Raw genomic sequence first — 57,671 nt, 5'->3', positions numbered from 1 at the left:
GCTGCTGGCAGCCTGGCAGGCGGCATAACCGGCGGCAGCATCGGGGCGGATGCGCATGTCGCCCACGGTCAGGTCGAACAGCACGGCGGCGGGCACCAGGGGAATGCGGCCCACGCCGATGTCCAGCCCCGCGCCGCGTTCCTCCAGCCAGCGGACGCAGCCGCTGGCCGCGTCCAGCCCCCAGGCGCTGCCCCCGGCCAGGGTGATGCCATGCACCTGCTGCACGAGGTGGCTGGGGTCGAGCAAATCCGTCTCGCGCGTGCCGGGCGCTGCGCCGCGCACGTCCACCCCGGCAGTGGCCCCTTGCGGGCACAGCACCACGCTGCAGCCGGTGGGCCGCTCAGGGTGGGTGAAGTGCCCCACCTGTAGCCCCCGCACCAGGGCGATATGGCCGCTGTGGGCCAGCAGGTCTTCAACCACGGTAGCTGGTAAAGACGCTGGTATTGACACCGCTGCCGAGCAGCTTTTTCGTCACCAGCAGCACGTCGTAGAGGTCTTTGCGGCCGTTGTACGCCGGGGTGTCCATGCCGGGGCTGCCCACCACCATGCCCGGCACGGTCAGGCCGATGGCCTTGGGTTTTTGCGCCAGCAGCTTGCGCACGTCGCTGGCCGGGACGTGGCCTTCGACGACATAGCCGCCGATCAGCGCCGTATGGCAGGAACCCAGCTCCTGCGGCAAGCCCAGCCTGGCCCGCACGGCAGTGTTGCCGCTGTCGTGGGCCGTCACGTCGAAGCCGTTGTCCTGCATATGCGCAATCCAGTCGTGGCAGCAGCCGCAGGTGGGGTCTTTCCACACTTCCACCTGGGGCCGTGCCGGCGTGGCGGCCCAGCCGGTGCTGGCAGCAGCGGCGGCACCGGCCAGGGCGCTCAGTTGCAAAAGGGCCTGACGGCGGGACGTGGAGTGCTGGGACATAACAACAACCTTTCAGAACGAAGTAGCCGGGGATAGGGTGCCAGGCGGTAGATTAGTTCCTAAACCACCACGTAGCGGCCAGGGCGGTGGTTCATCGACAGTACCTGATTGAGTACCAGCGCCGCTGCGACCGACCACAGCGCCCGTTCCGGCTCCAGCAGGACGAAGGCGCTGACCAGAATCACGCAGTCCACGGCCATCTGCACCCGTCCGGCCCGCCAGCCGTAGCGCTCCTGCAGGTACAGCGCGGCAATGCCGATGCCGCCCAGGCTGCAACGGTGGCGGAACATGATGAGCATCCCCACGCCCACCAGCACGCCCCCGGCCATGGCGCCGTAGGCCGGGTGGATGTCGTTCAGGGTGAACCAGTGCGGCTGCAACTCGGTGGCCAGCGACAGCAGGCCCACGGCGCAAAAGGTTTTCACGGTAAAGGCCCAGCCCAGCTTGCGCACGGCCAGCCAGTAGAACGGAAGGTTCAGCAGAAACAGCCACAGCCCCAGGCTGGTGCCGGTGCTGTAGTGCAGTACGAAGGCCAGGCCGGTAATGCCCCCGGTCAGCAGCCCGGTCTGCTGGAAAAAAGCCACGCCCAGGGCCACCAGCAGCACCCCCGTGGCAATGGCCGCGCTGTCCTCGGGCAGGGTGTGGGGCGGCGCTTCGGGGGCAGAGGTAATGATGGGGGGAACGGTATCGGCTGGGGGTGGGGTGGTCATGGTGGCTTGGGCAAAAACGGCGGAATTGTAAATTTCCGCCGATATCCTGCATACGAAAGTCCTTTGCGCAACACGTTCAGGAGCCGCGCCAACGGCGCAGGCGCAGGCCGTTGGCCACGACCAGCAGGCTGACGCCCATGTCGGCCAGCACGGCCAGCCACATGCTGGCGTGGCCGGTGACGGCCAGGGCGAAGAACACCAGCTTGATGCCCAGGGCCAGGGCGATGTTTTGCCACAGCACGTTGCGGGTGGTACGCGACAGGCGCACGGTATCGGCCACGCGGCGCAGGTCGTCGTGCATCAGGACGACGTCGGCTGTCTCCATCGCCATTGCCGTGCTGTGGGCGCCGCCCATGGCAAAGCCGACATCCGCCTGGGCCAGCGCAGGGGCATCGTTCATGCCGTCGCCCACCATGGCGGTGGGGCCGGTGGTTTGCAGTTGGGCCAGCCGGGCCAGCTTGTCTTCGGGCAGCAGGCCACCCTGGGCGTGGTCGATACCGGCCTGGGCAGCGATGGCCTGGGCCGTGCCGGGGTGGTCGCCGCTGAGCAGATGCACTTGCAGCCCCAGGGCGTGTAGTTGCGCCACCGCTGCCGGAGCATGGGGGCGCAGGGTATCGGCCACGGCAAACCAGGCCAGCACCCGGGTGGCGGTGGCCAGCAGGCTGACGCTGCGGCCCTGGGCTGCCTGGGCGCTGACAAGTACGGCGATGGCCGGGGTGGCCAGGCCCTGCTCTTCCACCCAGCGCAGATTGACCAGGAAGAGGGCTACGCCATCGGCCAGTTGCGCCTGCACGCCGCGCCCGGGCAGGGCGGTCAGGGTGCCGATGGTTGGTTCCGGTGCGGCAGCCAGACCCTGGGCAATGGCCTGGGAGACGGGATGCTCCGAATGGCGGGCAATGGCCCAGGCCATGCCGGCGTAACGGGGGGCAGCATCGGCATCCGTATTGTCGAAAACCTGCCAATCCTGCAGGCTGGGGCGGCCCGTGGTCAGGGTGCCGGTTTTGTCCAGGGCGATGTGGCGCAGGCGGTGCGCTGCTTCCAGCACGCTGCCGCCCTTGAGCAGCAGGCCGTGGCGGGCCGCTGCCGTCAGGCTGCTGACGATGGTGATCGGCGTGGACAGCACCAGGGCGCAGGGGCAGGCGATGACCAGCAGCGCCAGTGCCTGGTACAGGGCATCGGGCACGCTCCAGCCCAGCAGCCAGGGGGCCAGCACGGCCAGCGCAATCGCCAGCAGCAGGACGATGGGGGTGTAGACGCGGGCAAACTGATCGACGAAGCGCTGCGTGGGCGCCTTGCGGGCCTGGGCCTGTTCCACGGCCCGCACGATGCGGGTGAGCAGGCTGTCGCCGCTGGCTTGGTTCACCTGGATGAACAGCAGCCCCTGCTGGTTGATGCTGCCCGCCCAGACGGTATCGCCCGGGCCTTTGTCCGCCGGGGTGCTTTCGCCGGTGATGGGTGCCTGGTCGATGCTGCTGAAGCCTTCGGCGACGGTGCCGTCCAGGGGAATCTGCTCGCCCGGCATGACCCGCACCAGGGCATTGACGGGCACGGCCTCGATGGCGGTGCTGGCATAGCTGCCGTCGTCCTGGCGCACCTGGGCTGTGGCGGGGGCCGAGGCCAGCAGTTGCCCGACGGCATCGCGGGCGCGGTCCATGGCCTGGTCTTCCAGGCGTTCGGCGGCGACGTACAGGGCCATCACCATAGCGGCCTCGGGCCACTGGCCGATCAAAAAGGCGCCGGTGACGGCCACGGCCATCAGCGCATGGATGCCCAGGCGCAGGCGCCTGAGGTCTTGCAGGCCCTGGCGGTAGATGCCCACCCCGGCCAGCGCAATGGCGACGATGGCCAGAACCATGCCCAGGTAGTGCAGGGCAGGGCTGCCGGCTTGCCCCCAGTGGGCGGCTTCTGCCCCCAGGGCCAGCACCAGGGCTGCACCGATGCGCGGCCAGGAGGGCAGATTGCCGTGGTCATGTCCATGATCGTGTCCATGGTGGTCGTCATGGCCGTGCTGGTGATCGTGCCCATGCTTGCCATGCGGGGCGGGGGCGCTGCATGTGCCGCAGCAGCTGGTGGTGGGGGGCGTGTGTTCCATGCCATGATTGGAAACCTGCAAGTAACTTCAAGGTCAAGCCCCATGGCAGAGAATGTGTTTTTACGCATCGGCGAGGCTGCCCGGCACAGCGGCGTCAGCGCGGCCAACATCCGGTTTTATGAAAAGCAGGGGCTATTGCCCGCCGCCCAGCGCCAGGACAACGCCTACCGCAGCTACAGCAGCGCCGACGTCCACCGGCTGCGCTTCATCCGCATGTGCCGGGCGATGGACATGTCGCTGCACGAGGTGCGTACCCTGCTCGATTTGAACTGGGACAGCCCGCAGGACTGCCGCGCCGCCACCGCCACCGTGGCCGACCACCTGGGCCACGTGCGCCAGCGCCTGGCCGAGCTGCAATTGCTGGAGCAGGAGCTATCTGCCCTGCATCAGCGCTGCAACGGCGACGGCAGCGCCCGCTGCGCCTTGATCAGCGCGTTGCACCGCCATGCCGAGGAAGACAGCTGGCAGCAGCTGGAGAAGGATGCGGCTGCCAAGCGGCATGTGTAAGAACGTGTTTACGATCTCCGCGCGGGTGTGCAGTCGCGGCCTCGGGCGCTCTGCGTCGTTGCAAATCCTCGCCATAGCACCGCTATGGCTGCGGTTTGCGCCTGGCAGCCCATCCCGATCCGCATCCCGCACCCCTTCGCGCCGAGATCGTAAACACGCTCTTAGCCCGATCCCGCCAGGAAGCGCCGGTTGCCGAGGCGATGCGCAGATTTTCTGGCGATCAGCGCTGAAACCGCAGCAAGGTGCGCGTCCGTGCCTGGGCGTGATCGACGATGGGCTGCGGGTAGTCCACCCCCAGGCGCAGTCCGCAGGCGGCCAGTTCGGCGGGCTTCATGGCCGCAGGAAAATGCAGGTGCTTGTCCGGTACGTGGGCCAGTTCGGGCAGGTAGCGGCGGATGAAACGTCCCTCGGGGTCGAATTTTTGCGACTGGGTGACGGGGTTGAAGATGCGGAAGTACGGTTGTGCGTCGCAGCCCGTCGAGGCGGCCCACTGCCAGCCCCCGTTGTTGGCGGCCAGATCGTAGTCGTTGAGATGCCGGGCAAAAAAGCGCTCGCCCCGGCGCCAGTCGATGCCCAGGTCCTTGGTCAGAAAACTCGCCACCACCATGCGCAGGCGGTTGTGCATATAGCCGGTTTGCAGCAACTGGCGCATGGCGGCATCGACCAGCGGATAGCCCGTGCGGGCCTCGCACCAGGCTTGCCACAGTGCTGGCGCTTCGTCCCATTGCACATGCCCGTATTCGGGCCTGAAGGCTTGTGTGATCACCTGCGGGTGGTGCCACAGAATCATGAAATAAAAGTCACGCCAGGCCAGTTCAGACAGCCAGGTCTGCGCCCCCTGGCAGCCGGTAGCCGCCTGCCGTGCGGCCAGCGCGGCCAGTTGGCGGATGGAAACGGTGCCAAAGCGCAGATGCACCGATAAATACGAAACCCCTTTGCGCCCGGGGAAATCGCGTGCCTCGTGGTAAGCCGGCAGGCGCGGCAGAAAGTCTTGCAGCAGCTGCCGGGCGCCGCTCATCCCGGTGGGCAGGGCCAGCGTGCGCAGGTTGGTTGGCATAAAGCCCAGCGCCTGCAGCGTGGGCAAGGGGGCTTCGTCCGGCAGCGCAGCCAAGTGCCGGGCATAACGCTGCACCGGGTAAGGCGTGCGTTGAAACGCATCGAGCTTTTCCAGCCAGGCCCGCTTGTAGGGTGTAAACACGCTGAAAGGCTGGCCTTGCCGGGTCAGCACCTCGTTTTTTTCCAGCAGCACCTGGTCCTTGTAGTCGCTGAAGGCGATGCCTGCCGCGTGCAATGCCTGGGCCGCTTGGCAGTCGCGGGCCATGGCGGCCGGCTCGTAGTCGCGGTTGGCCAGCACTTCCTGCACCCCCAGCTCACGCGCCAACTGCACGATGCACGGCACGGCCGGGCCGTGGCGCACGATCAGTCCGCCCCCGGGCGAGCCGCTTTCCCGGGCCAGTTGTTGCAGATGCTGGTGCAGTTCAACTACGCTGGCGTGGATGAACTCGACCCGCCGGTCGCAGCGCGTGGGCAGGGCATCGAGAATGTCGGTATCGAACACAAACGCGCAATAGACCCGCGGAAAGCGGCGCAGCGCGTGGTACAGGGCGCTATGGTCATCGCAACGCAGATCACGGCGCAGCCAGACGAGGGCAGCGGGAGTGGCGGTGGGCATAGGAGAGCGTGGCGGTATGGCTGGATAAAAAATATAGCTTCTTCCGCTTTGTATATAAGGTTTTTATAGATAAAACATCGTGAAAACCTTATATACAAATCGGATACAGCTATTTTTTATTTCTCCAAGTGCAATACGACCGGCGTATGGTCGCTGGGCTGCTTGTTCTTGCGTGGCGTGCGGTCGATGTGGCAGGCGCGGGCCTGGGGCTTGAGCGCATCGCCGATCAGGATGTGGTCGATGCGCATCCCCCGGTTTTTCTGGAAGCCCAACATGCGGTAGTCCCACCAGGAAAAGCTTTTTTCCGGCTGCTCGAACAGGCGGAAGCTGTCGTGCAGCCCCAGGCCGAGCAGCTCCTGGAAGTGGGCGCGTTCCTCGGGGGTGTGGTGAATCGTCCCGGCCAGACCGACGGGGTCGAAGGTGTCGCGGTCGTCGGGGGTGACGTTGAAATCCCCCATCAGTACCAGGCGCGGGTGGGCGGCCAATTGGCTGCGCACCCACGCGGTCAGCGCGGCCAGCCAGCGCAGTTTGTAGGCGAACTTGTCCGTGCCCGGTGCCTGCCCATTGACGAAATAGGCGTTGATCAGCCGCAGCGGCCCCAGTGGCGTCTCCAGCGTGGCGGTGATGACGCGGGCCTGCTCGTCCGGGAAATCGGGCAGGTTGCGCACCACGTCGCCGATCGGGTGGCGCGAGAGGATGGCCACGCCGTTGTAGGTTTTCTGGCCGTGGCTCACGCACTGGTAGCCTGCCGCCTCCAGCTCCAGATGGGGGAATTTGTCGTCGGTGAGTTTCAGCTCCTGCAAGCCCAGGGCATCGACGGGGTTGGCTGCCAGCCAGTCCAGCACCTGGGGCAGGCGCACGGTCAGAGAATTTACATTCCAGGTCGCAAGTTTCATTTCAAAAAAAGTCATTGGTCAGTGCGTGCCATCGTATCAGTCGCATCGGTTGGCGCATGGTGGGTATGGCCGGATCATTCCAGCTACTGGGCAGGCGGTTGAACCTCGGTTCCGCTTTCCAGAATCTTCAGAAACTCCGTATAGGCATAGACACGACCGCGCTGTTTGCCGGTAATTTCGCCCACGATTTGAAGCTTCTCCAACGCTTCGAATGCCTTGTTGACGGTCGGCGCACTGAGGCCGGTTCTCTGCTGGGCTTGTGCGGCATTGAGAAACGGATGTGTTTGCAGCAGCTCATGCACACGCAGCATGGAGTTGGTCTGCTCGCCACCACTTGCGATACGCTCTCTGTCGGTCTGGAACAGGGCTACGATGCGCATCGCGCTCTCATAGGCGTTGTTGGCGGTCTCTGCCACGCCGGTCAGAAAAAATTCCGTCCAGGTTTCCCAGTCCCCCCGCAGCCGGACGTCCTGCAGCAAGCGGTAATACTGTTCCCGATGGGTTTTGAGGTACAGGCTCAGGTACAGCAGTGGCTCGTGAAGGATTTTCTTCTCGACCAGGAAGAGGGCGATCATCAGGCGGCCCAGACGTCCATTGCCATCCAGGAACGGGTGGATGGATTCGAACTGCACATGCAGCAAGCCTGCCTTGATGAGCGGCGGGATGAGTGCGGCATCGTCGTGGAGGAAGCGTTCAAGCTCTCCCAGGCACTTCTCCATTTCATTGACTGGCGGCGGCACATAGTGGGCGTTGCCCGGCCGGGTACCCCCAAGCCAGTTCTGGGAGCGGCGGAATTCGCCCGGGCTCTTGTTTTGCCCGCGCCCCTTCTGGAGGAGGCGGGCGTGCATGTCCCGCAGCAGGCGCAGGCACAGCGGTAATCCTTTCGGGGCACGCAGGACACTCAGCCCATACATCATCGCGTCCACGTAGTTGGACACCTCGGTGATGTCGTCGAGAGGCTTTCCGGCCAGCGCCGCGTTCTCGAACTGGAGCAGATCGTCCAGGGTGGACTGGGTGCCTTCGATCTGCGAGGACAGAACCGCTTCCTTGCGCACGTACATGTAGAGGAACAGGGCCTTGTCGGGGAGTAGCATGGCTACGCCATCCAGTCGGCCAATCGCCCGGTCAGCCTCGCTCAGTCGCTGTAGTAGCTGTGCCGAAAGCGCCAGCGGTGGTTCGGGCGGCAGGGCGGGCGGAACGTAGGCGTTGACGGTCTCGTCAAAGGCTACGGTCGACACGTAGCGCCCGATTCTGGGATTCGTCGGCTGTGTGTCTTGTGAGGTGTCGCGGGTGGGCATGGCGCGTAAGTTAAGGCGGCTTAAATAGCGGTCGTCACTAATAAAAAATCACGCTTGAAATTTTACTAATTTTATCCATGAAAAAGCCCCTGGGCCGAGGCGCCAGGGGCCGGGTTCTTGCAGAGGGGTGGATCGGCGGTTTAGTCCGCCGGGGCTTCCAGCGCGTCCTGCATGGACTTGAGCGGGTCGTCTGCTTCGGGGGCGGCGGCGCCTTCATCCATGAACGGGTTGTCGAAGTCGATCGCCTCCGGCATGTTCGCTTCCATTTGTTCGCGGATGGCGTCCAGGTCGTAATCGATCTTTTCATCCAGGCCGCTGGAGACGATGCCAGGGAAGGCGATAACCAGGCCCACCATGATCAGTTGCAGGCACAGGAAGGGGATGGAACCCATGTAGATCTGCGTGGTGGTCACGGGGGCAATGCGCTTGCGGGTGACCTTGTCGGTGTATTCCTTGTCCGGCGCAACGGAGCGCAGGTAGAACAGGGCGAAACCGAAGGGCGGGTGCATGAAGGAAGTCTGCATGTTGATCGCCAGCAGCACGCCGAACCACACCAGATCGATGCCCAGTTTTTCGGCCACCGGGGCCAGCAGCGGCACCACGATGAAGGACAGCTCGAAGAAGTCCAGGAAGAACGCCAGGAAGAAGACCATCACGTTCACCAGGATCAGGAAGCCCAGCTGGCCGCCCGGCAGGTCGGACAGCAGGTGTTCCACCCACATCGGGCCGTCCACGCCCTGGAAGGTCAGGCCGAAGATGGTTGCGCCCAGCAGGATGAAGACCACGAAGCACGACAGCTTGGTGGTGCCCACCAGCGCCTGGTTGAGCAGCTTGTAGTTCAGGCGGCGGCGGCTGACGGCCAGGATGATCGCGCCCAGGGCGCCCATGGCGCCGCCTTCGGTGGGGGTGGCGATGCCCAGGAAGATGGTGCCCAGCACCAGGAAGATCAGCAGCAGCGGCGGAATCAGCACGAAGGTGACTTTTTCTGCCACGGTCGAGAGCAGACCCATGCCGGTGATGCGGTTGATCGACGCGGCCACGAAGGCCAGGGCAACGCCGAAGCACATGGCAAAGACGATGGTTTCATCCTTGGCGACGTGTTCCACCACTTCGCCGGTGAACCAGGTGTGGATGGTTTCCATGTTCTGCGCGGCGAAGATGGACAGGCCCACGCAAATCCCCGTCAGCACCAGCAGCGAAGGCAGGCCGGAGTTGCCGTTCTTGTCTTTCAGGTCACGCGCTTCGGGCGGCAGGGCGGGCACCATGTTGGGGCGGAAGAAGGCGATGACGAAGATCATCAGCATGTACAGGCCCACCAGCATGAAGCCGGGGATGAAGGCGCCCTTGTACAGGTCGCCCACGCTGCGGCCCAGCTGGTCGGCCAGAATGATCAGCACCAGCGAGGGCGGAATGATCTGCGCCAGCGTGCCCGAGGCGGCAATCACCCCGGAGGCAATGCGTCGGTCATAGCCGTAGCGCATCATGATGGGCAGCGAGATCAGGCCCATCGAGATCACCGAGGCCGCCACCACGCCGGTCGTGGCCGCCAGCATGGCGCCCACCACGATCACGGCAATGGCCACGCCGCCACGGATGGGACCGAAGAGCTGGCCCACGGTGTCCAGCAAGTCCTCGGCCATGCCGCTGCGTTCCAATATCAGCCCCATCAGGGTGAAGAAGGGGATGGCCAGCAGGGTTTCGTTCTGCATCACGCCGTAAATGCGCAATGGCAGTGCTTGCATCAGCGCTTCGGGCAGCACGCCCAGCTCGATGCCGATAAAGGCAAAAAACAGGCCGCAGGCGCCCAGGCTGAACGCCACGGGAAAGCCGATCAATAGAAAGCAGATCAGGCCCGCGAACATGATCGGGGCTAGGTTGTTGGCAATGAATTCCACGTAAGTTCTCCTGCGCGATTAAGCGTTTTGGGCTTTTTGGGCGGCAGCTTTCTCTTCCGCCAGGCGAATGGCTTCGGCCAGTTCTTCTTCGGCGGATTGCGCCAGAACCTTGACCATCGGGTCAGGAATCAGGCCGCGCAGGAAGGCAATGCGTTTGATGAGTTCGGAGAAGCCTTGCAGCATCAGCAGGCCAAAGCCCAGGGGCATCATCAGGTATACCGGCCAGCGGATCAGGCCACCGGCGTTGCTGGAGACTTCGCCGGACTGGTAGGCCTGGATGAAGAAGGGAATGCTGTATTTCAGTACGACGATGCAAACAGGCGTGAGGAAGAAGATGAAGCCGAAGATGTCGATCCACACGCGGGTGCGCTGCGACAGCTTGGCGTTGATCACGTCCACCTTGACGTGTTCCTTTTCCAGCAGCGCGTAGCCTGCGGCCAGCAGGAACGAAGCCGCAAAGAAGTACCACTGCACTTCCAGAAAGGCGTTGGAACTGGTGTGGAAAACCTTCCGCACGACGGCGTTGATGCCGCTGACCAGGGTCGCAGCCAGGATGAGCCAGATGACGTAACGCCCGACAAAGGTGTTCAGGCGGTCAATGGCCTTGGATAGTTTTAGCAGTGCCTGCATGGTGTCTCCAGAATGGGCGAAGAACGGGGACAAGTAAGGCCAGAGGGGTAAATGGCCGGTTACTTTGGGTGACGACCCCGAAACAGCGCGGAATTTTAAGGAGCTGCGACATGCGTACAGGAATGGAAACCCTCGGTTTCGCCGCTTTTTACGGCAAACCAAGGGTTTTCACTGGGTTGATTTTTTTATTCGGATTTGGGTTTTTGTTTAATTTTCAATGGCCAAATTAAAAAATTTTGTTGCAGGATTCTGGCATTCTTCAATCCGTATGCCAGCATTGCCCGAACGCGTGGGCAAACGCGCCTGCGCCGCTGATGGTCAGGCTTAAACAGCGCCGTCCGGTATCCGGCAATGCCGTGGAGCAGTGCCAGCCAGCCGGTGTCCATGCCAGCGCGATCGGGGTGGTGGATTGCGCTTCTTCGAGCATGGCCTGAAGGTCGAAGTCCCAGCAGAACCCGGCATCCAGATCGCCCGGTTCGCCCTGTGCTGCACACCATGCCAGTACGCTGTGCGCTTCGGCCAGCAAGGCGTCCCAGTGCAGGGGGGCGACGCTGGCCAGGGCATCCCAGCAGGCATTGCCGGCTTCGTCTTCGCTGAAGTCAAATTCCAGGTAATACAGGGGCATGGTGCCGAAGGATATAGCGCAGCGGACGGGGCAATGGCGTCCAAAAAGTCAAAAGACCTATGCCGTGGCGATGCTGGCCAGGTTCAGCCAGCTGGCTTCGATGGCGGCCGCCGTGACCAGCGGGCGTTCCATGGGAAACAGGTGCGTGCCGTCGAGCAGCATGATGCGCCCGCGCGTGACGCGCTCGGTCATTTCCATGCCGACCTGGCGCATTTCGTGCGATTGGCGCCCGCCGATGAAGGCCACCGGGCAGCGCAGCGGGTGGCGGCGCAGCCAGGCCCCCAGGTTGTGCGGCAGGCTGTTGTAGATGGCGGTTTCTTCTTCGCGCGTGAACCACAGCGTGTATTGGCCCTGCTCGTCCTGCTGCAGACCGTGGCGGATGTAGTCCTGCAGCATCTGCGGGTGCCAGCGGGCAAAGCTTTGCTTGCGCTGGAAGTGTTCCAGCGCCTCCTGGGCGCTGCCCCAGCGGATGCGGCGCTTGCGGCTGATCTTGCCCGGCGAGAAGGTGTCCACCAGCCGGGAGCGCTTGGCCGCTAGCACCGAGGTGGCCCGCCAGCCGCCCAGCAGGGGCGAATCGAGCAGCAGCACGCCACGCGCCAACTCGGGGGTCTGCGCGGCGGCCATCAGGCTGACGAAGCCGCCCAGCGAGTGCCCGACGAGAAGCGCCGGCTGGCCCCACTGCGCCACCAGCGGCTGGGCAAAGTCCCGCAGCTGCTGCACCAGATAGGGCCAGTTGTCCGTGACCGGGTAGGCCGGGTCGTGCCCGAAGCGCGGCAGGGCGTGAACGTCAAAGCCGCGCTGGCGCAGTTGCGCGAACAGGTATTCGTAGGTGCCCGCCGGAAAGCTGTTGGCGTGGGCAAAGATCAAGGGTTGCATGGCGGAAGCGGCAGGAGAAATTTACAGGGCACACAACTGGCTCAGGTCGCGCTCCAGCAGGGCCGGGTCGCCCAGTTGCAGCTCCAGCAGGCGGCGCAGGTGGGTGATGCTGTCCAGGTCGATGTTGCGGCAGCGCAGGCCGATCTGTCCCCCCTGCACATGGGCCACCTCGGCGGCCATGGCGATATGGCAGTCCTGGCCCAGGGTAATGATGAGCTGGCAGGGCGCTTCCCTGGGCCAGGTGATTGCGCCGGGCGCCTCTATGAGTGCGCCGCGCAGCGAAATGTCCAGCAACTGCACGGAGTGGGCCTGTCCTGCACAGACGAACTGGGCGTGCGTATCGAAGTGCAGGCGTTGAAATTGGCGGCGTTCCTGGGGCATGGCAGCACCTGTGGCAAGGGAAGAGATGGGGCAAATCTTAGCCGTAGTGCCCACGCCGTGGCAGTAAATGCGGGGACAGGGCCTGCAATGTCCGGCCAGGACCTTCATGTTATCCAGCGTCCCAGACCCAGTTCGACCCAGGCGTTGCCTCGGCGCAGTAGCCACAAGGCCTCCAGCCCCAGGCGTTGGGCCAGGGCCAGGCCTGCGTTGCTGCCCAACACCAGCAGGGCAGTAGCCCAGGCATCGGCCCACATGCAGCTGCAGGCCAGTACGGTGACGCTGGCGACATCGTTACGCACCGGGGCTCGGCGCTGGCGGTCCATGCTGTGGGCGATGCGGGTATTGCCCAGTGTGAAGTAATGGCGGTAGTCGCCCGAGGTGGCAACCGCCGTATCTTGCAGTTCCACCACGCCATGCAGTGCGCGGCGTCCTGGTTCCGGGCTTTCTATGGCCACGGGCCAGGCATGGCCTGAGGCCTGACTGCCCAGGGCGTACAGTTCTCCGTCCAGGGCCACCAGGGCATGCTGGATGCCGTGCTGGCGCAGCTTTGCGGTCATCAGGTCGACCGCAAAGCCTTTGGCAATGCCGCATAAATCCAGCGCAATAGGGGCCTGCTTGCGCAGTCGCGATCCTTGGCGCTCCAGGATTTCCCAAGTGACCGGGCGTGGCTGCTGCTGGGCATGGCCAATGGCCGCTGGATCGGGCGCAGATGCAGAACCAAAGCCCCAGGCCTGCACCAGGTCGCCCACGCCGGGATCAAATGCGCCTTCGCTGAGGCGACAGACTTCCAAAGCGCAATCGAGTACCTGCAAAAATTCTGGCGGCAGTTCCAGCCACTGTCCTGGAGGGGTGCAGTTGCAGCGCAGCAAATCGCTGTCCGCCCGAAAAGGGGACATCTGTCGATCCACCCGTTCCAGCACGGCAGCCAGATCCTGGTGCAGGGCAGTCTGCTGCTGGGAGGACAATGCCGCATCCAGGGTGACCGACCAGCGCGTGCCCATCGTCGGACCGTGCAGATGCAGGCGCTGAAAGTTAGAACACGTCTTCGACATAGCGCTGAGCCTCCTTCAAATCCTGTAGCGATTGGCCCTGGCGAATCAGGATGCCCTGTAGCACCTGTTCCACGGCATGGGCCATGGCCAGGCTGCCGCATACGCGCACCTGTGCGCCCTGGGCCAGCAAGGCGGCGATGCTGGTGCTTTCTTCATGCAGCAGGTCTTGCACATAGCGGCCAGGGGCAACCCGCGAAAACGCCGTGTGCAGACGGGTCAGTTGCCCGCCGGCCAGCCAGGCTTGCAGCTCCTCGCCAAAAAACAAGTCATGCGCCGGGTGGCGTGCGCCGACGAACAAGTGCATGGGCCGTTGGTGCCGGGCACGAATCAGGCCCACCAGGGGGGCGATGCCGGTGCCTGCGCCAATGAGCAGCACCGGGCTGCGTCCATGGGGCAAGGCAAAGCGAGGGTTGGGGCGGACAAAGGCCTGCAGCGTTTCCCCGACCTGGAGGCGGTGCAGGAAAGAGGAGCACTCCCCGCCGGGTACCAGGCGTACGCAAATTTGTGCAGCGCCATCGGCCTGCCTGCTGGCCAGGGAGTAATAGCGCGGCACATGCTGACCGGGGGGCAGGACGCCCAGCAAATCCCCGCCATCAAATGCAGGCAAAGCGGTGTCCGGGGGGCTGGCCTGCAAGTGCAATACCACCGTGGGCTCCGCGCCCGGGCAGGTGTAATCGTCGCGCTGCACCAGGGTGAACCGGTGCATGGCGGGCAGCGGCGGACAGTAGTCCAAAGCCAGTGTCTGCCCCAGTGCCTGACCCAGGTTGCGTCCCCAGCGGGCAAATTCTTGCGGAGATTGCTGGTGAATACCTTCCCAGGGCAGGAGCCGGGGCCAGCCCCGGGCAGCAAGGCACTGCGCCAGCTTGTCGGCAAAGCCGCAAAACCGGGGGTATTGCCGATCTCCAAAACCCAGCACCGCCACAGGAACGGAGGCTGCCGGGCGCTGCGCCAGCAAGTTCAGTACATGGCGGGCGTGGTACGGGGCTTGGCCATCGCCATAGGTGGCAGCCAGGATCAGGATGCGCCGGGTGGCGGCATAGTCATTGAAATGTTCCAGCGCAGCGCTGTGCACGCGCTGGCCTTGGGACACCAGGGCCAGGTGCAGGGCCCGGGCAAAGCCCCAGGTGCTGCCGCCTTCGCTGGCCACGAAAATCAATGTTTCGGCCTGTGCTGCAGGGCTGTTGTGTGCGATGGTCGAGGGGGCTGTGGCGAGTTTCGAGGCATCTCGCCACAGGCGCAGGCCGCTATAGCCCAGCACCAAAGTGGCAGCGCTGGACAGGGCCAAGACTATCGTCCAGAGCAGGGAGGACTCTCCCGTATGCAGCCACCGTGCCCAGCGGTAGAGCTGCTGGCTGGGGCTGGCAGCTTTCCAAGCCAGCAGGGTGCCGCTGTAGCGGTCGACCCACCCCTGGCCTTGGCGGGTGCGGATTTGCCAGTTTTGCATGGGGTCGGTGGCACTGGGAAAGCGCAGGGCCTCCAGGTCTTGCATGCGGTAGGCATGCAATGCGGTCAGGGCTTGCGGGGGGCGGGCCGGGCCTTGCACTTGGCTGACAGGCGCTGCCCCGTCCAAGGCGGATTCGGTATCGAGCCAGCCCTGGGTGGCTGCAGCCATGATCAAAGCGGCGCTGCTGGAGAGCAACAGTACCGGCAATGCCCAACGGCCCCATTGCACATGCAGACGCTGCGTGGCGCTGCCTTGCACGCGGCCGTACAGGTGCCGCCAGCCTCCCATGCGCCGCCGCAGCAGCACCCAGCCGCTGACACTGAGCAGCCACATGGCCGCAGCCGCAGTGGCCGCCAGCCAGCGCCCGGTATCGCCCAGCAGCAATTGACGGTGCAGGTTCTTGACCCAGCGCGGCAGCAGGCCGGGTTGGTAGGGGCCGAGCACCTGGGCGCTGGCCGGATCGATGCGCCAGGCCTGGGCCTGCTCGCCATTGAAGGCGTACACCACCAGAGTGCCAGCAGGCTGGCGGCGGATTTCCTCTACTCCGGTGATTTCCTCCTGCACCCGCTGGGCCAGCGTCGGCAGATCAAGGGCCGGCGAGGCGTTGCCACCGGCTGCGGCATGGCTGCGCACCGGTTCCAGCGCCAAAGCCAGGCCCGTCAGTGCCAGCAGCAAGACCAGCAGCCCCAGGCCCAGGCCTACATGGCGGTGCAGTTGTTTCCATGGCATGGTCGCACTCCTTCTGTCCGTCTAGGGCAAGTCAAAACGCATGGATTGGATGTATTGCTTGCCGGCCAGGGGCTGGCCGGCCTGGGCCTGCGAGAGCGGCAGGCGCACCTCGGCAGGGCTGTCGCGCATGTCTTCCGCAGCTGCGTCGATACGGATTTCGTACCCCGCATCGAGCAGGGTATCGGCCAGATCGGCGGTCACTTTCAGGGTGCGGCCAGCGCCTACGCTGGCACCGGTTATGCCCAGCAGGCGCTGGTTGTCGGCGGCAGACAGGCGGCTCCAGGCGCTCAGATGCTTGTAGTACTTGGCCTTGCCGCCGGCGACCCACAGCGTGCCGGCGTAGGCGCCTTGGGCATTGGTGAGATAAATGGCCAGGTAAGCGCCATCGCCACCGTAGTTTTTCAATTGCGTGGTGATGGTGACAGGGCGGCTTTGCGCCATGCCGGGGAGAAGCAGGGCGCAGGCGGCGGCAATCGCGCCCAGGCGGGGAAGAGTGAAGGAGATCATGGTGGCTGCCTGTTCGGTGCGGGTTATTCAATGCGGGCGCTGCTGCGAATGGCAGGGCGGACGGCGGAGGCTGCGGGTGCTCCGGCGGGGGGTGCCAGGACCGGGAGGCCTGGCGAGGTTTCATGGCCTTTGGTGCGCTTTTCGTGTTTGAGTTTGAATTTGATCGGCTCTAGGGTCTTGGGATCGACCTTGGCCTTGAAGTGCCGGCCCTGGGCATCCGTGCCGCGCACTTCGTAGCAGCCGTCGTCGATGTGGATGCGCTCGACCTGCCAGCCGCGCTGCTGGGCCATTGCCTGCACGGCAGAGCGTGGCTGCCATTGGTCGATGGGGACTTGGCAATCGTCGTCGGCCCAGGCCGAGGCGCTGGTCGCCAGCAGGCAGGCGGCAACCAGACTGGGCCACCAGGAGCGGCGGTGCAGTGCGGCAGATGTGCTGGCGGAAGAGCGGGGGTGTGAGTTGGACATGGTTGGCTCCTAAAGGTCAAGGCAGCAAACGGTGCTGCTGGGAGCCATTGTGGAAATTCGTCCGTGAATGCAGGCTGAAGGTGCGGTTCAGCTTCTGTTCATTCCATGCCCGGGGGGCTGGAGGGCCTGCTTATGGGCGCGGCGGCTATACGCTGCGTCCCTGGCCGGCTTCTTCGTGGGTGCATCCATCGCGGATGTGGTAGATGCGCTTGAACGTAGGGATGATTTTCTCGTCGTGCGTCACCACGATGATGGCTGTTTGGTACTGCCGGGCCATGGTGTTCAGGATGCGTGCCACGGCCAGGGCGCGTTCGCTGTCCAGGGGCGCGGTCGGTTCGTCGGCCAGGATGACCGGCGGGCGGTTGACCAGGCCCCGGGCAATGGCCACGCGCTGCTGTTCGCCGCCGGAGAGCTGCACGGGCATGGCCCGGGCGCGGTGCTGCACGTCCAGCGCCGTCAGCAGTTCCAGCGCCTTGGCGCGGGCCTGCGTATCGGGTGCGCCGGCGAGCATGGGCAACAGGGCCACGTTGTCGATGACGTTCAGAAAGGGGATGAGGTACGGTGCCTGAAAGACAAAGCCGATCTTGTCGCGGCGCAGCGCCCGCAGGTCGCCGACCTGCCAGCGCCCGTTGTCAAAAATCGTCTCGCGGCCCAGCGTCATGCGTCCGCTGGTCGGATCGATCACCGCGCCCAGGCATTTGAGCAAGGTGCTCTTGCCCGAGCCGGAAGGGCCGATCAGCCCCACCACCTCGCCAGGGGCGACGTGCATATTCACGTCCTTGAGCGCCAGCACCGCGGTATCGCCTTGGCCGTAGCGCTTGCTCAGGTGTTCGATATGAATGCCGTCGTGCATGGTGTTTTTGAAAGAAATTGGCCAGTAACGCTTATCCGGAAAGCGTCAGCAGCTATGAATATGTTTAACCGATGGCCTGTGCCGGATCAATGCGCAGGGCAATGCGGATCGCCACCACACTGGCCAGGGCGCAAATGAGCAGCACTGCTGCCAGCGCAGCCAGGCTGTCCTGCGGCAGCAGCAGTACGTATTTGGGAAAAATGGGTGCGGAGAAGGTGGCGCTGACCTTGCCCACGGCAAAGCCGATCAGCCCCAGGGCCAGGGACTGTTGCAGGATCATCCCGGCGATGGTGCGGTTGCGTGTGCCAATGAGCTTGAGCACGGCAATCTCGCGGATTTTGTCCATGGTCAGCGTATAGATGATGAAGGCCACGATGGCTGCGCTCACTGTTGCCAGAATGGCCAGAAACATGCCGATTTGCTTGGCCGAGGTGGCAATCAGCTTGCTCACCAGCACCTCTTGCATCTGGACGCGGGTAAAAACCGTGAAGCGCTTGGCGCGGGCAATCGTCTGGGCCACGGCGTCGGCATCCGCGCCGGGGGCCAGGCGCAGCAGCACGGCATTGACCGATGTGCTGCCGGCCTGGCTGGCCTGGACGGCGTCGAGCACCTGCTGCTGCCCGGGGCGGTTGAACACCGGATTGGCCGCCGTGCGGGCGCGTTGGCGCCAAATGGCATCGTTGTCCTTTAAAAACTGCGCCTCTTGCGCATCCTTGAGCGGGATGAACACCATGGGGTCGCCGCTGGAGGAGACCATGCGCTGCGTCAGGCCCACGACCCGGTAGCGGTGGCGGCGGATGGTGATCTCCTCGCCCAGGGCAAAGCCTGCGGCCACATCGGCCACGGCCTCGTAATGGCTGCGCATCACTTGCCGTCCGGCGACCAGATGCGGCGGCCAGCCTGGGGCGGCAGCCTGCCCTGTCGGCGCCATTCCCACCACCATGGCGCGGATTTCCTGGCCAGTATCGGCCCGGCGCACCTGCATGGTGAAGTAAGTGACGTTGGCCGCTTCGGCCACGCCGGGCACGGTCCGCAGCATGTGCCAGGCATCGTCGGCCAGGCTGGACGATTCGGCATAGGGCCCCTGGGTGTCTTGCTGCACTACCCACAGATCGGCGCCGCTGTTGTGCAGCAGTGCCTGCCCGTCATCGACCATGCCGCGGTACACCCCGGCCATCACCAGGGTCACGCCAATCAGCAGGCCCAGACCGATGCCGGTAAAAACAAACTTGCCCCAACTGTGCAGAATGTCGCGCCCGGCCAGGGAAATCATGGCGCAGCCCCTGCCGTGGTGCCGGCCGCCAGACGGTCGACGACCTGTACGCGGGCCCCGCTGCGTAGAGCCTTGGCGCTGTGCACGACCACCGTGTCACCGACCTGCAGACCGGCCAGCACCTGTACGTTGCCAGCCAAATCGCTGCGGCCCAAGACTACGGGGGTAAAGCGCAGCCCATCGGGCGAGCGCTGCCACACGCCGCGCTCCGTGCCCTGGCGCTGCACGGCTGCCACGGGGATGACCGGGGCCGGGGGCAGGGCGGGCAGGTTCAGCGTGACCTCGGCCAATTCGCCCAAGGGCGGCAGGGGTGCGGGCACTTCGGTGAAGGCCACTTTGGCCAGCAGCTCTTCGGTCACGCTGTCGGCGTGCGGCTCGACACGCAGCACGTGGCCCTGCAGCACCGCATCGCCGCGCGAGCGCAAACGGATATGCGCGGGCAGGCCCGCAGCCAGCCCCAGTGCTGCGCTTTGGTCCAGACGCAGGTGGATCCACACGCTGCCGGGCGCAACCAGCTCCAGCACGGCTTGTCCGGCCACCACGGTGCTGCCCGGCTCGGCCTCGCGGGCGGTGACGATGGCATCTTCTGGTGCGACCAGTTGCAAATGCCGGCGCTGCGAACGCAGCGCGGCGGCATCGGCGCGGCTGCGCTGCAACTCATGGCGGGCGGCGGTCAGGGCCGCCTGGGCCACGTCCAGCTCCTGGCGCTTGAGGTGCAGGCTCTCGGCGCTGCTGGCCTGGGCTCGGGCCAGTGCGGCATAGCGCCCTACCTGGGCGGCGGCAAAGGTCTGCCGCGCCTGCGCTTCCTGCACGCTGGCCTGGGCGCGGGCTTGGGCTGCATCCAGGGCACGGATGCGCTCATCCAGATCCACCGGATCCATCGTGCCCAACACCTGCCCGGCCTGGACGGCATCGCCCACGTCCACGGCCAGGGTCAGTACCCGTCCGGCCACGGTCGGCCCCAGCTTGTGCAATTGCCGTGCCTGTACCGTGCCCAGGCCAAACAGCTGGGGGGCGAGCGGCCGGTTTTGTACCTGCACGGCGGTCACGGGGGTGGGTGCCATCGGTCCGGTGCGCAGCGCCACCCACAGCAGCGAAGCGCCCAGGGGCAGCAGCACGGCCAGCACCTTCAGGTGGGGGAGCTTGGGCCACCTCATACCGCTGCGGCTTTCGGGGGCTGGGAGGCGTTGGCCGCCAAGGCACGGGCAAACAGGGCATAGACGGCGGGAGCCTGTTCCTTCATTTGGCGCACATTCCCCCCCAGCAGGGCCTGCATCACCAGGCCCTGCACGCTGCCGATGAACAGCAGCGCGGTGGCCTGCACATCGATATCGGCGGCCACGCTGCCCTGGGCCTGGGCCTGTTGCACCAGGGCGTGCAGGCGCTCCCCGTACTGGCGCATCAGTGTTTGCGCCAAGCGCTTGGGAGCGGAGTTTTCGGCACGCTGCAGCTCGCCGAACAACATGCGCGGCACGCCCGGGTGCTGCACGGCAAATTGCACATGGGTCATGAAGACGGCTTCCAGCGCCGCCCAGGGCGTGGGCGCCGCCGCGATGGCGTGGTCGATGCGGGCGAGCAGCTTGCCCGCGACCCATTCCATCACCGCTTCCAGAATCGCTTCTTTATTGGGGAAGTGTTTGAACAGCGCCCCTTGCGTGACCCCCATGTGGCGGGCAATGGCCGTGGTGGTGATATCGCTGGGGTTGCCGCTGGCAGCCAGTTCCACCACCGCTTCCACGGTGACGGCGCGGCGCTCGTCGGCGCTTAAGTATTTGGCAGGTGCGTCCATGAGAAAGATAGTAACTTATTACTATCTTTCCCTATGAATTGAATGGGTGTTTTCTATTGAATAAGGAGCTGTTTTCGATGATTGATAAAGGGTTTCAGAGTATTTGAATCCTGAAATTCTTGATAAATAAGCGCTTGCAGCTCTCTTTTATTGCTTTTGCAACGTGGCCTTGAGCTGGTACAGCGCCTCCAGCGCCTCGCGCGGGGTGAGGGCGTCGGGGTTGATCTGGGCCAGCAGCGCCTCGGTGGCGCTGGGCGCGGGGATGTCGGCGGCGGGCGGCGGGGCGAACAAGTCCACCTGTGCATCGCCTGCGCTGGCGCGTTCTTCCAGCGCGGCCAGGGTGTGGCGGGCGTGGTGCAGCACGCTGGCCGGGATACCGGCCAGCTTGGCTACCTGCACGCCGTAGCTGCGGCTGGCCGGGCCGGGCTGGATTTCGTGCAGGAAGACGATGTCGTGCCCGTTCTCGGCGGCGGTCACGTGCATGTTGATGGCGGCGCGGGCCTGGGCGGGCAGCTCGGTCAGTTCGAAGTAGTGCGTGGCAAACAGGGTGAAGGCCTGTACCTTGTCGTGCAGGTGGCGGGCAATGCCGCTGGCCAGGGCCAGCCCGTCGAAGGTGGAGGTGCCCCGGCCGATCTCGTCCATCAGCACCAGGCTGTGCGCGGTGGCGCTGTGCAGGATGTGCGCGGCCTCGGTCATCTCCAGCATGAAGGTCGATTGCGCGTTGGCCAGGTCGTCCGCCGCGCCGATGCGGGTGTGGATGGCGTCGATCGGCCCCAGGCGGCAGGCGCGGGCGGGTACGTAGCTGCCCATGCTGGCCAGCAGCACGATGAGGGCCACCTGGCGCATGTAGGTCGATTTACCGCCCATGTTCGGCCCGGTGACGATGTGCAGGCGCTGGCGCGGGTTCAGGTCGGTGCTGTTGGGGATGAAGGTGGCGTTGGCCGTCTGCGCCAGGCGCTCTTCCACCACCGGGTGGCGGCCCTGGTCGATCTCGATGCACGGCTGGCTGGTGAAGCTGGGCGGGCACCAGTTCAAGGTGAGTGACCGCTCTGCCAGGCAGCACAGCACGTCCAGCGCGGCAATGGCCTGGGCCACGCGGGTGAGTTGCGGGATGAAGGCTTGCAGCTGGTCGAGCAACTGGTCGTACAGCCACTTCTCGCGCTGCAAGGCGCGTTCCTGGGCAGACAGGGCCTTGTCCTCGAAGGCCTTCAGCTCGGGGGTGATGAAGCGCTCGGCATTCTTCAGCGTCTGGCGGCGCTGGTAGCGGGCGGGCACGGCATCCTTGTAGCTGTTGGTGACTTCTATATAGAAGCCATGCACGCGGTTGAACTGCACGCGCAGGTTGGGGATGTCGGTCAGCAGCTTTTCCCGGGCTTCCAGCTCCAGCAGGAAATCGTCGCAGTTGGTCTGGATGGCCCGCAGCTCGTCCAGCTCGGTGTCGAAGCCGCTGGCAATCACCCCGCCGTCGCGCACCAGGGCCGCCGGTTCGGGCAGCAGGGCGCGTTGCAGCAGTTCGGCGCAGCCGGGCGGCGGCTGGATGTCGCTGAAAATCTCGGTCAGGTAGGCCGCCGGGGCAGGCGGTGTCTGTGCCAGAAGCTGCGCTTTTTGTAGCGTTTGCGCCAGTGCCACCAGTTCACGCGGGCGCACCTGGCGCAAGGCGGTGCGGGCGGTGATGCGCTCCACGTCGCTGACGCCCTTCAAATGCTGCTGCAAGGCCTGCCAGGGGGCGCTGCTGGCCGCTGCCGGGTCGCCGCGCAGCACGCCGATGGCCTCCAGCCGCGCCTGCGCCGGGGCGCGGTGGCGCGGCGGCTCCAGCAGCCAGGTTTTCAAAAGGCGGCTGCCCATGCCGCTTTGGCAGGTGTCCAGCAGGGAGAACAGCGTCGGGCTGTCTTCCCCGCGCAGGGTTTGCACCAGTTCCAGATTGCGCCGGGTGCTGCTGGGCAGGCGGATCAGCGCATCGCCTTGCTGCACCTGGATGCTGTGGATGTGCGGCAACTGGCTGCCCTGGGTGTGTTCGGCGTAACCGAGCAGGGCGGCGCTGGCGGCGTGGGCCAGGGGCAGGTCTTCGGCCTCCCAGGCGTTGAGGCTGCTGCTGCCCAGCAGGGCCAGGAGCTTGCTGCGGCCCAGCCCCGCGTCGAACTGCCAGTCCGGACGCGGGGCAATGGGGCAGCCGATCTGCCCGTTGTGGCGCAGGTCCAGCAAAGCTTGCTCGAAGCGCTGCGTCACGCCCGCACTGTACAGCACCTCGCTGGGCGCGATGTGGGCCAGGGTTTCGGCCAGCGCCTCCTGCGTGCATTCGGCCAGGTGGATGCGTCCCTGCGTCACGCTCATCCAGGCCAGCCCCACGCGCTGGCGGCCGCCGCTGTGCAGGGCCAGCAGCATCGCCTCGCTCTTGTCGGACAGCAGCGCCGTATCGGTCAGCGTGCCGGGCGTGACCACGCGCACCACCTTGCGCTCCACCGGCCCCTTGCCCACGCCGATTTCGCCCACCTGCTCGCAGATCGCCACCGATTCGCCCAGCTTGATGAGCCGGGCCAGATAGTTCTCCAGCGCATGAAACGGCACCCCCGCCATGCTGACCGGAAACCCTGCCGACTGCCCGCGCGTGGTCAGCGTGATGTCCAGCAGGCGCACGGCCTTTTCCGCATCGTCCCAGAACAGCTCGTAAAAATCGCCCATGCGGTACAGCACCAGGGTGTCCGGGTACTGGCTTTTTATCGAAATGTATTGCGCCATCATGGGCGTGTGCTGTTCCAGCGGCGTGGTGTACGGGGTCGGGGCGGCGTTCTCTGGCATGAAGGGTTCGATGTCTGGTTGGCGTGGGCAGCGCAATGGGCGGCCCGAAGCGGCCTATTTTCACCCGTGATCGGCCCCTGTTCTGCGTCCGGCCTGCTGGCGGCGCACCAATGAAAAAAGCCTGATTTCTCAGGCTTTGTTTTCAATGATTGACTGGCGGAAGCGGTGAGATTCGAACTCACGAACGGTTTCCCGTTGCCGGTTTTCAAGACCGGTGCAATCGACCACTCTGCCACGCTTCCAAGAGGCGGGATTCTACACAAGCGGCCAGTGACAAAAGCGCTGGCCGCCTGTGTTTAGCCGTTCTGCTGGGCCTTGGCGGCGGCCAGGGCCGTCATGTTCACGATGCGGCGCACGGTGGACGACGGGGTGATGACGTGGGCCGAGGCGGCAACGCCCATCAGGATGGGGCCGATGGTGGTGCCGTGCGATACCGTGGTCTTGAGCACGTTGAACAGGATGTTGGCCGCATCCAGGTTCGGGCAGATGAGGATGTTGGCCTCGCCGTGCAGGGTGGAGTCCAGCAGGGCGCGGTCGCGCACGCTTTCGTCCAGCGCGGCGTCGCCGTGCATTTCGCCGTCGCATTCGATGTGCGGGTGCTTCTGCACAAACAGGTCGCGGGCCTGGCGCATTTTGCGGGCCGACTTGCTGCTCGAAGAGCCGTAGTTGCTGTGCGAGACGAAGGCCACCTTCGGCGGGATGCCGAAGCGCTGCACTTCTTCGGCGGCCAGTTCGGCGATGTGGGCCAGCTCTTCGGCGCTGGGGTCTTCGTTGATATAGGTATCGGCGATGAACAGCGTGCGGCCTTCGAGCAGCAGGGCATTGACGGTGGCCAGCTTGCTGGCGCCGGGTTTGTGGCCCAGCACGCCTTCGATGTGGGCCACGTGGCGGTCGAAGCGCCCGACCAGGCCGCACAGCATGGCGTCGGCATCGCCCATCTTCACCAGCATGGTGGCGATCAGGGTGTTGGAGCGGCGCAGCACCTTCTTGGCCGTTTCGGCCGTCACGCCGTCGCGGCCCATGATGCGGTGGTAGGCCTCCCAGTATTGGCGGAAGCGCGGATCGTCCTCGGGGTCGCAGATTTCAAAGTCCACGCCGGCTTGCAGGCGCAGGCCGGCCTTGGCAATGCGGGCGGCGATGATGTCCGGGCGGCCGATCAGGATGGGCTTGGCCAGTTTTTCATCGACCACGGTCTGCACGGCACGCAGCACGCGCTCGTCTTCGCCCTCGGCGTAGGCGACGCGCTGGAGGTTGTCCTTGGCGGCGGCGAACACCGGGCGCATGATCATGCTGGTCTGGTAGACGAAGCGCGTCAGGCTTTCGCGGTAGGCGGCGTAGTCGGCGATCGGGCGGGTGGCCACGCCCGATTCCTCGGCGGCCTTGGCCACGGCCGGGGCAATGCGCAGGATCAGGCGCGTGTCGAAGGGCGTGGGGATGAGGTAGTCCGGGCCGAAGGTCAGCTCCTTGCCCTGGTAGGCGGCGGCCACTTCGTCGCTCACGTCCTGCTTGGCCAGGGAGGCGATTTCGCGTACGCAGGCCAGCTTCATGGCCTCGGTGATCTTGGTGGCGCCGCAGTCCAGTGCGCCCCGGAAGATGTAGGGGAAGCACAGGACGTTGTTCACCTGGTTCGGGTAGTCCGAGCGGCCCGTGGCGATGATGCAGTCCGGGCGCACGGCCTTGGCCAGTTCGGGGCGGATTTCCGGCTCGGGGTTGGCCAGGGCCAGGATGATGGGTTTGTCGGCCATGGTCTTGAGCATGTCCGCAGTCAGTACGCCAGGGGCCGAGCAGCCCAGGAACACGTCCGCATCCTTGACGGCATCGGCCAGGGTGCGGCCTTCGGTGTTCTGGGCAAAGGCGGCCTTGGAGGCGTCCAGCGTGCCGGGGCGGCCTGTGTAGATCAGCCCCTTGGAGTCGCACATGAACACGTTTTCGCGGCGCAGGCCCAGGCCGATCATCACGTTCACGCAGGCAATGGCAGCGGCGCCCGCGCCGGAGACGGCAAGCTTGATCTGGCCGATGTCCTTGCCGGACAGTTCCAGGCCGTTGAGCAGGGCAGCGCTGGAGATGATGGCCGTGCCGTGCTGGTCGTCGTGGAAGACGGGGATGTTCATGCGCTTGGAGAGTTCCTGCTCGATGAAGAAGCACTCGGGCGCCTTGATGTCTTCCAGGTTGATGCCGCCCAGGGTGGGTTCCAGCGCGGCAATGATGTCGATCAGCTTGTTCGGGTCGCGCTCGGCCAGTTCGATGTCGAACACGTCCACGCCGGCGAATTTCTTGAACAGACAGCCCTTGCCTTCCATGACGGGTTTGCCGGCCAGGGGGCCGATGTCGCCCAGGCCCAGCACGGCAGTGCCGTTGGTGATCACGCCGACGAGGTTGCCCCGGGCGGTGTAGTCGAAGGCCTTGTCCGGGTCGGCCTGGATGTCCAGGCAGGGGTAGGCCACGCCGGGGGAGTAGGCCAGCGACAGGTCGCGCTGGTTGGACAGGGGCTTGGTGGGGGTGACGGAAATCTTGCCTTTGTTCGGGTTGCTGTGGTACTCGCGGGCAGCGTCACGCAAGGTTTGTTCGGCGGGGGTCAGTGGTTCAGTCATGGAAAAAAGTGGTTCAAGGGGCGCTTGCTGCGCCAGGGGGCGCAAAGCTTACTCTGAAATGACAAATTGCGGGGTCTTGCGGCGCCCCGCGAAGCCTGAAACGCCATCCCCCGGTAAGGGGGCTGGCGTTTGTTGAAGGGTCGGCGATGCTTAGTGCGCGTCGGCCTGGCGTGCTGCTTGGATGACAGCCTGCGTATTATCTTTGGCTCCGTTGAAGAAAACGTTCAGAAGCACGGCGCAGAGGGAAGAAAGCAGGATGCCCGACTCGATCAGCGGGTGGATGGCATGCGGCATCCACTGGCGGAACTGCGGCGCCACCAGCGGAATCATGCCGACGCCGATGGAGACGGCCACGATCATGGCGTTGTTGCGGTTGTCGCGGAAATCCACGCCCGACAGGATGCGGATGCCGGTGGCGGCCACCATGCCGAACATGACCAGCCCCGCGCCGCCCAGCACCACCGTGGGCAGGGATTCGACCAGGGCGGCCATCTTGGGCAGCACGCCCAGCACGACCAGAATCACGCCCCCGGCCACGCAGACCCAGCGGCTCTTGATGCCGGTGACGGCCACCAGCCCCACGTTCTGCGAGAAGCTGGTGTAGGGGAAGGTGTTGAAAATGCCGCCGATCAGCGTGCCCAGGCCGTCGGTGCGCAGGCCTCGGGTCAGTTCGGTCTGGTTGATCGGCTTGCCGGTCATGTCGCTCAGGGCCAGGAACATGCCGGTCGATTCGATCATCACCACGATCATGATCAGCGTCATCGTCAGGATCAGCATGGGGTCGAACACCGGCGTGGCGATCTGCATGGGCAGCACGATGTCGAACCAGGCGGCCTTGCCCACTTTCTCGAACGTCATCAGCCCCATGGCGGCGGTGATGACACCGCCGACGACGATGCCGATCAGCACCGAGATGTTGGCCAGAAAACCCTTGCCGAAGCGGGCGATGAACAGAATCGTCAGCAGCACGGCGCCGGAAATGGTCACGCCGGTCAAGTCTGCATATTTGGGGTTGGGCACGCTGGGCACCACGGCAAAGCCCTTGGGCACGGGCGGCAGGTGCGAGCCGGGGGCGCCGGCCATGGCCTGGGCCTCGGTCAGCCATTTGATGTGTTCGGGATTGGGGATGGTCGGGGCCGTGGGGCCGGCGGGGTTGCCGAAAATCCAGTTGATGCCCACGCGCATCAGGCTGATGCCGATCACGGCAATGATGGTGCCGGTCACCACGGGCGGGAAGAAGCGCAGCATCCGGCTCATCAGCGGCGCAATGAGGATGGAGATCACTCCCGCGCCGATCACCGCGCCGAAGATCAGCCCGGCCCCCGCCTGTCCGCCCGTGGCCTGGGCCATCGACACCATCGGCGCGACGGCGGCAAAGGTCACGCCCATCATCACCGGCAGCTTGATGCCGAACCACTGGGTCGCGCCCATCGACTGGATCAGCGTGACGATCCCGCAGACGAACAGGTCGGCGGAAATCAGGTGGGCAATCTGATCGGGGGGCAGGTTCAGCGCCCGGCCCACGATCAGCGGCACGGCCACGGCGCCGGCATACATCACCAGGACGTGTTGCAGGCCCAGCGCGGTGGCCCGCCCCCAGGGCAGCTTTTCATCAACGGGATGGACAGAGCTTGTCATGAATGTCTTCCTTGGAAACTGTCGTTATGGGCAGCGGCAGGGATTGCGCACTTTATCCATACAAAAAGTGTATACAAATAAGACATTGAAAAACTCCAAGTTTTCCCTAGGGATGGGTATTTCCCGATAGGGCAGGAGGGTCTGCGGCCGGGTCTGCACAGGCATGAAAAAGCCCGGCGCAAGGCCGGGCTGCAAGGGGAGAGCCTGCGCGGTGAGCGCAGCACGCAGCGTTTGAGGGCGTTCAGGCCATCAGATCGACCAGGCTGCGGGCCACCACCTTGGTGGCACGGCGCAGGTCTTCCAGATCGATGCGTTCATCGTTGCGCTTGGCGTGCGATTCCAGCACCGAGCGCGGGCCTGCGCCGTAGATCACGCCGGGAATGCCGCGCTCCACGTACAGGCGTACGTCGGTATACAGGGGCGTGCCGACGGCGGGGGGCCTGCTGCCGAACACCGCTTCGCCGTGCTGCTGGATGGCATCGACCAGGGGCTTGTTCTCGGCCAGCGGCGTCATGGCGTTGGCCAGCAGCAGGCGCTTGATGTCCACGCGCACGGCGTCCTCGCCGGTGTAGCCGCCTTGGGTGTTGAACTGCTCCACCGCCTGGGCGATCACGGCGCGGATGCTGGCTTCCACCTCGGCCGGGTTTTCTTCGGGAATCATGCGGCGGTCGAGCTTCAGGGTCACTTTGCCCGGCAGCACGTTGGTGTTGGTGCCGCCTTCGATGCGGCCAATGTTCAGGTAGGGGTGCTTGATGCCCGGAACCTTCGAGGTGACCTGCCGGTACTTGGTGTTCTCGGCAAACAGGCCGTTCATGATGGCCACTGCCGCCTGCAGCGCATCCACGCCCGTGTGCGGCACGGCGGCGTGGGCCATCTTGCCGTGGACGGTCACTTCCATTTGCAGGCAGCCGTTGTGCGCGGTGACGACTTCGTAGCTGAAGCCGGCGGCAATCATCAGGTCGGGTTGGGTCAGCTTGTTTTTCAGCAGCCAGCCGGGGCCGAGCAGGCCGCCAAATTCCTCGTCGTAGGTGAAGTGCAGCTCCACCGCGCCCTTGCTGGGTTTGGCAACGGCTTCGAGCGCCCGCACGGCAAAGGTGAAGGTGGAAAAGTCGCTCTTGCTCACGGCGGTGGCGCGGCCATACATCTTGCCGTCCACGATCTCGGCGCCGTAGGGGTCGTGCGTCCAGCCTTCGCCGGGGGGCACCACGTCGCCGTGGGCGTTCAGCGCCACGGTGCGGCCACCATGGCCATAGGGGCGGCGCACGATCAGGTTGGTGATGCTTTCCATCCCGTAGTCGCGCACTTCTGCTTCGGGCACGGCGTGTTTTTCGGCGTCGAAGCCAAATTCCTTGATCAGCGCTGCCGTGCGTTCGGCGTGCGGGGCGTTGTTGCCGGGCGGGGTGTCGGTGGGCACCTGCACCAGGGCCTGCAGGAACTGCACCTGCTCGTCAAAGTGCTGGTCCACCCAGGCATCCAGGGCGGTGTAGAGGGCTTGGCGGTCGTGGTTCATGACAAATCTCCTTCAATTCAGGCAGCCAGTTGCTGCAAAACATGGGCAAAGGCATCGACGGCCAGCTGCATGTCGTCGTTGGTGCTGGATTCCAGCGGGTTGTGGCTGATGCCGCTGTTCAGGCCGCGTACGAACAGCATGGCCTGCGGCAAGATCTTGTGCAGCTTCATTGCATCGTGGCCCGCGCCGCTGGGCAGGCGGAACACCGGCACGCCCAGGGCTTGCACGGCGGCCTCCCAGCGCTGCTGCCACTCTGGGGCGCTGGGCGCGGCGGATTCCTGCATGGTCTGCTCGGTGCGGTATTGCAGGCCCCGGCGTTCGCAGATGTCGGCCAGCTTGGCCAGGATGTCGTCCCGCAGCGCATCGCGCTGGGCGTTGCTGGGGGCACGAATGTCCAGGCTGAAGTGGCACTGGCCCGGCACCACGTTGATGGAGCCGTTGGGCACCTGCAACATGCCGATGGTGGCCACGCTGTCGCCGTCCTGCGTGGCGCGTGCTTCCATGAACAGGGCCAGTTCGGCCACGCCCACGGCGGCATCGCGGCGGCGGTTCATCGGCGTGGTGCCGGCGTGGCTGGCCATGCCGGTGATGCTGCACTGGTAGCGCACGCTGGCATTGATGGCAGTGACGATGCCCAGGGGCAAGTCCAGTTCGTTCAGTACCGGGCCTTGCTCGATGTGGACTTCGATAAAGCCCAGGTACTGCGCCGGGTCGCGCCGCAATTTGGGAATGTCGTCGATGCACAGGCCCGCGTGCTGCATGGCCGCACGCATGGTGATGCCGTCGGCATCCTGCTGGCCGAGCCAGTCGGGGTTGAAGTCGCCCGTCAGCGCCCCGGAGCCGAGGAAGGTGGCCTTGTAGCGCTGGCCTTCTTCCTCGGCAAAGGCCACCACTTCGATGCCGAAGGGCAGGCGCTTGCCCTGGCGGTGTAGCTCGCGCACGCACGCCATCGGCACGAAGATGCCCAGGCGCCCATCGTATTTGCCGCCGTTGCGTACCGTGTCGTAGTGGCTGCCGGTCAGCAGGTATTGCGCACCGGCCATAGCGGGGTCGGGGTGGTAGCGGCCCACCACGTTGCCCACGGCGTCGATCTCCACCTCGTCAAAGCCGATTTCCCGCATCCAGTGGCTGATGCGCTGGGCGCAGGCGCGGTGCGCGTCGGTCAGGTAGGTGACGGTGAGCTGCCCCAGCTCGGCGTAGCCGGGGTCGGTGTGTTGGGCCAGCTTTTCCTGCCAGTCCCACACGTCGTTGCCCAGGGTGGGGGTGTAGCCGAACTTGTCGTTCAGGCGGATTTCCGCAATGCGGTGGATGTTGCGCAGCGCCTCGGCCCGCTCGAAGTCGGGGTGGTTGCGCAGGCGGCGCTCGAAGGTGGCCAGGATTTCTGCTTTGGATAGGCCCAGCCCGCGCGGGCCGCGCACGGCCAGGATGAAGGGAAAGCCAAAGCGCTCCCCGTACTGGCGGTTCAGGTTCTGGATGTGCGCCAGCTCCTCGGGCGTGCATTGGGTCAGGCCTGCCTTGTTCTGCTCGTTGGTCGATTCAGCCGTCAGCGTATTGGTCTGCATGGCCTTGCCCGCCAGCTCCGGGTGGGCGCGGATCAGGTCGAGCTGCGCCTGCTCGCCCGCCTGGGCCAGCACCTGCACCATGGCGTGCTTGATGTGCGCCAGGCTGGCAAAGGGGCGCTGGGCCAGGGCCTGCTCGGCAATCCAGGGGGAATGCTCGTACAGGCCATCCAGCAGGGCAACGGCCTCTGCCGCGTTGGCCGCGTTCAGTTGTTCCAGGGTCAAGGCCATGGTTGTCTCCTTAAAAAAATGAGCTGCCAGCGCTTGTCGTATAAGCGCTGGAGGGGGATTTGTTCTAAAAATTATTGCGGCGCAGGAAAGCGCTGCGCCCAGTGGCGGGCCACGTCGATGCGGCGGGCCACCCACACCTTGTCGTGGCGCTGGATGTGGTCGAGAAAGCGCTGCAGCGCCACGATGCGCCCCGGGCGGCCCAGCAGGCGGCAGTGCATGCCGATGCTCATCATCTTGGGCGCATTGGTGCCGTTTTCGTCGCCCTCGGCGTACAGGGCGTCGAACGTGTCCTTCATGTACTGGAAGAACGGGTCGGCGTGCGAATAGCCCTGCGGCAGGGCAAAGCGCATGTCGTTGCAGTCCAGTGTGTAGGGCACGATGAGCTGGTGGGCACGGCTGCCGTCGGTCTTGCCCACCTGCATCCAGAAGGGCAGGTCGTCGCCGTAGTAATCCGCGTCGTAGGCAAAGCGGCCCGCATCGGCCACCAGCCGGTGCGTGTTGGGGCTGTCGCGCCCGGTGTACCAGCCCAGGCCGTGGTCGCCGTCGTGGCCGTACAGTTCTTCGAAAATTTCCAGGCACTGCTGCATGTGGGCGCGTTCCACGTCTTCGGGCAGGTTCTGGTAGTGGATCCATTTCAGGCCGTGGCAGGCCACTTCGTGGCCCAGTTCGGCAAAGGCTTGCGCGACTTCGCGGTGCTTTTGCAGGGCGGTGGCCACGCCGAACACCGTCAGCGGCAGGCCGCGCTGCTCGAATTCGCGCAGGATGCGCCACACCCCGGCGCGGGCGCCGTATTCGTAAATCCCGTCCATGCTCATGTGCCGCGCCGGGTAGGAGGCGGGGTTGAACAGCTCCGACAGAAACTGCTCGCTGCCCGCATCGCCGTGCAGCACGTGGTTCTCGCCCCCTTCCTCGTAGTTCAGCACGAACTGCACCGCCACCCGCGCCTGGCCGGGCCAGTGCGGGTGCGGTGGCGTGCGGCCGTAGCCGATCAGGTCGCGGGGGTAGGGGGCGGTGGCGTCGTAGGTCATGGGGGGAGGACTTCTCAACAAAAAGGGCGCTGCTGCGGTCTAGACCGTGGACAGCGCCATGGATAAATCATTGGAGGGCAGGGTGCGGTCGAACTCCAGCCCGGATTCGACGTTGGCCAGATGCTCCTGCATCAGGCGCACGGCCAGTGCCTCGTCGCGCCCGGCCAGCGCGGCGACGATGCCTTCATGCTCTTCGTGCGAGTGCGCGGCAGCGGTCGTGCTTTGGTACATCAGGGTGATCAGGGCGCAGCGCGAGATCAGGTCGCCCAGGATTTGCGCCAGCACGTCGTTGCCCATCAGGCGGGCCATGACGACGTGAAAGTCGCCCAGCAGCTCGGTGCGTTCGCCCACGTTCTGGCCTTCGATGGCGGCCTGCTCGGCCTGGATGTGCGCCCGCAGGGCCGTGATCTGCGCGGGGCTGCTCTGGCGGCAGAAGGCGCGGGTCATTTCGATTTCCAGCATCCGGCGCACGGCGAACACCTGCCGCGCCTCGGCCACCGACGGCGTGGCCACGAAGGCGCCACGGGCCGGCTCCAGCGTCACCAGCCGGTTCTGCGACAGCTGGAACAGCGCCTGGCGCACCAGCGTGCGCGAGACACCGAAGTGGTCGGCCAGCTTCTGCTCGGCCAGCTTGGTGCCGGGCAGCAGGCGGTGCTCCACAATCGCCCGCGTCAGCGCGTCGGCAATCATGGTGGTGGAGGATATGGTTTCTATGGATGTCATGTTTTTTCCACTTCGACAAAAATTGTATACACTTTTAGTAAACAAGCCAGCGCAGAAGCGCTTTTCATTCCAAGGAGAAACCCTATGGGCCTGAGTACCCACGTTCTGGACACGATGCACGGCTGCCCCGCAGCCGGTATGGCCGTTGAGCTGTACGCTACAAAAGGAGAGACTGCGACGCTGATCAAAAGCCTGCTGCTCAACAGCGATGGCCGCACCGACGCTCCCCTGTTCAACGACAACACGCTGCAAGCGGGAACGTACCGCCTGACGTTTGCCGTGGCCGATTATTTCAAGGCCAAGGGCCTGGCGCTGCCGGAGCCGAATTTTTTGGGCAAAGTCAGCCTGGACTTCGGCATTGCCCGCATCGACGAGCATTACCATGTGCCGCTGCTGGTCAGCCCCTGGAGCTATTCGACCTACCGGGGTTCCTGATGTTTCAATAAAAACATAGCTGCTACCGCTTGATTCAAAAGCAATTGCAGTTTTTTTATCTTTGAAATCCTTATAAGGAGAGCGCAAACAGCTCTCCTTTTCTATTTACTCGGAGCGCTGCCCCTCCGTCAGCGTATCGAGCTGGAAGCGCCCGGACTTGTCCCACAGCCAGACTTCGGTAAAGCGCAGGGCGCCGCGCGAGCCGGCGGGAACGGGGAAGGGCGCAGCCGCGCGGACGGTGCGCTCGATCTCGCGCATCACCTCGGGCGCATGGGTGGGGGCACGCATCCAGTTCAGGCGCTGCACCTGGCCTTTGGCCGTCAGGCTCACCTCCAGCACCCCGATGGCGTACAGCATGGGCGGCAGCATCCCCGGATAGATGCGGCTGCGGTTGTGCTGGTAAATGTGTTCGGCAGCGGCCCGCCGCAATGGCGGCATGGGCGTGGTTGGTGCCGGGCGGCGCACAATCGGCACCCCGCAGCCGGCGACCAGCGCGGTCAGGCCGCCAGCGGCCAGGGCCTGCAACATCCGGCGGCGTGCGGTGCCGGGCAAGGAAGAAAAAAGGTGGTTTTGCATGGGGCCAAAGCCTACCGCGTCCGCCCCCCGGGGCGCGTTAAAAAACGTCAAACAGGCGCCGCCAGGGGCCATCCCGAAGGGCTGCCACCGGGCAAACCCCGATAGAAAAGCATTTTTTGGTGAACAAAATTTGTATACACTTTATTTCACCAAAGGTCGCAGCGGTGCCCTGGCCATCGGCCAGGTGCGCGACCTGTTTGCTGCTCAGAGTGCCCGCGGTGGTGAGCAGAGACTTTCATATTCACTTCATCATGGAAGCTTATCTTTTGGACTGGGCCAACCTGCTGCTGCGTTGGCTGCACGTGATCACGGCCATCGCCTGGGTCGGGTCGTCGTTCTACTTCGTCTTTCTGGACAGCAGCCTCACGCCCCCCGAAGACCCGGAACTCAAACGCCAGGGTGTCTCCGGTGAGCTGTGGGCCTTGCACGGCGGCGGTTTCTACCACCCGGTCAAGTTCAACGTCTCGCCCCCGAAGCTGCCCGAGCATCTGCACTGGTTCTTCTGGGAGAGCTACACCACCTGGCTCTCGGGCTTTGCCCTGCTGACCGTGTCCTACCTGTGGAATGCCAACATCTACCTGGTCAATCCGGCCAATCCGCTGCTGTCCAGCGGCGGCGCCATCGGCGCGGCGCTGGCCTTCCTGGTCGTGTTCTGGCTGCTGTACGACGCCATCTGCCGCACCCTGGGGCAAAAGGAAAACGGCGACGCCATCGTCGGCGCCCTGGTGACCGTGCTGGTCTGCGTGGCAGCCTACCTGGCCTGCGCCATCTTCCCCGGCCAGGCAGCCTTCCTGCTGATGGGCGCCATGCTGGCCACCTCGATGAGCGCCAACGTGTTCTTCTGGATCATCCCCGGCCAGCGCACGGTGGTGGCGGCCCTCAAAGCCGGTCAGCCCGTCGACCCCATCCACGGCAAGCGCGGCAAGCAGCGCAGCGTGCACAACACCTACTTCACCCTGCCGGTGCTGTTCGCCATGCTCTCCACCCACTATGGCTGGATGAACAACCACGAACTGAACTGGCTGGTGCTGATCCTGATGATGTTTGCCGGCGCCGCCATCCGCCAGTTCTTCGTCATGCGCCACGGCTTCAAGCTGGGCCGCAACCCCCACCCCTGGAAATACGCTGCCGTCGGCATTGCCGTGCTGTTGGGCGTGCTGGTCTGGCTCAAGCCCGCGCCGCAGGCCGCCGCCTCTGCCCAGGCCGGTGGCGCTGCCGCCGTGGCCGCCACTTACGACGATCTGCGCCCGGTGCTGGACCAGCACTGCGTGGTCTGCCACAACAGCAACGGCGTGGCGCAGAAAAACGTCAAGCTCGATAGCGTGGCGGACGTGCAGGCCCACGCCCAGCAGATCTACCAGCAGGTGGTGCAGTTGCGCAAAATGCCTTTCGGCAACCCCGGCGCCCTGAGCGCCGAGGAACGCGGCATCATCCAGCACTGGTTTGAAGCGGGTGCTGCCGTCCCGGCCAGCGGCGGCTGAAAAAATTGCAGGTATTCGGCAAATGCTGCCTGAATATCCTCTACAATTCGTCCCTTCGCGGCTGTAGCTCAGCTGGATAGAGTACTTGGCTACGAACCAAGGGGTCGTGGGTTCGATTCCTGCCAGCCGCACCAAAAACGCAAAGCCCTGAAGCATCCCTGCTTCAGGGCTTTTTGCTTTGCGGGCCGGACAGAATGTTTCCAAATGCTGGCAAAAGCCGCCAATTTTTCGGCATTGGGCGGAAACCCTTGCTTTCGGTTGAGTCGGGAAATTTTTTGATGTGGCTCAAACCCACATAAATAGTGGACTGGCATAGTCGGGCATTATGTTGCACCTACCCCAGCACTTTGAACTTTTTGCCAAGACCGAGGTTCTTGGCGTCGGCCAGGTTTTGCGTCGGCGTGGCGAACACCCGGACTCGGTGCTGTACTTGGACAGCGGCCGGGCCATGTTCGGTATTTGCGAAGATGGCCGCAGCAAGAAAATGCGCCACCAGTTCTCCCTGGTGGAAGGCCCGGTCTGGCTGGATGCGGCCTTCGCCCTGGCCGAAGAACCCTCGCCGATGGACATCGTCACCGACTCGCGCGTCTGGATCAAACGCGTTTCCCTGCAAGACTTCCACGACAGCCTCCATGCCTTGCCCGGCACCGCCCAGGCGCTGGTGCGCGACATGGCCCGGGGGTATTGCCAGCAGGCCGAAACGGCGGTCAGCCGCCTGTCGCAGGCAGCAGAAGCCCGTTTTGCCCAGTGGCTGCTGCGCCATGCCCAGGCGGTGGACAACGGCACCATGCGCGTCACCCTGAACCAGCGCAAGCGCTCCATTGCCGCCCAACTGGGCATTGCGCCGGAAACTTTCTCGCGCGTGCTGCGCCAGTTGTGCGAGCATGGCCTGATTGCCGGCACGGGCAAAGTGCTCAACCTGCCCCAGCCCGACGCCTTGCAGACCATGGCGGGTATCGCCTAGTTGGCGTTTTTCCTAGGGCCCGTCCAAGGGTTCCACCCCTGCAGTGCCACTGCTCCGCGTTTTTATAGTGGAGCGTGGCACTTTCTTATTTCCTTCCCCGACGGCTCCAGCATCTGTCCCAGCGCTTGCCGCGGCCCGGTGTGCGGGCACTGGTGGCGGCCCTGTGCGCAGCCATCGCATTCGCTGCCCTGGGGCTGGCCTGGCTTGGGCAGCACGCTTTTCAAACCCAGTGGCAACAGCAGCAGCAGGCGCAGCAGCATCTGCTGCTGCAAACCTGGTCGCAGCAACTGGCGCTGCGGCTGGAGGCGTACCAGCGTGCGCTGCTGGGGCTGGCGCAGTTCGCACAGGAGCAGGGGGCTGCCCGCTTGCAGCAGGAGAGGGTACTGACTGCCAGCTTCAATACCTTGTTCCTGGCCCATCCCGATGGCACCGTCGAGCAACTGGCCCCCCAGCGGCAGGCGCTGATCCCGCTGCAGCCCTTGCCTGCGGCCATCCAAATCGTGCGCCAACGTGCGCTGGTTCAAGGGGGTCTGGTTTTGTATGCCCAGGCCGTCGAAGGGGAAACGGTGCAATTGACTTGGGCACAGCCCTTGCGGGATGCACAGGGCCAACTTGTGGCCCTGCTGCTGGCCCAGGCAGAAATTCCCCAGAATTTGCTGCTCCCGATGACGGCGCAGTTCCCGGCAGAAGTCTTTGGGCCCTTCGGCTTTGCCTTGCGTGATGCCCAGACCGGGATACTGGTGCGTTCTCTGGCGCCTGGCAACGAAGTGCTGCCGATGCAGCCGGAGCAAGCGTTGCAGTTGCCCTATCCCCAGTGGCGCCTGGAGAGTTGGGCCGAAGCGCCTGCTGCACCCCCGAGCCTGTGGCTCTGGCACCTGCTGCTGCCCGGCGTGGTGGCGCTGTGCCTCGTGGTGGGGTACTTCCTCCACAGGCAATTGTTGCGCTGGCAGTCCGTTCGGCAAGCGGCGGTAGCCTTGTCGGCGTCTGGTGGAGCAACCCAGTGGGCGGCTTTCTTGCAAGCCAGCCCTGCGGCGATGTGGGTGGTGCAAGGCCCTACCATACAGGTGGCCAATGCCCATGCCTATACCTTGCTTGGCTACGCACCGCAGTTTCTGGAAGGGGTGTGGTTGCACTATGTAGTACGGGAACTGGCCCAACTGACCGCCGTGCAGCATGGGGTACGCACCGCCGGTCGGTACCATGGACAGGTGCAGCTGCGCAAGGCCGATGGGCAGACCGTGCTGACCGAGGTGAGTGCCTACCGCCTGCAGGATGCGCCGGAGGCGGCCGTCTGGCAGTTGTGGGCGCCCTGGAGCCAGTTGCCCTTGCCAACGGCCTTGCCGCAAGCAGGTTTGGTGCCGCAGGACGTATTGCTGTACTGGCTGCAGTCCTGCCGCCAGCCCTGGCTGGACGCTGCTGCGGAACAGGCTGGCCCGGCAACGGGGGCGTTGCTTTTTGTGGATATCGATTGCCTGGGAGCCCTGAACGAAACCGCAGGCCGTCCTTTTGGCGACCATGTGCTGGCCACGGTGGGACGCATGTTGCTGCACAGCGTCTTGCCCGTAGGCCGGGCCGCCTACCTGGGTGGCGATGAGTTTGCCGCCTTGCTGCCGAGCATCGGAGTCCACCATGCTCTGCTCATTGGCCAGCGGCTGTGCCAGCAGGTACAAGACTGGCAACCCCAGTGGCAGGGGGAACCGTACTGGGTCAGCATCAGTGTCGGGGTCGTTGCCTGGGACGTGCGCACGCACGATGGCCCGGGCATTCTGCGGGCGGCCGACATGGCCTGCTACCAGGCCAAACGCAAGGGCAAGGCCCAGGTCGTGGTGGGCACGGTGTAAGAACCTGTTTACGATCTTTTGCTGGTGCCCGCAAGGCAGCCAAAAGCCGTACTCGTCGTTGCGCGGTTCTAAGTCGGTGGCTGATTTATCCCGCATGGGCCTGGTCTGAGGTCATACTCAGGGGGTAAAAATTCTTCTCCGGTTTGCTGTCGATTCATGAAAATTTCGCATCTTTTGCAACGTGCCCGCAATGCTTGGAAGCGCATTGCAGCCACCGCTGGCGCGGATGCGGCGCCAGCGGCTTTTGCACTGGATGCGGTCAAAGAGCGCGTGGCCCAGTTGCAGCCGCCGACCGCTCCTGCCCTGCCGCCGGCGCCGCGCCTGCACACCCTGATCAAGCTGACGCCGATTCCGCTGCCCCGGCCGGTACGCTGGGAAGGGCATGGGGTTTATGCCCTGGCCTGGGCGGGCACGGCTGTGCTGGCGTGGGGCGCCTGGCACGTCCCTCTCGACTGGCTGCTGTGGTACGGCTTGGTAGCAGTGGCGGTGTTTGCCCTGCTGTTTCGCCTTGAAGGCCCGCGCACGCGGCGCGAGCGCCGGATGCGCCAGGCCCAGGTCGAGCTGTGCCACAGCAGTTATCTGGCCGCGGAAAGTCATTTGCAAGCCGTGATGCACCAGCGGTTTGCCGAGCGGATGCAGGACTTTCATGCCTTGCAGCATCTGCACGAAGCGGCCAGTCAGGCCATTGCGGCGGTCGAGGGCGCCAATGCTTCGGCCCTGCATGCCCACGACGACATCGAGAGCTGGGAGCAGCAGTTGGCGGGCGAGGTGGAAGACCTGGAAGCGCAGATGCTGGCGCTGGTGCATGAGCTTGAAGCCTTCTCCAGCCTGCACAAGGAGGAGATCGACCACGCCATCACGGCCCGGCACGATGCCCGCCTGGCGTATTGGCAGGCGCGGCTGGACGCCTCGGTTTTCACCGGCGAGACAGTGCATTCCGCACCCGAGGGAAGTTCGACCAAAAAAATATAGTCTTATTGGCATTTTTCGCAGGTGTGACCAGCGGAAGATGCTATGAAAAATGGGATCAATAGCCCGCGGATGGCCGAAGCCTTCCTGCCATTGATCGGGAACAACCCTGGGAACTTCAGCGAAAATCGCGCCCCATGAATTCTCCCCCCCAAGCTTTGCCTGCAGCCGCCCCTGTTCCGCGCCTGCAGCTGGTGGGTATTACCAAACGTTACCCGACCGTCGTTGCCAACGATGCGGTCAGCCTGAGTGTGCAGCCCGGGGAGGCGCACGCCATCCTGGGGGAAAACGGCGCTGGTAAATCCACCCTGATGAAGATCATCTACGGCAGCACCCGCCCGGACGAAGGCCAGGTGCTGTTCGACGGCCAGGCCGTGACCATCCGCAACCCCCAGCAGGCCCGCCAGCTGGGCATTGCCATGGTGTTCCAGCATTTCAGCCTGTTCGACACCCTGACCGTGGCGCAAAACGTCTGGCTCGGGCTGGATAAAAGCCTGAGTCTGGCCGAAGTCACCCGGCGCATCGAAGAAAAAGGCCGGCAGTACGGGCTGGAGATCGACCCGCAGCGCCCCGTCCACACCCTGTCCGTGGGCGAGATGCAGCGCGTGGAAATCGTGCGGGCGCTGCTCACCAACCCGCGTCTGCTGATTCTGGATGAGCCCACTTCCGTGCTGACGCCCCAGGCGGTGGAGCAGCTGTTCGTCGTGTTGCGCCAGCTGGTCGGCGAGGGCTGCTCCATTCTCTACATCAGCCACAAGCTGCATGAAATCCGCGCCCTGTGTACCGCCTGCACGGTGCTGCGCGGCGGCAAGGTCACCGGGGTGTGCCAGCCGCAGCACGAGAGCAACGCCTCGCTCTCGCGCCTGATGATCGGCGCTGAGCCACCGGCACTGGAACACCGTCCGCTGCACGCCGGGGCGGTGGTGCTGGAGGTGCAAGCGCTGGCGTTGCCGCGCCAGGATGCCTTTGGCGTGGATTTGATGGATGTCTGCCTGCAGGTGCGCAGCGGCGAAGTGGTCGGGATTGCCGGGGTTTCCGGCAATGGTCAGCAGGAGCTGCTGCGGGCCTTGTCCGGTGAAGATACGCGGGCGCAGCCCGCCATGGTGCAGGTGCTGGGCCAGGCGGTGGGGCGCTGGAGCCCGCAGCAGCGCCGGGCGCAGGGCCTGCATTTCGTGCCCGAGGAGCGCCTGGGCCGGGGCGCCGTGCCCACCATGGGGCTGGCGCACAACCTGCTGCTGACCCGCAGCGATGCGGTCGGCCCGGCAGGCTGGCTGCACCTGGGGCGTTTGCAGGCGCAGGCCCGCACGATCATTGCGCGTTTCGGCGTCAAGGCCGGCGGGCCGGATGCGGCGGCGCGGTCGTTGTCGGGCGGCAATTTGCAGAAATTTATCGTCGGGCGCGAGATTTCCGCCCAGCCGCGTTTGCTCATCATCGCCCAGCCCACCTGGGGGGTGGACGTGGGCGCGGCCGCGCAAATCCACGCGGAAATTCTGGCGCTGCGCGATGCGGGCTGCGCCGTACTCATCGTGAGTGAAGAACTGGACGAATTGTTTGACTTGAGCGACCGCTTGTACGTACTGGCCAAGGGGCACCTCAGCCCCGGTCTGGCCCGTGCCGATGCGACGGTGCAGCAGGTAGGGGAATGGATGAGCGGTTTGTGGAATGCCGACGTGCAGCAGCACCTGGCCGATATGGAGCAGGTGCAGCCCAGTGGCGCGTCTAGCGAGCCTGCGGAGGGCCGCCATGTTTAAGCTGGAACAACGCCCGCAATTTTCGCGGGTGTGGACGTATGCGGCACCGCTGCTGGCGCTGGCCGTGACGGTGGCCATTGGGGTGCTGCTGTTCATCCTGTTGGACAAAGACCCGGTCAAGGGGCTGCAAGCCTTTTTCTGGGAACCGATCAAATCCACCTATGCCCTGGGCGAGCTGGCGATGAAAGCCACGCCGCTGCTGCTGATCGCCCTGGGGCTGGCGGTGTGCTTTCGCTCCAACATCTGGAACATCGGGGCCGAGGGGCAATTCGTCATCGGCGCCGTGGCGGCGGGCGGCGTGGCGCTGCTGGCCGACAGGAACACGGGCGCCTGGATCATCCCGGCCATCCTGCTGGCCGGGATGCTGGGCGGCATGGCCTGGGCGGGCATCGTGGCGCTGCTGCGCGACCGCTTCAACGCCAACGAGATCCTGGTCAGCCTGATGCTGGTCTACATCGCCACCCTGGTGCTGGGCTACCTGGTCTATGGGCCGTGGAAAGACCCGGCGGGCTACAACTTCCCGCAGTCCAAACTGTTCGAGCGCGTGACGCAAATCCCTAGGCTGATTGCGGGCAGCCGCGTGAACATCGGCGTTTTCCTGGCGCTGGCCGGGTCGGCGCTGCTGTGGGTGTTTCTGTTCCGCACCCGCGCCGGGTTTGCCTTGCAGGTGGGCGGGCTGGCCCCGGCGGCGGCGCGGTACGCCGGTTTCTCCTCGCGCCGGGCGCTGTGGACGGCGCTGCTCATTTCCGGCGCCACTGCCGGGCTGGCCGGGGCGCTGGAAGTGGCCGGGCCGATCGGCCAGCTCACCCCCTATGTTCCGGCAGGCTACGGCTTTGCCGCCATCATCGTGGCCTTTGTCGGGCGGTTGCATCCGGTGGGCATGATTTTTTCGGCGATTCTGATGAGCATGTTCTATATCGGCGGTGAACTGGCGCAGTCGCGCCTGGGGCTGCCCAAGGCGCTGTCCGGCGTGTTTCAGGGGCTGCTGCTGTTCAGCCTGCTGGCCTGCGATACCTTGATTGCCTACCGCGTGCGCTGGGTGGGCCGTGCCAGGCAAGGGGGGCATTGAGCATGGATACCTACGCTTTGCTGCTCGCTTCCACCCTCAGTGCCGGCACCGTGCTGGCGCTGGCGGCGCTGGGCCTGCTGATCAACGAAAAAGCCGGCATCGTCAACCTGGGCGCAGAGGGCATGATGCTGTGCGCCGCCTTGGCCGGTTTTGCCACCGTGGTCTACACCGGCAGCACCTGGCTGGGCTTTGCCGCCGGGATGGTGGCCGGGGCGCTGCTGGCGGCCATTTTTGGCGTGCTGGTGATCTGGCTCAACACCAATCAGTACGCCACCGGACTGGCCCTGAGCCTGTTCGGCACGGGCTTTTCGGCCTTTGCGGGGCTGAATTTTGTCCAGGCCCGCATGCCCGCGCTGCCCAAATACAGCATTCCCGGGCTGGCCGATATTCCCTGGGTCGGCCCGGCGCTGTTCAGCCACCACCCTCTGGTCTATGCCGCCGTGCTGCTGGCGCTGGGGCTGATGTGGTGGCTGGACCGTTCCCGCGCCGGGCTGGTGCTGCGGGCCGTGGGCGAATCGCCCGATTCCGCTCACGCCCTGGGGTATCCGGTGCGGCGCATCCGCTTGCTGGCGGTGATGGCCGGGGGGGCGCTGTGCGGTCTGGCCGGGGCGTACATCTCCACCGTCTACACCCCGCTGTGGGTCGAGGGCATGGTCGCGGGCCGGGGCTGGATTGCCCTGGCGCTGACCACCTTCGCCACCTGGCGGCCTGTGCGGGTGCTGCTGGGGGCGTATCTGTTCGGCGGAGTGACGATGCTGCAATTCCACCTGCAAGCCTCGGGCGTGCAGGTGGCCAGCCAGTTGCTGTCGATGCTGCCGTATGTCTCGACCATCGTTGTTTTGGTGCTGATTTCACGCAATCCGGCCTGGATTCGTGCGAATATGCCCGCCGCGCTGGGCAAGCCCTTTTATCCCGGCAATTGAGGTTTCTATCTTTCCCAGGGCGAGCGCATCAGGCTCGCCTTTTTTCATCCTTCGCTCTTTTCCATTTATGACGATGTTTGCTCAACGCCCTGCATGGTTCAAAACGCTGGCCCTTTCGGTCGTGTCCGTGGCTGCCCTGTCCGCCTGCGGCCAGAAAGAAGCCGCAGCCCCCGAAGCTCCGAAAGCCGAGGAGGCTGCCCCCGCTGCGGCGGCTGGCCCGTTGCAGATCGGCTTCATGTACGTCAGCCCCATCGGTGACGGCGGCTGGACGTACCAGCACGAACTGGGCCGCCAGGCCGTGCAGGCCCGATTTGGCGACAAGGTGGCCACCAGCTTTGTCGAAAGCGTGCCCGAAGGCCCGGACGCCGAGCGCGTGCTGCGTGACATGGCAGGGCAGGGCAAGCAGCTCATTTTTGCCACCAGCTTCGGCTTTCAGGAATATGTGCAAAAGGCCGCTGCCGACCTGCCGGGTGTGAAGTTCGAACACGCCACCGGCTACAAGCAGGCCGACAACGTGGCGGTGTACGACAGCAAGACGTTTGAAGGCGCCTACCTGGCGGGCATCGTCGCTGGCGGCATGACCAAGACCAATACCGTCGGCGTCGTCGCCTCGGTGCCCATCCCCGAAGTGGTGCGCAACGTCAACAGCTTTGTGCTGGGGGCGCAAAGCGTGAACCCCGCCGTGCAGGCCAAGGTGGTGTGGGTGAACGAATGGTTCAGCCCGCCCAAGGAGGCCGAAGCCGCCAACAGCCTGATGAACGGCGGCGTGGACGTGATGTACCAGAACACCAACTCCCCCGCCGTGCTGAAAGCCGCGCAGGAGCGCGGTGCCTACGCCTTCGGCAAGGATGGCGACATGAGCGCCTTCGCGCCCCAGGCGCACCTGGGTTCCGCCGTCATCAACTGGGAGCCGTACTACACCAAGGTCGTGCAGGACACGCTGGACGGCAACTGGCAGGGCGGTAACTACTGGTGGGGCGTGAAGGAAGGCGCGATGGACCTCATCAAAGTGCCCGACAGCGTGCCCCAGGACATCCGCGACAAGGTGGAAGCCGTCAAGGCCGGGTTGAAGGATGGCACTTTTGCCGTGTGGACCGGTCCGGTCAGCAACAACCGGGGCCAGGAAGTGCTGGCCGCCGGGCAGGTGGCCGATGACGCCTTCCTGCGTGGCATCAACTTTTTCGTGAACGGCATCGAGGGCCAGGTGCCCGGCACCGGCCAATAAATCCGCCTTCAACCAGAGAGACACACCATGCAAAAACGCCACTTTTTCCAGCTTGCCGCCGTTTCCGCGCTGGCCGCCCTGGGCCTGAGCGCCTGCGGCGACAAGCCCCAGCCCGAAGCCGCCGTGACCCCCGCCGCCGCGCCAGCGGCCACGCAGGAAGCCCCGGCGGCCCAGACCGGCCCCCTGAAAATCGGCTTTGCCTACATCGGCCCCGTGGGCGATGGCGGCTGGACGTTTGCCCACGACCAGGCTCGCAAGCAGTTGCAGGCGCAGTTCGGCGACAAAATCGAAACCACCTTCGTCGAGAGCGTGCCCGAGGGCGCGGACGCCGAGCGCGTGCTGCGTGACCTGGCCACCCAGGGCAATACGCTGATCTTCGGCACCACCTTCGGCTACATGGACACCATCCAGAAGCTGGCCGCCGACTTTCCCGATGTGAAGTGGGAACACGCCACCGGCTACAAAACCGCCGCCAACGTGCGTACCTACGACACCCGCACCTATGAAGGCGCGTATCTGGCCGGCATCGTCGCGGGCAGCATGACCAAGAGCAACCAGCTCGGCGTGGTCGGCTCCGTGCCCATCCCCGAAGTGCTGCGCAACCTGAACAGCTTCACCCTGGGCGCCCAAAGCGTGAATCCCGCCATCACCACCAAGGTGGTGTGGGTCAATGAATGGTTCAGCCCGCCCAAGGAAACCGAAGCCGCCACCAGCCTGATCAACAGCGGTGTGGACGTGCTGTTCCAGAACACCGATTCCCCCGCCGTGCTGAAAACCGCGCAGGAAAAGGGCGTGCGGGCCTTCGGCTGGGATTCGGACATGACCGACTACGGCCCGCAGGCCCACCTGGGTTCCGCCGCCATCAACTGGCTGCCGTACTACACCAAGGCCGTCGATGACGTGCTGAACGGCACCTGGAGCGAAGGCCAGGCCTGGTGGGGCGTGAAGGAAGGGGCGATGGACCTGGTCTCCATTGCCGACGACCTGCCCCAGGAAACCAAGGACAAAGTGGCCGCCGCCCGCGCAGGCCTGAAGGACGGCAGCCTGCACATCTGGCAAGGCCCGATCGCCAACAACCAGGGCGAAGCCGTACTCAAGGAGGGCGAAGTGGCCGATGACGCCTTCCTCACCCGCATCAACTTCTTCGTCCAGGGCGTCGAAGGCAAGGTGCCCGGCAGCAAATAAACCTGCACCGGCATGGCACGACAAAGGCAGCTTCGGCTGCCTTTGCTACTTAAAAACAAGCTGTTTCCGCTTGGTATACCTAATTTTCAAATATAAAACTATCTGAAATCGTTAGTATTCAAGCGGTAAAAGCTATCAAATTATAAAACCCCGGCGGTTCTGGCCAAAGCAGCCAGGCCGCACAATCGCCCCCATGGCTTCTTCCCCCCATTCGCCCGAACTGCTGGCCCAGGTTGCCGCCCTGCCGGCGCTGCCCGGTGTCTACCGTTACTTCGATGCGCAGGAACAGCTCCTGTACGTGGGCAAGGCCCGCAATCTCAAGCGGCGGGTGAGCAGTTACTTCCAGAAAGACCACGGCGGCACGCGCATCGGCCACATGGTCGGCAAGATCGTCCGGCTGGAAACCACCGTGGTGCGCACCGAGGCCGAGGCGCTGCTGCTGGAAAACAACCTCATCAAAACCCAGCACCCCAAGTACAACATCCTGTTTCGGGACGACAAAAGCTATCCCTATCTGAAAATCACTGGCACTGCCGCGCAGGACGGGCAGGGCGCAGCGCCCAGCCAGCGCTTTCCCCGCATCGCCTATTACCGGGGCAGCACCGACAAAAAGCACCGCTACTTCGGCCCCTACCCCAGCGCCTGGGCGGTCAAGGAAACCATCGAGCTGCTGCAAAAAGTCTTTCGCCTGCGCACCTGCGAGGACACCGTTTTCGTCCACCGCACCCGGCCCTGCCTGCTCTACCAGATTCGCCGCTGCACCGCCCCGTGCGTGGGCCACGTCAGCCCCCAGGACTACGCCGCCGACGTGGCCGATGCCCAGGCGCTGCTGACCGGCGAAACCTCGACCCTGCTGGCCCAGTTGCAGCAGCGGATGCTGCTGCACGCGGACAAGCTGGAATACGAACAGGCCGGGCAAATCCGCAATCAGATCACGGCACTGGCCAAGGTGCTGGAGCAGCAGGCCATGGAATCCAGCGATGAGCGTGACGTGGACATCCTGGCCGTGCAAGTGCAGGGCGGCCGCGCCTGCGTCAATCTGGCCATGGTGCGCGGTGGCCGCCACCTGGGCGACCGCGCCTACTTCCCCAGCCAGCTCGACGATGCCTTGGCCCTGGTTAGCGCCAGCCCGCAGGCCGGCGTTGAAGAAGAGGAGGAGGGCGGCGGCGGCCTGCGCAGCGCCCAGGCGCACATCCTGGGCGCCTTCATGGCCCAGCATTACGCCGATCAGGTCTTGCCCAGCGCCATTGTTCTGAGCGACGAGGTCGATCCCCTGCTGCTGCAGGCCCTGAGCGAGCAGGCCGGGCGCAAAGTGCCCGCCATCACCCAGCCGCGCGGCCAGCGGCGCATCTGGCTGGATCTGGCCCAGCAGGGCGCCTCCCTGCAACTGACGCGCCTGCTGGCCGAAGAAGGTTCGCAACAGCAGCGCACCCGTGCCCTGGCCGAGGCGCTGGACTTGCCGCAGGAGCAGCTCGACGCCCTGCGCATCGAATGCTTCGACATCTCCCACACCGCCGGCGAAGCCACCCAGGCATCCTGCGTCGTCTTTGCCCAGCACAAGATGCAGTCCGGCCAGTACCGGCGCTTCAACATCCAGGGCATTACCGGCGGGGACGATTACGCCGCCATGCGCCAGGTACTCACGCGCCGCTACCAGCCCGTGGCCGAAGCCCTGCAAGCCGCAGGCGGCGCCGAGCTGCCCGCCAACGCCCCGCGCCTGCCGGACATCGTGCTGGTCGATGGCGGCAAAGGCCAGGTCAGCATGGCCCGCGAAGTGTTCGAACAACTGGGCCTGGACGTCAGCCGCATCATCGGCGTGGAAAAAGGCGAGGGCCGCAAGGTCGGCCTGGAAGAACTGGTCTTTGCCGATGGTCGCCCCAAGGTCTACCTGGGCCACGACTCCGCCGCGCTGATGTTGATCGCGCAAATCCGCGACGAGGCGCACCGCTTCGCCATCACCGGGATGCGGGCCGCCCGCGCCCGGGTGCGCACCGGCAGCAGCAGCCTCGAAGAAATCCCCGGCATCGGTCCCAAGCGCCGCGCCCGCCTGCTGCAACGCTTCGGCGGCGTGCGCGGCGTGGCCAATGCCAGCGAGCAGGAGCTGCAAACCGTCGAAGGCATCTCCGCCCAGCTGGCGCACGACATCTACCGGGCGCTGCATTGACCGGTTCATGCCACAATCTGCCCCCATGTTTCTGACCATTCCCACCGCCATGACCTGGACGCGCATCGTCGCGATTCCGCTCATCGTCGGGGTGTTTTACCTGCCCCTGCCCGCTGCGGTGTGCAATCTGGTGGCGACCATCATGTTCATCGTCTTTGCCGCGACCGACTGGCTGGACGGTTTCCTGGCGCGGCGCCTGAACCAGACCTCTTCCTTTGGCGCCTTTCTCGACCCGGTGGCCGACAAATTCCTGGTCTGCGCCAGCCTGCTGGTGCTGGTGCATCTGCAACGGGCGGACGTGTTCGTCGCCCTCATCATCATTGGCCGGGAGATCGCCATTTCCGCCCTGCGCGAATGGATGGCGCAGATCGGTGCCAGCAAAAGCGTGGCCGTCCACATGCTGGGCAAGCTCAAAACCACGGTGCAAATGGTCGCCATCCCCTTTTTGCTGTACGACGGGGTGCTGCTACAGGTTGTCGATACCCGCCTGTGGGGGCAGATCCTGATCTGGCTGGCGGCCGTGCTGACGGTCTGGTCGATGGCCTACTACCTGCAAAAAGCCATCCCAGAAATCCGCGCCCGCGTCAAGCGTTGAAACCTTGGCGGCCTGCACTGCCGGCTGGCGGTATAAATGCGGGTTTTATTGCGAACGAAAAATTTCCTTTTTTTCCTTAAAACCTGGTAGAAACCTGTCTAGAATCGCGGCCATTGTGCCAATGACGGCTAAGACGCCAGGACAACACCCCTTCGAAAGGCATCTTGTGAACAAGACAGAATTGATCGAATACATCGCCAACGATGCAGACATCTCCAAGGCCGCTGCAACGCGCTCCCTGGAATCGGCGATCGAGGCCATCAAGAAAACCCTGAAAAAAGGTGGCACCGTTTCCCTCGTCGGCTTCGGTACCTTTGCCGTCGGCAAGCGTGCAGCCCGCACCGGACGCAACCCCCGTACTGGCGAATCGATCAAGATCAAGGCTGCCAAGGTGCCCAAGTTCCGCCCCGGCAAGGCACTCAAAGACGCCGTGAATTGATAGGTTTTCCCCGAGTGGGTGCTTAGCTCAGTTGGTAGAGCGGCGCCCTTACAAGGCGTAGGTCAGCGGTTCGACCCCGTTAGCACCCACCACTCAAAATCAAAAGAAAACAAGGGCTTGGAGCAATCCAGGCCCTTTTTTCTTGGCCGCTTCGGGCCTTGCAAGGCGTATGCAAGATGCACCTGTCGCCCCAAGGCAGCCGCTTGCCAGCGCAAAAGAATGTCTGGCCCGCCGATTCGGGGCACTGCACCGGGTCTACCCTGGGTAGCCCGGTTAGAATCTGCCGTTTTTCCGGGTCGCAACCGCCCCGGCCAGTTTAGAAAGATTGTTTATGCTTGAATCCATCCGCAAGCACTCCAAGTTCGTGATGATCCTGCTCTTTTTGCTGATCATCCCCTCGTTCGTTCTTGTGGGTATCGACAGCAACTACTTCTCTGGCGCCAGCCCGGTCGTCGCCCGCGTGGATGGCAAGGACATCACCCAAAACGACTGGGACAACGCCCACCGCATGGAAAGCGATCGCCTGCGTGCCGAGCAGCCGAACCTGGATGCCAAACTGCTCGATACCCCGGAAGCCCGTTACGTCACGCTGGAGCGCCTGGTGCGTGATCGCGTGTTCCAGGTCGCGGCGCAGAAACTGCATCTGGTCACCAGCGATGCCACCCTGGCACGTGCCTTGCAGGACATCCCGGCCATTGCCAGCCTGCGCAAAGCCGATGGCAGCCTCGACGCCGAAGGCTACCGCAATCTGCTGGCTGCCCAGGGCATGACCCCGGAGGGTTTTGAAGCCTCCATGCGCCGCGATCTATCCTTGAGCCAAGTGATGGGCGGCGTCATGAACACCGCACTGGCCACCCAGCCCGTGGCCGATTTGGCGCTGGACGCTATGCTGCAACGCCGTCAGGTACAACTGGCCCGCTTTCCGGCCGCCGACTACAGCAGCCAAGTGCAGCCCACCGAAGCCGACTTGCAAGCCTATTACGACCAGCACAAAGATCTGTTCGAGCAGGCTGAGCACGCCAGTATCGAATACCTGGTGCTTGATCTGCCCGCTGTGCGCGAGCGTATCGCCTTGAACGAAGACGACCTGCGTACTTACTACCAGGAAAACGGTGCGCGTCTTGCCGGTGTTCAGCAGGAGCGTCGTGCCAGCCACATCCTGATCAATGCCCCGCAAACCATGGCAGCGTCCGAGCGTGAAGCCGCCAAGGCCAAAGCCCAGGAACTGCTGGCCCAGGTGCAGGCCGATCCCGCCAGCTTCGCCAGCGTGGCGCGGGCCCAGTCGCAGGACACCGGCTCGGCCCCCCAAGGGGGTGACCTGGGCTTTTTCAGCCGTGGGGCCATGGTGCCGGAATTTGAAAAAGCCGCTTTTGCACTGGCCAAGGGGCAAATCAGCGACGTGGTGGAAACCGAATTCGGCTTTCACATCATCGAAGTGACGGATATCAAGGAGCCGGAGCTTCCCAGTTTTGAAGCCCTGCGGCCCAAAATCGAAGAAGCGCTCAAAGAACAGCAGGCCCAGCGCCAGTTTGCCGAAGAGGCCGAGAACTTCACCAACAGCGTCTACGAACAGTCCGAAAGCCTGGCGCCCACGGCAGAAAAACTCGGCCTGCAAGTGCATACCGCCGACAACGTGCGCCGTATCCCTCAGGTCGGCGTGAGTGGCCCCCTGGCCAATGAGCGTTTCCTGGAAGCCCTGTTCAGCAACGACAGCCTGGACAATAAACGCAATACCGATGCCATTGAATTTGGCACCAACCAACTCGTGGCCGGTCGCGTGGTCGCCTACACCCCCGCCAAACAACTGACGCTGGACGAGGTGCGCGATCAGGTACGCACGGCGTACATCGCCCAGGAAGCTGCCAAACTGGCCCAGCAGGACGGCGCTGCGAAACTCGCTGCCTGGCAGACCGATGCGGCACAGGCGGGCAGCCACTTGCAGCCTGCCGTCGTCATCGCTCGCAACGATGCCCACGAGCTGCCCCTGGCCGTACTCGATGCGGCGTTGCAAGCCCCCGTGCAGCAACTGCCCGTGTTTGTCGGCGTTGACTTGAAAGCGCAAGGGTATGCAGTCGTGAAAATCAACGAAGTGCTGCCACCGCAAACCAAGCCCCAAGAGCTTGCCGAACTGGCCCTGGCCCAGTACGAACAGCTGTATGTCCAGGCCGAAGGTGCTGCCTACTACGAGATTTTGAAGAAGAAGTTCAACGTCCAGTTCAAAGTGGACAAGCCTTGATCGGGCAGTTTCTTCAAATGGTCGAAAAAACACGCTATAATTTGACGCTTCTACGGTGGCTGTAGCTCAGTTGGTAGAGTCCAGGATTGTGATTCCTGTTGTCGTGGGTTCGAGCCCCATCAGCCACCCCAAATAAAAAAGACTTAGGCCACTTTTTCGGAAGTGGCCTTTTTCTTTTTCTGCCCGATGCAGGGCGGTGCTTGTCGCGCACCGGGTCAAAAAAAGAGCTGCTACCGCCTGATATCCATAGATTTCAAGAATAAAGCACCTTGAAATCCAATAAATACGTGCGGTAGCAGCTCTCTTTTAAGGTGCATAGGCAAAGCGCCAGATGTCGTTTTGGGGTGCCCACGGCGGCGTCATTGATGCGCCAGTAATAAACCGCATCCGCCGGTATGCAACTTCGGAACATCCGCCTTCCAAGGTAGAAGCCCCGTACCACAGGCCACTGTATCCACCAGTTTCATGGAGGCGGCAATGTGCTGGGTTTCCACTCCGCGCCATGCCCCCGTCATGCTGATCTCAACGCAGTCCGTTTTCAGCCAGTCAGGGTTTCAGGTTTGCGTCCTCCTGCTTTTGCTAGCGCCGCTACTGGGGCGAGTCGGGGTCAGTGCGCAACAGGCTCTGGCACGCCCACCAGCACTTCCAAGCGCTCGCCTTCGGGCGAATCCGGCTCGGGATCAAGATCGATCAGGGCACTGACGGCAGCCAGCATGGCCTTGTAGTCCTCTTGCGTGCGGATGGGGCGAACTTGCATGGTGGCTCCTTTCCTTCGGTTTGATCGACCGTGGCGGTATCAACAGCGTCGTACTGTTTGTGCGTGCCGATGAATTTGATGTAAGCCCACTGCGTTTTGTAGGCAAAGGCGACGATGAGCCGGTAGTCATTGCCCTTGATGTTGAACACCACGCGGTTGTTACCAACGATGCTGGCGCGAGAGACGATGTGCATGGGTGGGTTTTAGTCCTTCAGGGCGGGGGAGGACAGCGCGGACAAACACATGGCCAACGCCTGCGTTGCCTGCTAAACCGTTTAGGGGCCCTCGATGTCTTTATGGCACGGGTTCACTGAACAGTCAGGTGGGGCTTCTGCGTTGGTGTAAGTCATTGTCAATATGGTGTAAATACCAATAGCCTTGATGGCAGAAGATGCTCTGAGGTTAAGGCGCGGGTGATGCAATGTTGTAAAGTTCATACAAGATTGTTAAAAATTCTTACTTATCGCTTTTGACTATCAACTGACGCTTCTTCAATAGCTGATACTGCGCAGGTTCAGTAAATGCAATTGCTGCGCTCTTTTACTTTTTGATTCCCGGTTCGGCTCTTGTGCGCTTGGCCAGTGGCTGTTTGCGTGCTTGATCTACCCCTTGATTTTTTGGACTTCCAAGGTACTGCGTCATGGCCAAGAAAAAAACATCTTTCCGTTCCACCAGCCGCCGTTTGGCGCTGGAGCCTCGTCTCTTGTTTGATGGCGCAGGAGCCGTTGCTGCCGCTGATGCCATTGCACAGGACGATCAGCATCAGTCCACTGAGGCATCGCAGAATCACCCCCCCCCCTTCAATAACGATGGCAGCAATACCGACAGCGTTGCATTTACCAGTTTTTTTGCTGCTGCGTTCAGCGTGGACGCAGGCCCCACGGTGGAAAGCATCGTCCGCCAAAGTCCCAGTTTTGAAACCACCAATGCCGATAGCGTTACCTTTCGCGTCACCTTCAGCGAAGGCGTGACAGGCGTTACCGGCAGTTCCTTCGTCATTGCCCCTGGCTCTGTCAGCGGCGCCACCATTCAGCTCGTGCAGCAGGTGGATGGTGCAGGCACGCAGTACGACGTGGTGGTCAGCGGCCTCTCGGGTACGGGCACGCTCAACATCGATCTGGCGACCGAATCCGGCGTCATGAGCAATGACGGCAACAGCCGTGTGGTGACGGAAACCAACCCCGCCACCGGGAAGCCCGATCACAGCTACACCATCGACGGCGACATCAATTCTGCATATGTCGGCGGCCTGACGGGCGGCAGCGTGCAGGGCAGCAACATTGCCACCCGCGATACCACCGGCCTGGAGTTCAGCGGCAAGGCCGATGCGGGCGATACCGTGCGTCTGTATATCGGCAACAAGCTGCTGGGCACGGCCAAGGCAGATGGCAATGGCGACTGGAGCCTGACCTATACCGGCGCTGCGCTGGCCGAAGGCTCGCACACACTGATCATTCGCAGTAACGATGCGGCCGGGAACACGGCCACCGCCACGGCCACGCTGGCCATTGACACCACGGCGCCTGTCGTCACTGGCAGCATTACGTCCAGCGACATCATCGTGGAGCTGACCTACAGCGAAGCGCTGCGCGAAGGCTCGCTGCCCCAGCCGGGCGACTTCACCGTGACTGGCACCGTCAGCGGCATTATCGGCGTCAGCAAGGTGGTCGTGGACGGCAATACCGTGCGCCTGATTCTGACCGCGCCGCTCAAGCATGGCGAAAGCGTCACGCTGACCTATACCGGTAATGGCGTTCAAGACCTTGTGGGCAACTCCGCCCCGGCCATCACCAACGTGGCGGTGGACAACAGCGGCACCAAGGACGCCAGCACCGAAGAGAAGCCCGTGGTGGATTTGCCGACGGGCAAACATGGCACGGATAGCACCGACAAGCCCCAGCACCAGTTCTACAGCAAGGACGAAGCCGCCAAGAATGTGTTCAATGGCGGCGTTACGTTGACTGACAACGATGATGACTATCTGGAAAGCGTCACCATCACCATTACGGGCAACAACAACGGCGGCGATACGCTGACCATTGACGAGACCAACGGCCCTCTGCCCAAGGGCATCAGCGTGGAGATCAATGAAAATGCCAATGGCACGCTGACGCTGAAATTAAGCGGCCACGCTACCAAGGCCGATTACGAAGCTGCTCTGAATCAGGTGCTGTTCAGCACCAGCACGGGCTTTGCCGAAGCCGACAAGCGAATGGTGACGCTGGTGGTGTCGGACGGGCAGAAAACTTCCGACGCGGTGACGCGCTATATCCGCACCACGGGCAAGAGCTATGGCCTGGGCGAAACGGAAACCGCGTACCTAGTGGATCAAAGCACCGGCTCGCTCAAGGGCGTGAACCTGGTGATGAACACCCTGGACAGCGGCAAGGCCGTCGCGCCGGATGCCATCCTTAAAGGGCTGGCAGGGGGAGGATCGAATGGGTTTGCGAACGGAGGTAGTCTGGCGCTGAATGCCCTAGCTTTCAGCAGCGTGGATGGTACGTTGTATGCGTTTACGAACGCCACCAAGGATGGTGGACGTTACGTGGTGCGTATTGATGCCGACGGGATGGCCACTATCGTCGCGAAGTCTGCGGGCAGCATTGGCAATAGCCCTGGCACGGGTTCAATGATTTCTGCCGACATTGATGGCGACGGCATCATGTATATGCACGCCAGCGGCAACGGCACCATTTACCGCCTGGATACCAACCCCGAATCGGACTCCTACGGGCAGTGGCTGGCGCCTTTGGCGGTCAAAGGTGGCAACAACAACAAAACCGACTGGGTGGACATGGCGTTCAACCATTCGGACGGGCATTTCTATGCGGTTGGCAGCAATAAACTCTATAAACTGACCATTGATAACAGTGCCAATACCATCACAGCGGAAACGCTTGCCAGCGGCTTGAAGTACGTTACCAATAAGAATACTGGCGCTACTGAGGATGTAGGCAGCTCATTCCCCATGCAGTATTTCGATACGGATGGGTACTTCTATTTCGCGGCAGGCAGCAGCAAGCAGATTTTTCGGGTGGATGTGGAAAATCCGCCCGGGTCAGGTAACCCGCCATCTGGTGGCACTGTGAGCAAGGTGGATTTCGCTACCTCGACGCCAGGCAGCGGCGATGCGGCGCGGGATGTGACCATCCATCTGGACTATGGCGATGCCACGACCAGCCACAACAACACGGATTACAAGACCAGCTTTGATGACGATGGTGCCCGTCATAACCAGTTGAACAACCAGGTCTGGTTGGGTAACAGCGCTACCAACAACACCACTTACGAATCGGATGCCAATCCAGTCGACGGTTCGGACGACGGCATCGCCAGGGACAAGAACGGCAACTACGTCATTCCCGCGCTGCGCCAGGGCATGACGGAATACTCCATCAATATCGCCGTCACCAACAAAACCGGGACGGAGGCCACCCTGGTTGGATGGATTGATTTCAATGGCGACGGCATTTTCAGCGTGGACGAATCCGTCACCGTGAAGGTTCCAGCAAACCACAAAGCGGGCGACACCGTAAAGGTGACATGGAAGGTGGCAGAGGGCAACATGCCCAGCAGCCTGGATACCATCACCACGTTTGCACGCTTTCGCATCACATCTCAGATTGATTCGCTGGCGGATTTTGGCGGTGACCCGTGGATGACAACTCCATCCAACAGTTCGACGGAAGACAAACGCTCCTACGGCGCCCGCATGGACGGCGAGGTGGAGGACTATCAGATCACCATCCAGGGGCCGGACGATACACCGCCGTCTGTTAGCAATATGACGGTCAGCGATGGCAGCGGCAGCGGCCCGCGCTACACCCCGGTGGGCGAGGTCACGATCACGTTTACCGAGCCTGTCCAGGATGTGGGCGTGAACGACTTTGTGCTGCTGCGTGATGGCGTGCCGGTGCCGTTGCCCCCGGATACGCCTGTCTGGCAGGACCCGGACGACCCGGCCATCTGGTATATCGACCTGAGCAAGGTCACCAGTCCCACGGGCGATTACGAACTGCTGGTGCCCAACGGGCAGAATGCCCCGGCGGGAGAGCATGGCGTAGCCACCATCAAGGACGATGCGGGCAATGATCTGGCAACGGGCGGCAGCGTCAAGTTCAAGATCGACAACACCGCGCCGCTGATCGACCTGGATTCCGGCGATGACACCACGCGCGACCATACGACCGGTTATACCGCCGACCAGTCGGGCGCTGTCAGCCTGGACAACAGCACGCCCAATCGCGAAGCCACGGTGGAGGAAAAATCCGACCGCGTGACCCATATCGACATTGCCGTGGGCGGCTTGCGCGATGGCGATAGCGAGGTGCTGGTGTTCGGTACGCTGGAATTCAAAGCCAATGGCAGCGATGTCAGCACCGACCCGGACAACCCCACCACGACCACGATTGGCGGTGTGGAGGTGGTGATTACCTACGCCGCAGGCAAGTTCACGCTGACACCCGTGAACGCTGGCGGCGCGGAAAACCAAGTCGGCGAAATGTCCGCAGCAGATGCACAGGCCATCGTGCGTGCCATTTCGTACAAGAACGATGCGGGCACTGGTGCCACCAATGGCAGCCGTACCTTCTCCTTCACCGCTACCGACAAGGCGGGCGCTACAGCTACGCCCGCCGTGGCAACCGTGAACGTGACCGGCGGCAACGGCCAGAACGGCCCCGATGTGCCGACGGTGGACAAGCAGATCACCAACGACACCACACCCACCATTACCGGGGAAGCCAAGGTACCTGAGGATGGCAAGCTGACGGTAACGGTCAAGGTGGATCCCGATGATCCAAACACTTGGCAAACCTACGAGTGGAATGAAGCAAACCCTGACCCTGACGGGCCGCTGCAATTCTTCCCTGCCGATCCTTCTGACCCTGATAACCCCAAGAACAATACCTGGGAGCTGAAGATTCCGGACGGCGACGACATTCCCGAGGGCAAGTATTCGGTCACGGCATCCGTGACGCCCGATGGCGGTACGCCTGTGGATGATCTGACTGATCATGAACTCATCATCGACCTGACGCCGCCCGATGCGCCTGCCGTGCCTGATCAGCAGACCCATGACACGACCCCGGTCATCAACGGCACGGCGGATGTGCGTGATGGCGAGAAGCTGACGGTTTCTGTCGTCATTGGTGGCAAGACCTATACCTATACCGAAGGCACGACAGAGGGCGACAAGTACCTCAAGCGCGACAACAACATCTGGAGCTTGCAGGTGCCCAGTGACGCCCCAATGTCGGTGGGCGAATACGAAGTGACGGCTACCGTCAAGGATGCGGCGGGCAACGTCAGCGACGAAGCCAAGGGCAAGGTGACGATCGTGCCTGTTGTCGTCACCGATCCCATAGTCAATGAATCCTCGGGCCACGCGGTGTTCGAGGTGACGGTGCGGCCTGAAACCAATATGCAACTGCGCCTGGAGGAGATCGCCAACTCCGCCACTGGCGGCGGCACGGACTTCGGCACTGCCACAGGCACCGGGCTGGAATACTTTGACGGTACGAGTTGGGTGGCCTATACCGCTGGCGCCAAGGTGGCTGCCGACAGTAGTGGCAAGCTGCTGGTGCGCACGCCCATTACCAATGACAACGTGGCGGACGACGGCGAGCAGTTCAAGCTGATCGTCACGCCGGTGTATGGCAGCGATGAGGCCATTACCGACAACACGGGCGAAGGCACGGCCACGATCAAGGACGATGGCACGGGCGACCTCTTGGTCGAGAACCCGGACTTCGACCCGAACGAGCCGGTCAGCGAGACCAACAAGCCGCTGATTCCTGGGACACCCGGGCAGCCGGTGAATCCGGCCAACCCGGATGGCCCCAAGGTACCCGAACTGGACGACGACCGTGAACTGACCGTCAGCGGCGGCACGGTCAATGAAGGTTCCGACTACGGCAGCTTTGTGGTCGGAGGCGCAGAAGGCCAGAAGGTCAAGCTGGAGCTGGTCGATGGTGCAGCCAAGGGCGGCACCGATGACGAAGATAAGAGCGGCGCTACCGACTTTATCCAAGACCTCGAATACTTCGACGGTACCCAGTGGCAGTCCTACACCCCCGGTGAATACGTCGAGATTCCCGAGGGCGGCAAGCTGTGGGTGCGGGTGCCGGTGGTCAATGACGACCTGCCCGAAGGCGAACATGGGTTCAAGCTCAAAGCCACCAACACGGGTGGCGGCAGCGAAGAAGGCACCATCACCATTGACGACGAAGGCCAGGGCGATCTCTTGATTGAGAACCCGGACTTCGACCCGAACGAGCCGGTCAGCGAGACCAACAAGCCGCTGATTCCTGGGACACCCGGGCAGCCGGTGAATCCGGCCAACCCGGATGGCCCCAAGGTACCCGAACTGGACGACGAC

At 63.9% G+C, this 57,671-nt stretch carries 45 protein-coding genes, 4 tRNA genes and 1 pseudogene (1 of these 50 cut by a window edge); 19 read left to right on the top strand and 31 right to left on the bottom strand.

Annotation, left to right across the window (positions count from 1 at the left end; all coding sequences use genetic code 11):
* The 4 genes from ACFO3A_RS00395 to ACFO3A_RS00380 all read right to left on the bottom strand — a co-directional run.
* Positions 1-420: the 5' portion of a P1 family peptidase gene (locus ACFO3A_RS00395; RefSeq protein WP_377722960.1), read on the bottom strand. It extends 591 nt beyond the left edge of the window; the window shows 420 of its 1,011 coding nt (coding positions 1-420); the start codon lies at positions 418-420; the stop codon falls past the left edge of the window.
* On the bottom strand, positions 413-913 hold the full coding sequence (locus ACFO3A_RS00390; protein WP_377722959.1) for a DUF411 domain-containing protein: 501 nt from the start codon (positions 911-913) through the stop codon (positions 413-415). The genes ACFO3A_RS00395 and ACFO3A_RS00390 overlap by 8 nt, the downstream gene beginning before the upstream one ends.
* A gap of 59 nt (positions 914-972) precedes the next feature.
* A complete protein-coding gene (locus ACFO3A_RS00385; protein ID WP_377722958.1) occupies positions 973-1,623 on the bottom strand; it encodes a YitT family protein in 651 nt (216 codons plus the stop codon).
* A gap of 76 nt (positions 1,624-1,699) precedes the next feature.
* The gene (locus tag ACFO3A_RS00380) at positions 1,700-3,715 is read right to left on the bottom strand and encodes a heavy metal translocating P-type ATPase (RefSeq protein WP_377722957.1); all 2,016 of its coding nucleotides are present in this window, start codon (positions 3,713-3,715) and stop codon (positions 1,700-1,702) included.
* Positions 3,716-3,757: 42 nt separating this feature from the next.
* Here ACFO3A_RS00380 and ACFO3A_RS00375 point away from each other — a divergent pair, with 42 nt between their 5' ends.
* The gene (locus ACFO3A_RS00375) at positions 3,758-4,222 is read left to right on the top strand and encodes a MerR family transcriptional regulator (RefSeq protein WP_377722956.1); all 465 of its coding nucleotides are present in this window, start codon (positions 3,758-3,760) and stop codon (positions 4,220-4,222) included.
* A gap of 220 nt (positions 4,223-4,442) precedes the next feature.
* Here the strand turns inward: ACFO3A_RS00375 and ACFO3A_RS00370 are convergent, their stop codons facing one another.
* The 24 genes from ACFO3A_RS00370 to ACFO3A_RS00255 form a co-directional block, all read right to left on the bottom strand.
* Positions 4,443-5,894: a cryptochrome/photolyase family protein gene (locus tag ACFO3A_RS00370; protein WP_377722955.1), complete on the bottom strand. Its 1,452-nt coding sequence runs from the start codon at positions 5,892-5,894 to the stop codon at positions 4,443-4,445.
* Between the two features lie 116 nt (positions 5,895-6,010).
* The gene (xth, locus tag ACFO3A_RS00365) at positions 6,011-6,790 is read right to left on the bottom strand and encodes an exodeoxyribonuclease III (RefSeq protein ID WP_377722954.1); all 780 of its coding nucleotides are present in this window, start codon (positions 6,788-6,790) and stop codon (positions 6,011-6,013) included.
* Positions 6,791-6,873: 83 nt separating this feature from the next.
* Complete coding sequence (locus ACFO3A_RS00360) at positions 6,874-8,088, bottom strand: Fic family protein (RefSeq protein ID WP_377722953.1); 1,215 nt, start codon at positions 8,086-8,088, stop codon at positions 6,874-6,876.
* A 140-nt stretch (positions 8,089-8,228) separates the two neighbouring features.
* Positions 8,229-9,983, bottom strand: coding sequence for a TRAP transporter large permease (locus tag ACFO3A_RS00355; protein ID WP_377722952.1), 1,755 nt, complete (start codon positions 9,981-9,983; stop codon positions 8,229-8,231).
* An 18-nt stretch (positions 9,984-10,001) separates the two neighbouring features.
* Positions 10,002-10,613 carry a TRAP transporter small permease subunit gene (locus tag ACFO3A_RS00350; RefSeq protein ID WP_377722951.1) on the bottom strand — a complete coding sequence of 204 codons (612 nt, stop codon included), beginning with the start codon at positions 10,611-10,613 and terminating at the stop codon, positions 10,002-10,004.
* Between the two features lie 259 nt (positions 10,614-10,872).
* Positions 10,873-11,238, bottom strand: coding sequence for a hypothetical protein (locus ACFO3A_RS00345; RefSeq protein WP_377722949.1), 366 nt, complete (start codon positions 11,236-11,238; stop codon positions 10,873-10,875).
* Between the two features lie 57 nt (positions 11,239-11,295).
* A complete protein-coding gene (locus ACFO3A_RS00340; RefSeq protein WP_377722948.1) occupies positions 11,296-12,114 on the bottom strand; it encodes an alpha/beta hydrolase in 819 nt (272 codons plus the stop codon).
* Positions 12,115-12,135: 21 nt separating this feature from the next.
* Positions 12,136-12,495: a PilZ domain-containing protein gene (locus ACFO3A_RS00335; RefSeq protein ID WP_377722947.1), complete on the bottom strand. Its 360-nt coding sequence runs from the start codon at positions 12,493-12,495 to the stop codon at positions 12,136-12,138.
* 104 nt (positions 12,496-12,599) lie between these two features.
* Positions 12,600-13,547, bottom strand: a complete 948-nt coding sequence (locus ACFO3A_RS00330; RefSeq protein ID WP_377722946.1) for an FAD:protein FMN transferase — start codon at positions 13,545-13,547, stop codon at positions 12,600-12,602.
* Positions 13,528-15,720: a PepSY domain-containing protein gene (locus tag ACFO3A_RS00325; RefSeq protein ID WP_377722945.1), complete on the bottom strand. Its 2,193-nt coding sequence runs from the start codon at positions 15,718-15,720 to the stop codon at positions 13,528-13,530. Before ACFO3A_RS00325 ends, ACFO3A_RS00330 begins: the two co-directional genes overlap by 20 nt.
* A 21-nt stretch (positions 15,721-15,741) precedes the next feature.
* A complete protein-coding gene (locus ACFO3A_RS00320) occupies positions 15,742-16,227 on the bottom strand; it encodes a DUF2271 domain-containing protein (protein WP_377722944.1) in 486 nt (161 codons plus the stop codon).
* A gap of 23 nt (positions 16,228-16,250) precedes the next feature.
* Positions 16,251-16,691, bottom strand: a complete 441-nt coding sequence (locus ACFO3A_RS00315) for a PepSY domain-containing protein (RefSeq protein WP_377722943.1) — start codon at positions 16,689-16,691, stop codon at positions 16,251-16,253.
* A 145-nt stretch (positions 16,692-16,836) separates the two neighbouring features.
* Positions 16,837-17,544: an ABC transporter ATP-binding protein gene (locus tag ACFO3A_RS00310; RefSeq protein ID WP_377722942.1), complete on the bottom strand. Its 708-nt coding sequence runs from the start codon at positions 17,542-17,544 to the stop codon at positions 16,837-16,839.
* A 64-nt stretch (positions 17,545-17,608) separates the two neighbouring features.
* Positions 17,609-18,817 carry an ABC transporter permease gene (locus ACFO3A_RS00305; RefSeq protein WP_377722941.1) on the bottom strand — a complete coding sequence of 403 codons (1,209 nt, stop codon included), beginning with the start codon at positions 18,815-18,817 and terminating at the stop codon, positions 17,609-17,611.
* Positions 18,814-19,974: an efflux RND transporter periplasmic adaptor subunit gene (locus ACFO3A_RS00300; RefSeq protein WP_377722940.1), complete on the bottom strand. Its 1,161-nt coding sequence runs from the start codon at positions 19,972-19,974 to the stop codon at positions 18,814-18,816. Before ACFO3A_RS00300 ends, ACFO3A_RS00305 begins: the two co-directional genes overlap by 4 nt.
* Positions 19,971-20,606, bottom strand: coding sequence for a TetR/AcrR family transcriptional regulator (locus tag ACFO3A_RS00295; protein ID WP_377722939.1), 636 nt, complete (start codon positions 20,604-20,606; stop codon positions 19,971-19,973). Before ACFO3A_RS00295 ends, ACFO3A_RS00300 begins: the two co-directional genes overlap by 4 nt.
* 147 nt (positions 20,607-20,753) lie before the next feature.
* On the bottom strand, positions 20,754-23,402 hold the full coding sequence (gene mutS / locus ACFO3A_RS00290; protein ID WP_417286498.1) for a DNA mismatch repair protein MutS: 2,649 nt from the start codon (positions 23,400-23,402) through the stop codon (positions 20,754-20,756).
* A gap of 154 nt (positions 23,403-23,556) precedes the next feature.
* Positions 23,557-23,644: transfer RNA gene (locus ACFO3A_RS00285), tRNA-Ser, on the bottom strand.
* Positions 23,645-23,698: 54 nt separating this feature from the next.
* Complete coding sequence (locus ACFO3A_RS00280) at positions 23,699-25,993, bottom strand: NADP-dependent malic enzyme (protein WP_377722938.1); 2,295 nt, start codon at positions 25,991-25,993, stop codon at positions 23,699-23,701.
* A 150-nt stretch (positions 25,994-26,143) separates the two neighbouring features.
* Positions 26,144-27,631: a nucleobase:cation symporter-2 family protein gene (locus tag ACFO3A_RS00275; protein WP_377722937.1), complete on the bottom strand. Its 1,488-nt coding sequence runs from the start codon at positions 27,629-27,631 to the stop codon at positions 26,144-26,146.
* 241 nt (positions 27,632-27,872) lie between these two features.
* Entirely contained in the window at positions 27,873-29,141 is a 1,269-nt protein-coding gene (locus tag ACFO3A_RS00270) for a M20 family metallopeptidase (RefSeq protein ID WP_377722935.1), read from the bottom strand.
* A 17-nt stretch (positions 29,142-29,158) separates the two neighbouring features.
* Positions 29,159-30,931, bottom strand: a complete 1,773-nt coding sequence (uraD, locus tag ACFO3A_RS00265) for a 2-oxo-4-hydroxy-4-carboxy-5-ureidoimidazoline decarboxylase (protein ID WP_377722933.1) — start codon at positions 30,929-30,931, stop codon at positions 29,159-29,161.
* Between the two features lie 71 nt (positions 30,932-31,002).
* Complete coding sequence (gene puuE, locus ACFO3A_RS00260) at positions 31,003-31,959, bottom strand: allantoinase PuuE (protein WP_377722931.1); 957 nt, start codon at positions 31,957-31,959, stop codon at positions 31,003-31,005.
* Positions 31,960-31,998: 39 nt separating this feature from the next.
* Positions 31,999-32,673, bottom strand: a complete 675-nt coding sequence (locus ACFO3A_RS00255; RefSeq protein WP_377723691.1) for a GntR family transcriptional regulator — start codon at positions 32,671-32,673, stop codon at positions 31,999-32,001.
* A 93-nt stretch (positions 32,674-32,766) separates the two neighbouring features.
* On the opposite strand from ACFO3A_RS00255, the gene uraH reads away from it, so the two are divergent.
* Positions 32,767-33,117 (top strand): hydroxyisourate hydrolase, encoded by a 351-nt coding sequence (gene uraH / locus ACFO3A_RS00250; protein ID WP_377722930.1) that lies wholly within the window; start codon positions 32,767-32,769, stop codon positions 33,115-33,117.
* Between the two features lie 105 nt (positions 33,118-33,222).
* Here uraH and ACFO3A_RS00245 read toward each other — a convergent pair whose 3' ends face one another.
* The gene (locus ACFO3A_RS00245) at positions 33,223-33,693 is read right to left on the bottom strand and encodes a hypothetical protein (RefSeq protein WP_377722929.1); all 471 of its coding nucleotides are present in this window, start codon (positions 33,691-33,693) and stop codon (positions 33,223-33,225) included.
* A 251-nt stretch (positions 33,694-33,944) separates the two neighbouring features.
* Between ACFO3A_RS00245 and ACFO3A_RS00240 the strand changes: the two genes are divergently transcribed.
* The 16 genes from ACFO3A_RS00240 to ACFO3A_RS00165 all read left to right on the top strand — a co-directional run bounded on the left by ACFO3A_RS00240 (position 33,945) and on the right by ACFO3A_RS00165 (position 50,666).
* On the top strand, positions 33,945-35,174 hold the full coding sequence (locus ACFO3A_RS00240) for a urate hydroxylase PuuD (protein ID WP_377722928.1): 1,230 nt from the start codon (positions 33,945-33,947) through the stop codon (positions 35,172-35,174).
* A gap of 57 nt (positions 35,175-35,231) precedes the next feature.
* Positions 35,232-35,308: transfer RNA gene (locus ACFO3A_RS00235), tRNA-Arg, on the top strand.
* A 191-nt stretch (positions 35,309-35,499) separates the two neighbouring features.
* On the top strand, positions 35,500-36,138 hold the full coding sequence (locus tag ACFO3A_RS00230; RefSeq protein ID WP_377722927.1) for a Crp/Fnr family transcriptional regulator: 639 nt from the start codon (positions 35,500-35,502) through the stop codon (positions 36,136-36,138).
* 125 nt (positions 36,139-36,263) lie between these two features.
* Entirely contained in the window at positions 36,264-37,979 is a 1,716-nt protein-coding gene (locus tag ACFO3A_RS00225; protein ID WP_377722926.1) for a GGDEF domain-containing protein, read from the top strand.
* A 156-nt stretch (positions 37,980-38,135) separates the two neighbouring features.
* Entirely contained in the window at positions 38,136-38,951 is an 816-nt protein-coding gene (locus ACFO3A_RS00220; protein WP_377722925.1) for a hypothetical protein, read from the top strand.
* A gap of 134 nt (positions 38,952-39,085) precedes the next feature.
* Positions 39,086-40,699: an ABC transporter ATP-binding protein gene (locus ACFO3A_RS00215; protein ID WP_377722924.1), complete on the top strand. Its 1,614-nt coding sequence runs from the start codon at positions 39,086-39,088 to the stop codon at positions 40,697-40,699.
* Positions 40,692-41,768 (top strand): ABC transporter permease, encoded by a 1,077-nt coding sequence (locus tag ACFO3A_RS00210; protein WP_377722923.1) that lies wholly within the window; start codon positions 40,692-40,694, stop codon positions 41,766-41,768. Before ACFO3A_RS00215 ends, ACFO3A_RS00210 begins: the two co-directional genes overlap by 8 nt.
* 2 nt (positions 41,769-41,770) lie before the next feature.
* Complete coding sequence (locus ACFO3A_RS00205; RefSeq protein WP_377722922.1) at positions 41,771-42,691, top strand: ABC transporter permease; 921 nt, start codon at positions 41,771-41,773, stop codon at positions 42,689-42,691.
* Positions 42,692-42,764: 73 nt separating this feature from the next.
* Complete coding sequence (locus ACFO3A_RS00200) at positions 42,765-43,916, top strand: BMP family ABC transporter substrate-binding protein (RefSeq protein WP_377723690.1); 1,152 nt, start codon at positions 42,765-42,767, stop codon at positions 43,914-43,916.
* Positions 43,917-43,943: 27 nt separating this feature from the next.
* Complete coding sequence (locus ACFO3A_RS00195; RefSeq protein ID WP_377722921.1) at positions 43,944-45,101, top strand: BMP family ABC transporter substrate-binding protein; 1,158 nt, start codon at positions 43,944-43,946, stop codon at positions 45,099-45,101.
* Between the two features lie 193 nt (positions 45,102-45,294).
* Positions 45,295-47,265, top strand: a complete 1,971-nt coding sequence (gene uvrC / locus ACFO3A_RS00190; RefSeq protein WP_377722920.1) for an excinuclease ABC subunit UvrC — start codon at positions 45,295-45,297, stop codon at positions 47,263-47,265.
* A gap of 25 nt (positions 47,266-47,290) precedes the next feature.
* A complete protein-coding gene (gene pgsA, locus ACFO3A_RS00185) occupies positions 47,291-47,860 on the top strand; it encodes a CDP-diacylglycerol--glycerol-3-phosphate 3-phosphatidyltransferase (RefSeq protein ID WP_377723688.1) in 570 nt (189 codons plus the stop codon).
* 166 nt (positions 47,861-48,026) lie between these two features.
* Positions 48,027-48,299 (top strand): HU family DNA-binding protein, encoded by a 273-nt coding sequence (locus ACFO3A_RS00180; RefSeq protein ID WP_377722919.1) that lies wholly within the window; start codon positions 48,027-48,029, stop codon positions 48,297-48,299.
* Between the two features lie 16 nt (positions 48,300-48,315).
* A tRNA-Val gene (locus ACFO3A_RS00175) sits at positions 48,316-48,391 on the top strand.
* Between the two features lie 239 nt (positions 48,392-48,630).
* Complete coding sequence (locus ACFO3A_RS00170; RefSeq protein ID WP_377722918.1) at positions 48,631-50,535, top strand: SurA N-terminal domain-containing protein; 1,905 nt, start codon at positions 48,631-48,633, stop codon at positions 50,533-50,535.
* Positions 50,536-50,590: 55 nt separating this feature from the next.
* Positions 50,591-50,666 (top strand) — tRNA-His (locus ACFO3A_RS00165).
* Between the two features lie 476 nt (positions 50,667-51,142).
* Here the strand turns inward: ACFO3A_RS00165 and ACFO3A_RS00160 are convergent.
* The gene (locus ACFO3A_RS00160) at positions 51,143-51,292 is read right to left on the bottom strand and encodes a hypothetical protein (RefSeq protein ID WP_377722917.1); all 150 of its coding nucleotides are present in this window, start codon (positions 51,290-51,292) and stop codon (positions 51,143-51,145) included.
* Positions 51,226-51,474 (bottom strand): annotated as a pseudogene (locus tag ACFO3A_RS00155) (type II toxin-antitoxin system HigB family toxin); the annotation flags it as partial. The gene ACFO3A_RS00160 and the pseudogene ACFO3A_RS00155, both read right to left, overlap by 67 nt.
* Positions 51,475-52,157: 683 nt before the next feature.
* Here ACFO3A_RS00155 and ACFO3A_RS00150 point away from each other — a divergent pair.
* A partial coding sequence (locus tag ACFO3A_RS00150; protein WP_377722916.1) for an Ig-like domain-containing protein occupies positions 52,158-57,671 on the top strand: 5,514 nt, incomplete at its 3' end.

It is taken from the genome of Comamonas nitrativorans, assembly GCF_042654765.1.
GTDB lineage: Bacteria > Pseudomonadota > Gammaproteobacteria > Burkholderiales > Burkholderiaceae_C > Comamonas > Comamonas nitrativorans.
The sequence above is the reverse complement of the archived record's forward strand: the minus strand, read 5'-3'. Positions and strand labels throughout refer to the sequence as shown.

Bases quoted from the DNA above. Each gene is read 5' to 3' on its own strand.
- ACFO3A_RS00350 (WP_377722951.1), bottom strand. From the start codon at position 10,613: ATGCAGGCACTGCTAAAACTATCCAAGGCCATTGACCGCCTGAACACC.
- ACFO3A_RS00200 (WP_377723690.1), top strand. From the start codon at position 42,765: ATGTTTGCTCAACGCCCTGCATGGTTCAAAACGCTGGCCCTTTCGGTC.
- ACFO3A_RS00160 (WP_377722917.1), bottom strand. From the start codon at position 51,292: ATGCAAGTTCGCCCCATCCGCACGCAAGAGGACTACAAGGCCATGCTG.
- ACFO3A_RS00295 (WP_377722939.1), bottom strand. From the start codon at position 20,606: ATGGACGCACCTGCCAAATACTTAAGCGCCGACGAGCGCCGCGCCGTC.
- ACFO3A_RS00330 (WP_377722946.1), bottom strand. From the start codon at position 13,547: ATGTCGAAGACGTGTTCTAACTTTCAGCGCCTGCATCTGCACGGTCCG.
- xth (WP_377722954.1), bottom strand. From the start codon at position 6,790: ATGAAACTTGCGACCTGGAATGTAAATTCTCTGACCGTGCGCCTGCCC.
- ACFO3A_RS00210 (WP_377722923.1), top strand. From the start codon at position 40,692: ATGTTTAAGCTGGAACAACGCCCGCAATTTTCGCGGGTGTGGACGTAT.
- ACFO3A_RS00320 (WP_377722944.1), bottom strand. From the start codon at position 16,227: ATGATCTCCTTCACTCTTCCCCGCCTGGGCGCGATTGCCGCCGCCTGC.
- ACFO3A_RS00380 (WP_377722957.1), bottom strand. From the start codon at position 3,715: ATGGAACACACGCCCCCCACCACCAGCTGCTGCGGCACATGCAGCGCC.
- ACFO3A_RS00370 (WP_377722955.1), bottom strand. From the start codon at position 5,894: ATGCCCACCGCCACTCCCGCTGCCCTCGTCTGGCTGCGCCGTGATCTG.
- uraD (WP_377722933.1), bottom strand. From the start codon at position 30,931: ATGGCCTTGACCCTGGAACAACTGAACGCGGCCAACGCGGCAGAGGCC.
- ACFO3A_RS00245 (WP_377722929.1), bottom strand. From the start codon at position 33,693: ATGCAAAACCACCTTTTTTCTTCCTTGCCCGGCACCGCACGCCGCCGG.
- ACFO3A_RS00220 (WP_377722925.1), top strand. From the start codon at position 38,136: ATGAAAATTTCGCATCTTTTGCAACGTGCCCGCAATGCTTGGAAGCGC.
- mutS (WP_417286498.1), bottom strand. From the start codon at position 23,402: ATGCCAGAGAACGCCGCCCCGACCCCGTACACCACGCCGCTGGAACAG.
- ACFO3A_RS00300 (WP_377722940.1), bottom strand. From the start codon at position 19,974: ATGAGGTGGCCCAAGCTCCCCCACCTGAAGGTGCTGGCCGTGCTGCTG.
- ACFO3A_RS00195 (WP_377722921.1), top strand. From the start codon at position 43,944: ATGCAAAAACGCCACTTTTTCCAGCTTGCCGCCGTTTCCGCGCTGGCC.
- ACFO3A_RS00305 (WP_377722941.1), bottom strand. From the start codon at position 18,817: ATGATTTCCCTGGCCGGGCGCGACATTCTGCACAGTTGGGGCAAGTTT.
- ACFO3A_RS00345 (WP_377722949.1), bottom strand. From the start codon at position 11,238: ATGCCCCTGTATTACCTGGAATTTGACTTCAGCGAAGACGAAGCCGGC.
- ACFO3A_RS00335 (WP_377722947.1), bottom strand. From the start codon at position 12,495: ATGCCCCAGGAACGCCGCCAATTTCAACGCCTGCACTTCGATACGCAC.
- ACFO3A_RS00315 (WP_377722943.1), bottom strand. From the start codon at position 16,691: ATGTCCAACTCACACCCCCGCTCTTCCGCCAGCACATCTGCCGCACTG.
- ACFO3A_RS00270 (WP_377722935.1), bottom strand. From the start codon at position 29,141: ATGAACCACGACCGCCAAGCCCTCTACACCGCCCTGGATGCCTGGGTG.
- ACFO3A_RS00310 (WP_377722942.1), bottom strand. From the start codon at position 17,544: ATGCACGACGGCATTCATATCGAACACCTGAGCAAGCGCTACGGCCAA.
- ACFO3A_RS00360 (WP_377722953.1), bottom strand. From the start codon at position 8,088: ATGCCCACCCGCGACACCTCACAAGACACACAGCCGACGAATCCCAGA.
- puuE (WP_377722931.1), bottom strand. From the start codon at position 31,959: ATGACCTACGACGCCACCGCCCCCTACCCCCGCGACCTGATCGGCTAC.
- ACFO3A_RS00205 (WP_377722922.1), top strand. From the start codon at position 41,771: ATGGATACCTACGCTTTGCTGCTCGCTTCCACCCTCAGTGCCGGCACC.
- ACFO3A_RS00385 (WP_377722958.1), bottom strand. From the start codon at position 1,623: ATGACCACCCCACCCCCAGCCGATACCGTTCCCCCCATCATTACCTCT.
- ACFO3A_RS00325 (WP_377722945.1), bottom strand. From the start codon at position 15,720: ATGCCATGGAAACAACTGCACCGCCATGTAGGCCTGGGCCTGGGGCTG.
- ACFO3A_RS00215 (WP_377722924.1), top strand. From the start codon at position 39,086: ATGAATTCTCCCCCCCAAGCTTTGCCTGCAGCCGCCCCTGTTCCGCGC.
- ACFO3A_RS00280 (WP_377722938.1), bottom strand. From the start codon at position 25,993: ATGACTGAACCACTGACCCCCGCCGAACAAACCTTGCGTGACGCTGCC.
- uvrC (WP_377722920.1), top strand. From the start codon at position 45,295: ATGGCTTCTTCCCCCCATTCGCCCGAACTGCTGGCCCAGGTTGCCGCC.
- ACFO3A_RS00230 (WP_377722927.1), top strand. From the start codon at position 35,500: ATGTTGCACCTACCCCAGCACTTTGAACTTTTTGCCAAGACCGAGGTT.
- ACFO3A_RS00375 (WP_377722956.1), top strand. From the start codon at position 3,758: ATGGCAGAGAATGTGTTTTTACGCATCGGCGAGGCTGCCCGGCACAGC.
- pgsA (WP_377723688.1), top strand. From the start codon at position 47,291: ATGTTTCTGACCATTCCCACCGCCATGACCTGGACGCGCATCGTCGCG.
- ACFO3A_RS00240 (WP_377722928.1), top strand. From the start codon at position 33,945: ATGGAAGCTTATCTTTTGGACTGGGCCAACCTGCTGCTGCGTTGGCTG.
- uraH (WP_377722930.1), top strand. From the start codon at position 32,767: ATGGGCCTGAGTACCCACGTTCTGGACACGATGCACGGCTGCCCCGCA.
- ACFO3A_RS00340 (WP_377722948.1), bottom strand. From the start codon at position 12,114: ATGCAACCCTTGATCTTTGCCCACGCCAACAGCTTTCCGGCGGGCACC.
- ACFO3A_RS00170 (WP_377722918.1), top strand. From the start codon at position 48,631: ATGCTTGAATCCATCCGCAAGCACTCCAAGTTCGTGATGATCCTGCTC.
- ACFO3A_RS00390 (WP_377722959.1), bottom strand. From the start codon at position 913: ATGTCCCAGCACTCCACGTCCCGCCGTCAGGCCCTTTTGCAACTGAGC.
- ACFO3A_RS00275 (WP_377722937.1), bottom strand. From the start codon at position 27,631: ATGACAAGCTCTGTCCATCCCGTTGATGAAAAGCTGCCCTGGGGGCGG.